The organism is Pseudonocardia sp. EV170527-09, from assembly GCF_008369905.1.
Lineage (GTDB): Bacteria > Actinomycetota > Actinomycetes > Mycobacteriales > Pseudonocardiaceae > Pseudonocardia.
Map to the genome: position 1 here is coordinate 1 of NZ_VRMC01000047.1, position 46,984 is coordinate 46,984.

The following is a 46,984-nucleotide window of genomic DNA, read 5'->3' on the forward strand; positions in this document are numbered from 1 at the left end:
TCCGCGGGAACTGCGCCAACAGAGCCCGCACCTGCGGCTCGACCGCATCAGCCAGCGAACCCCGCGGGCCCCGTTCCCGCCGCGGTGGGCCCGGCGCCCGCAGCGCCGAACGCACCGTGTTCCGCGCGACTCCCAGCCGGCGGGAGATCTCCTTGATCGGGACACCCTCCGCCCGATGCAGACGACGGATCTCGGACCAGTCCTCCACCGACAACACCCCCTCAGCGTCGCCCAGAAGGGGTCAATCCCAATCCGACGTCAGGGGGTCAGTCTCAGGCCGTCGTCGACAGGGACATCTATGTCCTCGATCAGGGGTGATCTGCGGTGGTGTGTGGCGAATGCAGCGGTAGCGGGGCGTGCGATGTGTGCGACGGCTACGGCGACTCGATCGACAGCATCGAGTGTGGGGCGTGTGGTGGTTCGGGGGTCTGCCCGGGCTGCTTCGGAGACGGCGAGACCAGCAGCCCGACGGCGCTGGTGGAGATGGAGATGACGCGATGAGCACAACGACGAACACCCGGCCGCGGGTGACCTCCGGCGTGGGTCGGCTGGTGCGGCGGTTGGAGATCGAGCGGCGTCGCTGGTCGCGTACCGAGCACCCCGTCGTGGCGACGGAGCAGGCGTGGCGGGCCGGGGTCGCCGAGGGCCTGCGCCTGGCCCAGCTCGCGATCCGCAAGGGGGTCTGAGCGGTGGCGATCAACCTCGGGGCCCGGGATCGGGTCAAGACCCTGCCGAAGGTCAACCGGCGCGCTCTGCGCAAGTACGGCGAGTTCTGGCGGGCATTACAGCTGGTCGGGGACGCCCTCGCCGAGGCCGACAAGGTCGCAGCGAAGGCCACCGATGCCAAGGGCAAGCGGTCAGGGAAGGGCGTGTCGGCGAAGGCGGGTGCGAGTGGTGAGCACTGGTCGACTGCGTCGCCGGAGGAGATCCGGGCTTCGGCGAAGACCGCGCACGCCTCGCTGCGGGTGATGGCCTCGTCGGCGAAGAAGTGGGAGGCCGAGTTGGTCTCCCGCGAATGGAGGAAGTGATGTCGAAGGCTGTCGATCGCACCGTCGAGGAACTGGATGCCGCGATGCGTGAACTCAAACGTTCGCTGCATGGGATTCCGTATCGGACGGGTGGGTTCAAGAACACCCACGACAACCTCGCCCGCGACGTCGCCCACCTCACCGTCCACCTCGATTCGGCGCGTGGGGCTTTGCGCGAACAGAAGTAGCCCATCTTGGGTGGTGGGGTCGCCCGCTGCACTGATTCTTGGCGGAAACACACAGCGGGCGCCCCTGCTACCCGACACACAATCTCGTGAGGACTGGTAGCAGTGAACAAGCGTAGTAGCACAGCAACACGCATGAACGGCCCGGCACGCACCCACGTCGGGCGGGCGTCTCGGCCACCGGGGCGGGAGTTCCAGGCGCTCGCCTGGACCGCCCGTCATCCCGGGTTCGTCGCCGTCCCCCTCGTCGTCCTGGGCCTGGCGCTGATGCTCGGCCCGCTCGTGACCGCGGTCTTCCTGATCGTCCTGGTCGTCTCTGTGGCGATCTGGGGCCGTGCCCACCCGGCGAGCTTCGACCGGTTCGCCGCACCGGCTCTACGGGCCACGTGGCGGCGCTGGACGGTCTACCGCGGCCGACGGTGGGCCCAGCTCATGTCCGACTGCGGGCTCACGAAGGAGCACCGACACACTGGCGACCAGCTCGTCCCACGCGTCCTGCGGGTCCGCTCGTCCTCGCGGTCGATCGACACCGTCTACGTGCGGATGGTTCGAGGCCAGGACGTCGCCTACTGGCAGGAACGCTCCTCGGTGCTGTGGGAGGCGCTGATCGCGCACCGGGTCGCGATCACCCGCCACCGGCCCGGCGTGGTCGCGATCGTGATCGAGTGGGAGTTGCCGTTCACCCGCACGATCCCCGCACCCGACATCCCCGAGACGACCGACGACGTGGATCTGGGTGCGGTGGAGATCGGGGACAACGAGCGCGGCGAGCCCTTCACCGCACCCGTCATCGGCGGGCACCGCCTGGTCGCCGGCGCCTCCGGAGCAGGCAAGGGCTCCGTCCTCTGGTCCACGCTGCGCGGGGTGGGGCCGTGCATCCGCGACGGCATCGTGCGGGTCTGGATGGTGGATCTCAAGGGTGGTGTGGAGACCGAGCAGGGCGCGCCGCTGTTCCACCGTTACGCCACCACCATGCCCGCCGCCCTCGAACTCCCCACCGAGTTTCGGGATGCGATGCGGGACCGGCAGGACGACATGCGCGACCAGAACATCCGCGCCTGCACCCCGGGTGTGGGGACGCCGGTGGAGCTGTTGGTGATCGACGAGATGGCGATGCTTACCGCCTACGGCGACCGCGCGTCAGTCCGGGATGCGCTGCGGCTGTTGGCGGAGGTGATGACGCAGGGGCGGGCGTCGCTGTTCGCGGTGCACGGCTACCTGCAGGAGCCGTCCAAGGACGTCGTGGACGTGCGGGAGCTGTTCACCCAGCGGATCTGCCTCGGGGTCACCGCCGCATCCCACGTCGACATGGTGTTGGGCGAAGGGGCCCGGGAGCGGGGTGCGCTGGCCGATGAGATCCCCGGCGACGCCCGCCATGCCGGGATCGGCTTCGTCATCGACAAAGGCTCCCGCCTGCCGATCCGATTCCGGGCCGCGTTCGTCTCCGACGACGACATCGCCGAGCTGGTAACCCGCTGCACCCCGCCGCCGGACGCGGACGTGATCGACCTCCACGACGACAGCGACAACACAGGGCGGGGGGCCGCCTGATGGGCAGCACCACCGCATGGGTCCTGCGTACCTGGGCCAAGTTCACCCTGCTGTTCGCCCTCATCGTGGCCGGGGCCTGGTTCTACCTCGGCACCGCCTCGGGCTTGTTCTGGGTCGTCCTCGCCGGGGCGGTTGTGGCCGAGTGGTACGTGGTCCGGCAGCTCGCCCGGGAATGGTCCTGGGAAGCCCGCGCCACCTGGTGGTGGTCCGCATGACCGGGACAGTGCAGGACGCGCTGTTCGGGGATCCGGTCATCGTCGAGGCCAGCGATCACGCACCGGTGGCGACGCAGGATCCGCGGGAGGTCGCCCGGGTCGTCGGGCTGGCCCAGGACCCGGGGCTGTTCGTCATCGAGCGCACCGGCCTGGTCCTGCGGGCGGATCCGGCCCGGCCCGGTTGCGCCGATGGACTGGCCCGGCATGACGGGGACACCGTGGCCCAGCTCCTCGACACCGGACACCTGCGCCTCGGCGGAACCCACCACATCCACCACGCCGGTGCTGAGGGCCCGGCTCGCTCGGTGCTCGTTCCGAAGGCGACCCGGGACATGGTGTCGCGCTGGGACCACCTGCGCCCCATCCCGGAACCGACCCGGGCACCGGAACCGACCAAGGCCCCGCAGCGCTCCACCGGGCTGATCGGCGTCGACGTCGTCGAACCGGGCAAGGCGCTGGTCTGCCTGGGTACGACCGGGCAGGGCGGGACGGTGCTGCGCGACGGTGGCCGCTACCGGGTCGAGAACGAGCACGGCGCACTCGTCGGCCACGCCTCCAGCTACCGGGCCGCCGCGCGGCTGCTGGCCCGCTACCACGGCTACGTCCCGGGTCCGGTCGAGATCGAGCACGAGCACCGCCTCTACCGCCGCTGACCCGGTGATCCGGCCCGGCCCCGCCGCAGACGAGTCCAGCTCCCGGCGGGGCCGGCGCCCCACCCCCTTCGAACCATCGTCCCGGGAGGGATGCCGTGATGACGGCTGCCACGACCACCCCACACGACCACGACCTGTCCCACCTGCTGCGCTCGGAGAACTTTCAGACCTGGCGCCGGGAGGTCACCGCGATCGGCGGCTGCGCCGCCCCTATCCACCTCACCGGCTCATCCCGCATCTACGACCGCGCCACCGGCACCGTCCTCGCCGAACGTGACGGGGAGATCCTCGCCCCGTGCGGCAACCGACGGGCGTCGGTGTGCCCGGCCTGCTCGGACCGCTACGCCTCCGACGCCTACCACCTGCTCCGCGCCGGAATGGCCGGCGGCAAAGGCGTCCCAGACACCGCCGCCACCCACCCGCGGCTGTTCGTCACCCTCACTGCGCCGTCCTTCGGCCCAGTGCACACCCGCAGGGTCACCGCCCGCGGCCTCGTCATCCCCTGCCGCTGCGGGGACAAGCACCACCGCGACGACCCCCGCATCGGCTGCGCCCTCGACCCTGAGTCGCACGACTACGTGGGCGCGGTGCTGTGGCAGGCGCATTCCGGGGTCCTGTGGAACCGGTTCGCCATCCGGCTCCGTCGCCTGCTCGCCCAGGTCCTCGGGGTCCGGGTCCGTGACTTCCGGGATCACGCCCGGCTGTCCTACGCCAAGGTCGCGGAGTACCAGCGCCGCGGACTGGTCCACTTCCACGCCGTCGTGCGCCTCGACGGCCCCGAGGGGCCCTGGACCTCACCGCCCGCCGGGATCACCGCCGACGCGCTGCACGCCGCGATCCGGGACGCAGCACACGACGTGTCGCTGACCGTGGACCGGCCCGACAGCACCCGGCAGGTGCTCGCGTGGGGCACGCAGGTCGACATCCGCCCCATCACGAGCACGACCGCGGTGGCGCTGGAGAACGACGACGGTGAGATCACCGACTCCGCCCTGGCCGCCTACGTGGCCAAGTACGCCACCAAGGGCACCGGCAAATCCGAGGCCACCGACCGCCCGATCCGCGACATTGCCCACATCGACCATCTCGACATCACCCCGCACCACCGGCGGCTGATCAAGACCGCGTGGGAGCTCGGCGGCCGGGAGGAGTACGAGGGGCTGAACCTGCGCCGGTGGGCGCACATGCTCGGGTTCCGCGGCCACTTCCTCACCAAATCCCGCGCCTACTCCACGACCTTCGGGGCGATCCGCGGCGACCGCCGCACCTACCGCCTCGGCGAAACCCTCGCCGCCCTCGACACCCCCACCGAGCCCAGGGAGGTGCTGGTGGGCAACGACTGGCAGGTCGTCCACATCGGGCACCGCAACGACGCGGAACGAGAGATCGCCCTCGGCATCGCCGAACGACAACGCGAGCAGAGGCAGAGCCGGACGAGACGAGCGGGGGAGGGGGCGTGATGGAACGGGTGCTGCTGACCGTCCAGGAAGTGGCGGAGGCGCTGCACGTCGGGCGATCGAAGGTCTTCGACCTGATCATCGCCGGGGAGATCGACTCGGTGAAGATCGGGAAGCTGCGTCGCATCCCGGTGAGCGCCGTGCACGAGTACGCCCTCCGGCTGGTCCAGGAGAGCCGGGAGGCGTCCTGATGGCCGGTCGCGAGCGCAACGGCATGGGCACCGTGGTCAAGCGCTCGGACGGGCGCTACCAGGCCGCGGTTTACGTCCTCACACCGACGGGACACCGTCGCCGGAAGTTCGTCTACGGCCGCACCTGGGACGAGGCCAACGACAAGCGGCTGGAGCTGCTGGACAACAACCGCAAGGGGGTCCCGTCGGAGTCCTCGGCGATGCGGCTCGACGAGTACCTGACGTACTGGCTGGACCACATCGCGGTCCATGACCTGCGCCCGTCGACCTTCGCCCGCTACCGGGCTCTGGTCAGGGACTACATCACCCCGCATCTCGGCCGGAAGAAGCTCAACCGGCTCAGCCCGTCCGACGTCCGCGGCCTGATGGCCACGCTCGCGCGGACCAAGGGCAAGAGCGGGCGTGTGCTCTCGCCTCGGACGATCCAGTTCATCCACGCCGTGCTGCGCAGCGCGCTGCAACACGCGGTTCGGGACGAGCTGATCGGCCGCAACGTCGCCAAGCTGGTCAGCCCACCGCGGGCGACCCCGCCGGAGATCACCCCGCTCTCGCCGGAGGTCGCGCGGAAGTTCCTGCGGGTCGCCAACACCCACTGGCTCGCGGCGCTCTGGCTGATCCTGCTGACGACCGGTCTACGGCGCGGTGAGGTGCTGGGGCTGACCTGGTCGGATGTCGACCTGGACGCGGGAACGCTGCGGGTCCGGCGCACGGTGCAGAAGCTCGACGGCGTGTTCGTGTTCGGTGAGCCCAAGAGCGCCCGGTCGCGCCGGGTCCTCACGTTGCCCGCCGTGTGCTTGGCGGCCCTGCGGCGGCAGCCGGAGATCAACCGGGGGAGGGCTGCCGGTGAGCAGCGCCGGGTGGATGGCCAGCCCGCGGACCTGGTGTTCGTGTCGACGTCCGGCCAGCCGATCGACCCGCGCTCGGTGAACCGGGCGTTCGACCGGCTGCTGACCAAGGCGGAGGTTCCGCACTCGCGCGTGCACGACCTCCGGCACACCTGCGCGACCCTGCTGCTGGCGGAGGGTGCGTCGGACCGGGAGGTCATGGAGCTGCTGGGACACAGCTCGATCGGCATCACGATGAACACCTACGCCCACGTCCTCGACGACTCGAAGCGCCGGATGGCCTCGCGGATGGACGGCCTGTTCGGCGAGGGCGGTTGATGTCAGAACCGGATGTCAGGAGCGGACCGCGGCCCGGACGGGGGGGAGACCCTGCCGGGCCGTTTCGCATGTCAGCGGCTTGCTCCGCCGCCAGGATTCGAACCTGGACCATCGGAACCAAAATCCGAGGTGCTGCCGTTACACCACGGCGGATCGTGGGGCCCCGCCATCGTGACACGTGCGCGACAGCGTCCTCGCAGCGCACCCGCCCCGCGCGCCGCGCGCAGGTGGTCCTGATCACGGACAAACACCCACGAATGGGTGACATTCACCCCGGGCGTGCCGCCCGTGCGTCGAGTTGTCAGACTCGCTGCGTGCTGAACACGGATGCTTCCGGGACAACGTCGTCGATCGGGACCGGAACCGCGTTGACGTGCCGTCTCTGTGGCGCGGCCGACCTGCGCAGCTTCTGCGACCTGGGCGCGACGCCGCCCTGCGAGCTGTTCCTCACCGAGCAGACGGCACAAGAGCCCGAGCGAACCTTCCCGTTGCACGTGCGGGTGTGCAACTCGTGTCTGCTCGCCCAGCTGCCGCCGGAGATCAGCCCGGAGGAGACGTTCTCCGAGTACGCGTACTTCTCCTCGTTCAGCTCGTCGTGGGTGGAGCACGCCCGGCGCTTCGTCGACTCCGCGCAGCAGCGGGCCGGGCTGGACTCGGGTTCGTTCGTCGTCGAGGTTGCGTCGAACGACGGCTACCTGCTGCAGCACGTCGTCGCGAAGGGCATCCGCTGCCTGGGCGTCGAGCCGAGCGTGAACGTCGGGGAGGTCGCCCGGGAGAAGGGCGTGCCGACGCTCACCGCGTTCCTCACTCCGGAGACCGGCGCCCGGGTGCGCGCCGAGCACGGCCCGGCGGACCTGGTCTGCGGCAACAACGTGTTCGCCCACATCCCCGACGTCGTCGGCTTCGCGCAGGGCCTGCGCGCGATGGTCGCCGACGACGGCTGGGTCTCCATCGAGGTCCAGCACCTGCTCACGCTCGTCGAGCGCAAGCAGTTCGACACGATCTACCACGAGCACTTCCAGTACTACACGCTGCTCACCGGGCAGCGGGCGCTCGCCGCGGGCGGGCTGACCCTGGTCGACGTCGAGCTGCTCGACACCCACGGCGGCTCGATCCGCATGTGGGCGCGCCCGGCCGAGGTCGCCGGCGAGCCGAGCGCGAAGGTCCGCGAGGTCCTGGCCGCCGAGGCGGCGGCCGGGCTGCACACGCCGGAGGGCCACGACGGGTTCGCCGAGGCCGTCTCCACCATCCGCGACGACCTCGTCGCCTTCCTCATCGACGCCCGCCGCCAGGGCAAGCGCGTCGTCGGCTACGGCGCCCCGGGCAAGGGGAACACCCTGCTCAACTACTGCGGCATCCGGCCCGACCTGCTCGAGTACACCGTCGACCGCAACCCGTACAAGCACGGGCGGCTAACGCCGGGGACCCGGATTCCGATCTCTGCCCCGGAGCGGATCGCGCAGGATCGCCCCGACCACGTCCTGATCCTGCCCTGGAACCTGCGCACCGAGCTGATCGAGCAGCTGTCCTACGTCCGTGAGTGGGGCGGCACGCTGGTCTTCCCGATCCCGTCGCTCGAGGTGGTCTGACGTGAAGGTCGTCCTGTTCTGCGGTGGCTACGGCATGCGGATGCGCGACGGCGCCTCCGACCTCCCGAAGCCGATGCACCCGGTGGGCCCGCGGCCGCTGATCTGGCACGTGATGCGTTACTACGCCCACTTCGGCCACACGGACTTCGTCCTGTGCCTGGGCTACGGCGCGCACCACATCAAGAACTACTTCCTCCACTACGACGAGACCGAGTCCAACGACTTCGTGCTGCACCAGGGCGAGGTCGAGCTCATGGGCAGCGACGTCCAGGACTGGAACATCACGTTCGTCCACACCGGTCTGGACTCGCCGATCGGTGAGCGCCTGCGCCGGGTGAAGGCGCTGGTCCAGGACGAGGAGATGTTCCACGCGAACTACGCCGACGTCCTCACCGACGCCCCGCTGGACAAGATGGTCGAGCAGTTCGCCGGCACCGACGCCGTCGGACAGCTGATGGCGGTGCCGCCGCAGTCGGCGTTCCACTGCGTCGACGTCGACGACAACGGCAGGCTCGAGTCGATCACCACGCTGCAGGAGATGCCGATCTGGGAGAACGGCGGCTATCTCATGTTCCGGCCGGAGATCTTCGACTACCTCGAGAAGGACTGCGACCTGATCGCCGACGCCGCCGCCCCGCTCGCACGCAAGGGCCGCATGTCGGCCTACCGGCACCGCGGCTTCTGGCAGCCCGCGGACACCGTCAAGGAGCGCAACGCGCTGGAGGCGGCGTACCAGAGCGGTGCGCGGCCGTGGATGCTGTGGGAGTCCCACGAGGCCGACCAGGACCCGCTGCAGGCAGCCATCGCCCAGATGCACCGCAGCAGCCACCAGCGCGACTGAGCGAGACGTCGGTACGAACGACCACTGCTCGCGGAACTCCGGGGGGAACGAGAGACCGTGCTGAACCTGCTGCCCGAGCGGCTGGACCGCATCCTGCTGCTCGGCGCCCACTGTGACGACATCCCGATCGGGGCCGGCGGGATGCTCCTGGAGCTGTGCCGTGCCTACCCGGGCGTGCACGTCACCGCGCTGGTCCTGACCGGTGCGGGGTCGCTGCGCGAGGAGGAGGAACGGGCCGCGCTGGCCGCGTTCACCCCGGGCGCGCACCTCGACGTCGTCGTCATGGACCTGCCCGACGGCCGCGTCCCGCAGCACTGGGAGCGGGCGAAGATGGCACTGGAGGACCTGCGCAGCCGCAGCGAGCCGGACCTGGTGATCGGCCCGTCGCCGCACGACGCCCACCAGGACCACCGGACACTGTCGCAGATGATCCCGACCGCGTTCCGCGACCACCTGACGCTCGGCTATGAGATCCTCAAGTGGGAGGGTGACCTCGCCCAGCCGACGGTCTTCCTGCCGCTGTCGGAGCCGGTGCTCACCGAGAAGATCGCCAAGCTCCACGAGCACTACGGCAGCCAGCGCGACCGGACCTGGTTCGACGACGAGACCTTCCGCGGCCTGGCCAGGGTGCGTGGCGTGCAGTGCCACGCCCGCTACGCCGAGGGCTTCCACGTCCAGAAGCTGACGCTGTCGCCGGCGCCGATGGTCGGCTCCGAACCCGGCGGCTTCTGACCCCGCACACACTCCGAGAAAGGGACATACATGCGCGTACTGCTCACCGGGCACCAGGGCTACCTCGGGACCGTGATGGCGCCCCTGCTGGCGGCCGCGGGCCACGAGGTGACCGGCCTGGACTCCGGGCTGTTCGCCGACTGCGTGCTGGGTTCGCTGGACACCCCCGACGTCGAGGGCTTCAGCACCGACCTCCGTGACGTGACCGTGGAGCAGCTCTCCGGGTTCGACGCCGTCGTCCACATGGCCGCGCTGTCGAACGACCCGCTGGGCTCGCTCGCGCCGGAGATCACCTACGACATCAACCACCACGCGTCGACCCGGCTGGCCCGGCTGTCGAAGGAGGCCGGCGTCGGCCGCTTCGTCTACGCCTCCACCTGCTCGGTCTACGGCGCCCAGTCCGGCGACGACCTCGTCGACGAGGACGCCCCTCTCAAGCCGGTCACCCCGTACGCGATCTCCAAGGTCCGCGTCGAGGACGACCTGGCCGAGCTCGCCGACGCCGACTTCGTGCCGGTCTCGATGCGCAACGCGACCGCGTTCGGGTTCTCGCCGCGGCTGCGCGCCGACATCGTGCTGAACAACCTGGTCGGCCGCGCGATCCTGACGAACGAGGTCACGGTGCTCTCCGACGGCACCCCGTGGCGCCCGCTCGCGCACGCCGAGGACATCGCCGGTGCCGTGGTCGCCGCGCTGGCCGCCCCGGCGGACGTCGTCCGGGCCCGGGCCTACAACGTCGGCACCGAGCGGAACAACCGGACCGTCGCCGAGATCGCGCAGGCCGTGATCGACGCCGTCCCCGGCTCGACGCTCAACATCACCGGCGAGGCCGGCAACGACCCGCGCAGCTACCGGGTCGACTTCGCCCGGGCCCGCAAGGAGCTCGGCTTCGAGGCGTCCTGGACGATCCCGGCCGGTGCGGAGCAGCTCGCCACCGAGTACCGGAACCGCGGCCTCACCCAGGACGCGTTCGACAACTCCTTCACCCGGCTCGCGGTGCTCAACCGTCGTCAGGCGGCGGGGGAGCTCGACGGGTCGATGCACGTCGTGAAGTAGGACCGCTCGGCCGACGGCCCGTTCCGCGCTACGGTCGCGGGGCGGGCCGTCGACGTCTCCGGGGCCCGGTCTTCAGGGCCCCGCGGCCCGGTTCACGTCTCCAGGTCGATCAGGACACCGGTCTGACTGCGGCCCGGGCCGGCCGACAGGTCGTACCGATCCGGAGTCCGGGCGACGTCGGTCAGGACCACCGAGCCCGGCACCGCCGCCACGACGTCCCCGCCGTCGCGGGTCTCCCACCGCAGCTGCTCGGAGATCACCCGCAGCCGTCGGACGCGCCCCATCACGGCGGGGATCCCGTCCGGCTCGGCGCAGTGGGCCGTGCCGGACAGGACTCCACTCATCGGCCGGGTCCCGGGGCGGGGCGCAGGGTGCCGCGGGCACCACCACCGGGCGACGACGCGGTGCCCGTCCAGGCGGGGGCCGGTCGTGGTCTCCCGGACGGTCCAGACGTAGTGCGCCACGGGCTCACCACCGGGACAGAACGTCAGCCACCAGCGGCAGAACTGCCTGAGCACGATCGGTCGCAGGCAGCACTCGAACTCCCAGTCCGCGACGCGTACCTCGACCACACGGTCGTCGAGGCGGGTGCTCACGCCTCCACGTGCAGATCGACGACGATGCCGGTCTCGTACCGCCCCGGCTGCGGCACCCCTGCGACGAACCACTGTCCCGACCGGGCCGGGGCGCCCACCCGCGGCGCTGGCCGGGCGAACCAGCGCGGGCTCGCGTCGACGTCCCGGACGGCCACGCTGCCGGGGACGGGGCTCAGCGCGTAGGTGCCCCCGGGATCGGCCGCGAACTCGTGGGAGAGGACCCGGAGACGGCGCACCCGGCCGGTCACCGGGGGGAGATCCTCGGGGAACACGTGAGCGGCACCGGACAGGTGGCCGCGCAGGCGGTGCTCGCCGGGTGGCGGTGCCGGCGCGGTGTGGCCGCCGCCCCAGGCCGCGACCACGCCGTCGCGGTGCAGCCGGGGCGCGGGCTCGGGCGGCACGACGGACCACAGGTGTTCGGTGGAGAAGGGGTGATCGGTGGACGGGACGAAGAGCGCCCACCAGGTGGCCTGCTCACCCACCACGGGCGGTGGGGCGCAGCACTCGATCTCCCAGGACTCGACGACGATCTCGATGACAGGGTCGGACATCGGTGAGAACCCGGCGCACTCGACGAACCGGGGCGCGACGGCCCCGGGCACCGGGGCCACGACGGTAACCCGGCCGGTGCCCCCGCGGCACCCGGTTACTGCGTCGACCGGCCGCCGCGCGCTACCGTCGCGGGGCGGGCCGTCGACGTCTCCAGGGGGAGCCATGTGCCGCAACATCCGGACCCTGCACAACTTCGAGCCGCCGGCCACGCCCGACGAGGTGGACGCCGCGGCGCTGCAGTACGTCCGCAAGATCTCGGGGGCGGCGAAGCCGTCGCAGGCCAACGCCGAGGCGTTCGAGAGGGCGGTCGCCGCCGTCGCCGAGGCGACGAGGGAGCTGCTCGACGGGCTCACCACCACCGCCCCGCCGAAGGACCGCGAGGTGGAGGCGGCGAAGGCCCGGGCGCGGGCGGAGCTGCGCTACGCGCGCTGATCCAGCGCGAGGTCGAGCAGCAGGCCCGTCCGGGGCACGACCACGCCGGGCGTCGTGTTCCCGTGGTCGTCGGCACGGGTTCGCAACGCTCGACGCACGCGAGACGCACGTTTCCGCCCTGCCGGGGGCGAGAACGTGCGTCTCGACGAGGACTACGCGGCGGGAGCGGCCAGGGCGTCGATCTCCACCAGCATCTCGGCGTGGGGCAGGCCCACGAGGACCGTGGTCCGCGCGGGGAGCGCGGCGCCCTTCGGGACGTAGCGGGAGACGAACTCGCCGTAGGCCTCGTTCATCGCGGTGAAGTGCTCCCGCTCGGTGAGGTACACCCGGAACATCAGGACGTCGCCGACGGACGCGCCGCCCGCCTCCAGGATGGCGCGGACGTTCTCCAGGGTGCGCAGGGTCTGGGCGTGCACGTCGCCGGGCGCGATGTACTGCTTCGTGGCCGGATCCATCGGGCCCTGGCCGGAGACCTGCAGCAGGCCGCCCCGGCGGACGCCCTGGCTGAAGGTGTGCGCCGGCGCGGGCGCGTCGGGGGTGGAGACGGCGCCGTCGGCGGTCGTGCTCATACGGGGGGTTCCTCTCGGGTCGGGCGCCAGCCGAGGTCGCGGGAGATCGTCCCGGTGACGGCCAGCAGTGACGGGACCAGCTCCATCAGCTGGTCGTAGCCGGCGACGATGGTCGGTACGGACACCGACACCGCCGCGACGACGGTTCCGGCCGGTCCGCGGACCGGCGCCCCGATGCAGTTGATCGAGGCCTCGTTCTCCTCGCGGTCCTGCGCCCAGCCCTGCTCGCGCACGCGGGCGAGCTCGGCCAGGTAGGTCTCGCGGTCGGTGATCGTGTTCGGGGTGCGGGTGGGGAAGTCGATCTCGTCGAGCACCCGGTTCCGCTCGGCGGCGGGCAGGTCGGCGAGCAGCACCTTCCCGGCGGCGGTGGAGTGCACGGGTCCGCGCAGACCGACCCGCGACGCCATGCGCACGTTGTCGAGGGACTCCAGCTTGTCGATGTAGACGATCTCGCCGCCGTCGCGCTCGGACAGGTGCACGGTGTGGCCGTGGGCCCGGTTGAACGCCTGCAGGTGCGGTGCGGCGACCGTGCGCACCTCGCGCTGGTCCAGCCCGCGCGAGGACAGCTCGAACAGCCGCGAGCCGAGCCGGTAGCGGTGGTGGTCGTCGCGGTGCACGAAGTGCTCGTCGGCCAGGGTGCGCAGCAGGCGCAGGACGGTCGTCTTGTGCACCGCGAGCGCCGTGGCGAGCTCGTCGAGCGAGGCCGGGCCCTCGCCGAGGAGCACCAGGATCCGCAGTGCCTTGGCCAGGCTGGTGCTCACCCGGCCCACCGGTCGGCGGTCACGCGCAGGGCCGTCCAGGCGTCGTCGTCGAGGTCGAGCAGATGCTCGGGCAGCGGAGCGGCGGAGTCCCCGGGGACGACGAGCACCGCGGCGGCGCCGAGGTGGCCGCGGCGCAGGCAGCGGCCCACGTCCTCGCCGCGGACCAGGCCGGTGAGCAGACCGGCGGCGAACGCGTCGCCCGCGCCCACCGGCTCGACGACCTCGACGACCAGCGCCGCGCGCTCGGTGACCGCGCCGTCGCGGTGCACGGCCAGCGCGCGCCGAGGACCGTCCTTGACCACGACCAGCTCCGGATCGGGCAGCAGTGCGCGCAGCCGCGCCGGGTCGTCGGTGCCGAACACCCGTTGCGCCTCGTCCGCGCCGACCAGGACGACGTCGGCCCGGCCGGCCAGCGCGACCACCGGGGCGGGATCGCCGTCGGGCCACATCTGCTCGCGCCAGTTCACGTCGAACGACACCCGGTACCCGCGCGGGTGGGCCAGCAGCGTCTCCAGCGTCGCGGCACAGGACGGCGACACCGCGGCGGTGATCCCGCCGACGTGCACCCAGTCCGCGTCGGCGATCCGGTCGCGCACCGCGGGCGTCTCCAGCAGCTCGGGGCCGGCCGCCGAGGCCGCCGACCCGGCCCGCCGGTAGGTCATGACGGTGCTGCCGTCGGGGCCGGGGGACTTGGCGTAGCGGCCGGTCGGGTGGTCCGGGTCGACGCCGATCCCACCGGTGTCGACCCCGGCGGCGGCGAGCGTGCGCGCCACCAGGTCGCCGTGCGGGTCGGTGCCGAGGCGACCGACCCATGCCACCGTGACTCCGGCGGCGGCCAGGTCGAGCGCGACGTTGACCTCCGCGCCCGCGGCCTGTGCGGGGGCCCGCGGGTCGTCGACGGCGGCCGCGTCGGGGACCAGGGCGAGGGCCTCGCCGAAGCACACCACGGCGCTCCGGCCCGGGATGTCCACTGCTGGGTTCTCCTCCGCCGTCGTTGACCGATCTGTCGCGGCGATGCTAGAACAGCCCGACCAGAATACGCAACATGCGCTGCGAAATACGCAACGTTCCTGCTCGTAGAGGGAGAACGGGATGCTCCGGTACGCGTCGCTCGGCGCCGAACGGCCCGGACCGTACGCCAAGTCCGTCCCGCCGCTGCCCGGCACCGTCGACGAGTGGCTCGCCGGTGGGCCGCGGCTCTCGGACCTGGCGACACCCGTCCTCACCCTCGACCGGGTGGCCCTGCACGCCAACGCCGAGCGGATGGCCGGCTGGTGTGCCGCGCACGGCGTCGACCTCGCCCCGCACGGCAAGACGACGATGGCCCCGGCCCTGTGGGACCTGCAGCTGCGCCACGGCGCCTGGGGGATCACCGTCGCCACGCCCTGGCAGGCGCGGATCGCGATCGACGCCGGCGTGCGACGGGTGCTGCTGGCGAACGCGCTCGTCGACCCGGCCGGGGTGCGCGCCGTGGCCGCCGCCCGTGACGCGGACCCGGACCTGGAGGTCCTCAGCTGGGTCGACTCGGTCGATGCCGTCGCCGCGATGACCGCCGCGGCGGGGGCACCGGCACGGCCGCTCGCGGTCGCCGTCGAGCTGGGGGCCCCCGGCGGGCGGACCGGTGCGCGGACCCTCGACGAGGCCGAGCGGGTCGCCGCGGCCGTCGTCGCGAGCCCGGCGCTGGTGCTGGCCGGGGTCGGCGGCTACGAGGGGGCACTCGCGCACGACCCGTCCGCGGAGTCGCTGGCGACCGTCCGCGCCTACCTCGACGACCTCGCCACGCTGCACCGGCGGCTCACCCCGTCCTACGGGACCGACGAGGTCGTGGTCACCGCGGGCGGCAGCGCCTACTTCGACCAGGTCGTCGCCGCGCTGGCGGGGCTCGCCGACGCGCGCACCCGCGTCGTGCTGCGCTCGGGCGCCTACCTCGTCCACGACGACGGCTTCTACCGCGGCATCTCCCCGCTGGCCCGCGACGACGAGCAGCGCCCGTTCCGCTCGGCCATGCACGTGACCGCCCGGGTGGTGTCCACCCCCGAGCCCGGCCTGGCGCTGCTCGACGCGGGCAAGCGCGACGTCCCGTTCGACGAGGGGCTGCCCGAGCCGCAGCGCATCGCCGACGACCTCGGGGCGCCGTCGCGACCGCTGACCGGCACCGTCACCGCCGTCAACGACCAGCACGCGTTCCTGCGCACCGAGGAGCCGGTCCGGATCGGGCAGGTCGTCCGGCTCGGGCTCTCGCACCCGTGCACCGCGTTCGACAAGTGGCGCTGGATCCCGGTGCTGGACGGTGCGGATCCCGACCCGCAGGTCGTCGAGCTCGTACGGACGTTCTTCTGATGGGCACGCTGCTGCGCGGCGGCACCGTCGTCGACGGGACGGGCGGACCCCGGTACACCGCGGACGTGCTCGTCGAGGGCGACCGGATCGCCGCCGTCGGACCGGACGCGGCCGGGCGGGCCGACCGGGTCGTCGACGTGGCCGGACTGGTCGTCGCCCCCGGTTTCGTCGACATGCACGCCCACTCCGACCTGCGCCTGCTCACCGAGCCCGCGCACCTCGCGAAGGTCTCCCAGGGCGTGACGACCGAGGTCCTCGGCCAGGACGGGCTGTCCTACGCCCCCGTCGACGACGCCGTGTTGCCCGTGCTGCGCCGCGCGATCGCCGGCTGGAACGGCGACCCCGGCGCGGACTTCGTCACCTGGCGCACCGTCGCGGAGTACCTGGACCGGCTCGACGAGGGCATCGCCGGCAACGCCGTCTACCTCGTCCCGCACGGCACGGTCCGTGCGCTGGTCTGCGGCTGGGACGACCGGCCCGCCACGCAGGCGGAGATCGCCCGGATGGCCGACGTCGTCCGCACCGGCATGGCCCAGGGCGCGGTCGGTCTCTCGGCCGGGCTCACCTACACCCCCGGCATGTACGCCGACGGCGCCGAGCTCGCCGCCCTGTGCGCTGCGGTGGGGGAGCTGGGCGGCTTCTTCTCCCCGCACCACCGCAGCTACGGCGCGGGCGCGCTGGAGGCCTACGCCGAGATGGTCGACGTCGCCGAGCGGTCCGGGTGCGCGCTGCACCTGGCCCACGCCACGCTCAACTTCGGCCCCAACAAGGGCCGGGCCGGGGAGCTGATCGCGCTGCTCGACGCCGCCGTCGCCCGCGGCGTCGACATCACCCTCGACACCTATCCCTACCTGCCCGGCGCGACGACGCTGTCGGCGATCCTGCCCAGCTGGTGCCAGTCCGGTGGTGTCGACGCGGCCCGCGAGCGGCTGCGCGACCCGGCGGCGCTCGCCCGGATCCGCGAGGACCTGGAGGTCCACGGCTCCGACGGCTGCCACGGCGTCGTCGCGGAGTGGGAGACGATCGAGATCAGCGGGGTCACGAACCCCGAGCTCGCCGCGCTGGTCGGTCGGACGATCGCCGACATCGCGGCCGCTGCCGGACGGGACCCGTTCGACACCTGCGTGGACGTCCTGCTCCGCGACGACTTCGGGACCGGGATCCTGCAGCACGTCGGGCACGAGGAGAACGTCCGCGCGATCATGCGCCACCCGCGGCACACCGGCGGCAGCGACGGCCTGCTCGTCGGCGCGAAGCCGCACCCGCGGGCCTGGGGGACCTTCCCCCGCTACCTCGGCCACTACTGCCGCGAGCTGGGGCTGTTCTCCCTGGAGGAGTGCGTCCACCACCTCACCGGACGGGCCGCCGACCGGCTGCGCCTCGCCGACCGCGGCCGCGTCCGGCCGGGCCTGGCCGCCGACCTGGTGGTGTTCGACCCGGACACCGTCACCGACACCGCCACCTTCGCCGAGCCGGCCCAGCAGGCGGCAGGCATCCCGTACGTGCTGGTCAACGGGGCCTTCGCGATCGACGGCGGGGAGCGCACCGACGCGCTGGCCGGCCGGGCGCTGCGCCGCGGGGCCGACGGCCGGACAGCACCGGGCACCCATCCCACCGGAGGACACCGATGGCCTTCCTGAACTGGCTGCAGAACGACACGGCCGGCCTGCTCACCCTCGCCGCCGTCAGCGTCGCGCTGCTCCTGGTGCTGATCATGCGGCTGCGCCTGGAGCCGTTCATCGCGCTGATCGTGACCGGCGTGCTGGTCGCCCTGGTCGCGGGTGTGTCGGTCACCGAGCTCGTCGGCACCCCGATCAAGGCGTCGGACTCGCTGTTCGAGAAGGGATTCGCCGGGATCCTCGGCCACATCGCCCCGATCATCGGCCTGGGCACCGTGCTCGGCGCGATCATGGAACGCTCCGGCGGGGCGGACGCGCTGACCGAACGGCTGCTCCGACTGTTCGGGCCCAAGGGCGCACCGCTCGCGATGGGCATCACCGGGCTCGTGCTCGGCATCCCGGTGTTCTTCGACATCGGCATCTTCGTGCTCGTGCCGCTGGTCTACGTGGCCGCGCGCCGTGGCGGCCGCTCGCTGGTGCTCTACGCGATGCCCATGCTCGCGGGCCTGTCGATGACCCACGCGTTCCTGCCGCCGCACCCCGGGCCGGTCACCGCGGGCGGGCTGCTCGGCGTCGGCATGGGCTGGGTGATCGCGATGGGCCTGCTCTGCGGCATCCCCGCGTGGCTGGTCAGCGGCGTCTGGTGGGGCTCGTTCATCGGGCGGCGGATCCAGGTCGGCGTGCCCGAGGACCTGCCCGGCGGGAGCCGTCCGGTCCTCCCGGTACCGCGCGCGCCGGCGACCCCGGCAGCGACCCCAGCAGCGCCGGCGACACCGGCACCGACGGCGACCCGAGCGGCGGGACGGGCGGTGTCCGCACCGCGGGGACGGCCGTCCCGCAGACCGCGGTCGCGGTGGTGGCGCCCCCGTCGGTCGCGCTCATCTCCTCGATCATCGCGGTCCCGCTGGTGCTCATCCTCGCCGCGACCGTCGCGGGGGTGGCGCTCCCCGAGGGCACGGTGCTCCGCGACGTGCTCGTGCTGCTCGGCACCCCGGCGATCGCGCTGACGCTGTCGGTGCTGCTCGCGCTGTACCTGCTCGGCATCCGGCGCGGGACGTCGATGGCCGAGCTCGGCCGCATCTCCGGCGAGTCGCTGCGCCCGGTCGGGATGATTCTCCTGGTCGTCGGGGCGGGGGCGTTCTTCGGCAAGGTCCTGCAGACCACCGGCGTCGGCGACGCACTGGCCGGCTCGATGACCGCGATCGGGCTGCCGGTGATCGCCTCGGCGTACCTGATCAGCGCGGCGCTGCGGATCGCCCAGGGCTCGGCGACCGTCGCCATCGTGACGACAGCGGGCATCATCGGCCCGACCGTCGCCGCGGGCGGCTACAGCCAGCCGCAGCTCGCGCTGATCGTCGTCGCCGTGTCGGCCGGGTCGATCATCGCCAGCCACGTCAACGACGGCGGGTTCTGGATCGTCGCGAAGTACTTCAACATGACGGTGAAGCAGACCCTGATGACCTGGACGGTGCTGGAGACGATCCTGTCCGTCGTCGGGTTCGCCGCGGCCGCGCTGGTGTGGGCGTTCATCTAGGGGCGCAGCGGGTCGGCGTCGAGCGTGACCGGCGCGCCGTGCGGGGTCGCGACGGCGGCGCGCAGCCAGGCGCCGGTCCGCTCGTCGACCGTGTCGCGCTCGGCGACGCCGAGCCCGTCGAGCAGATGCTCCAGCGCGGCGAGCCAGGCGTCCCAGTAGTCCAGGCCGGTGTCCAGCTCGGCCCCCAGGGTCTCGGCGAACTCCTGCCGGTCCAGCGTTCCGGTGTCCTGCAGGGCCACGGCCAGCGCGAACGCGTTCGCCTGCCATGGTTCGTCGAAGACCGGGCCGTCAGACGGGCTCAAGGTAGGACTCCCAGGCGTCGACGGAGACGGTCGTGGTGGGGTCGGCGTCCGGGCTCCACAGCTCGGGACCGGTGAACACCACGGTGTAGAGCGGCTCCGGGCACTCGCCGCGGCCGTGCGCGCGGGCGTCGGGCAGCACGTGGGTCCCGCGGTGCGTCTCGACGGTCCCGCTGCGGCCACGGACGTAGCGGGGGAGCCGGGTGTGCCCGCGCGGGTGCATCACCCGGGCCCGCACCCGGTCGCCGGGGGCGAACCGCGGCGGGCCGGCGGCGTCGCGTTCGGTGGGGGCGCCGGTCGCCAGCACCCGGGCGACGGCCCCGGCGTCCAGTGGGGCGGGCACCTCGGCGCGCGGGCGCAGCGGGCGCCCGGCCTCGAGCTCGTCGGCACCGACCAGGCCGTGGGTGACCAGCAGCTTCTCGGTCGCCGCGAGCCAGATCTCGTAGTAGGTCAGCGTCAGGTAGACCGGCGGCGGGAGCGACTCGCGGGCGTGCCGGGACTCGTCGATCGACCAGCCGCCCGGGCGGGCCGCGGCGAGGGTCAGCGCCAGCACCAGCGGCTCCCAGCCGGCGTGGAACCGGACGTCCTCCGGCTCGGGCTCGACGGGCCCGAAGCCCATCGCACCGCCGAGGTCGTGCGCGCCGTTCACGCCGACACCAGCCGGGTTCCGATCATGGCGTCCCGGGAGACGATCGCGGCGAGCTCGTCGGCCGACCAGCCGTCGGTCCCGGCCGGACGCTGGGGGACGACCAGGTAGCGCAGCTCGGAGGTGGAGTCGTGGACCCGGATCGCGACGTCGTCGCCGAGGGTGGTCCCGAAGTCGGCGAGCACCCCGCGCGGGTCCAGCACCGCCCGCGACCGGTAGGCCGGCGACTTGTACCAGACCGGCGGCAGACCGAGGACCGGCCACGGGTAGCAGGAGCACAGCGTGCAGACGACGAGGTGGTGCTCGCCCGGTGCGTTGAACACCGCCGCGAGGTGCTCGCCGCCCCGGCCGCCGTAGCCGAGCTCGGCGACCGCAGCGGTCGCGTCCTCGGCGAGTCGGGCCGCGAAGTCCGGGTCGGTCCAGGCCCGGGCGACGACGTGCGCGCCGTTCCGCGGGCCCACCCGGTGCTGGTAGGTCTCGATGATCCCGTCGAGTGCGGCCGGGTCGACGTAGCCCTTCTCGACCAGGATCGACTCCAGGGCCCGGACGCGGGCGTCCACCGGCCGCAGCTCACCGCTCATCGGGCCGACGGTAGCCAGACCCGGTCCGGCCGTCGAGAGCACGACGACCCGGCACCCACGCGGGGCACCGGGCCGTCGGACGGGCGGGTCAGGCGTTCGTGAGCGCGTCCTCGAACTCCTCGACCTTCAGCGGGGCCAGGTCGGAGACCCGCAGGAAGTCGCCCAGCGTGGTGCCGGTCGCGCCGGAGTCGACGTTCTTCGGTCCGCGGCCGGCGCGCACGTCGTCCAGGTTGATCGTGCGCAGGTCGTAGGAGAACCGGGTGACGTCGGAGGTGTTCGGCGCCGACGCGTGCAGGTGGTTCGAGGAGAACATGAAGACGTCCCCGGACTGCGCGGCGATCCGGATCTCGCCGCGGGACTCGAAGTCCTCCAGCGGGAGGGGGTGCGGACGGGTGTCGGTGGTCTTCTCACCGGCGGCCGCGGTGCGGTGCTTGGCGACCCACTCGTCGTAGTCGTACTGGTTCGAGCCGTTCTTCACCGGACGGTCGAAGTAGTCGGTGTACATGCTCATGACGTTCTCGCCGACGACGTCGAACACCGGGGTCCAGTAGTTCACGAGCTGCTGCGGGTGGCCGTACCACATGTCGCGGTGCGCCTTGTAGTTGTAGGACACGCCGGCGGTGAGGAACTGGTCGGCCGGGATGACACGCAGTCGCGGGATGTCGAAGTAGGTCCGCTCGGGGTCGACACCGAAGTCGACGGCGAACTGCTGGCAGAGCGACTTGGTCTTCTCACCGTTGGTGAACTCGTGCTTGAGCGGCTCGACGCGGCGGATGAACTCGTCGACGTCCATCTCGTACTGGGCGCGCTCCGGGTCCATGCCCTCGAAGGCCTGACCGATGAGGTCCTTGGCGTGGTCGGCGAGGGCGTTCGCGCCACCGATCCCGGTGTAGAGATGGAAGTCGCCCCGGAACAGGGACTCGCGGCGCGCGTCGTCGTCGATCCGGCGGTTTCAGGTAGACCGTGATCACCGCTTGCTCCTCCGTGCTGACTCGGGCTCGACACCCGTCTGACACCTGCTGACGCTAGCGGACACGATCGGGTGGTTGTCCACTATGCAACGTAGTAGTAGAGGCTCTGCGACACCATGACTGAAAGGTCCGGTTGATGCCGCCCTTCTCCCTGTGATTAGGTGAGCCTCACCTATGGGGAGGTGGCGATGTCGGTCGTGACCGAGGACCGCGCGGCGGTCCGTGTGGTGGGTCTGCAGCGGGTCTCGGACGTCTTCGTCCGGGCCCGGCTCGAGGGGGAGGCGTTGGCCGGTCTCGACCTGCCCGGCGTCCCCGACGAGGCCTGCGTCTTCCACTTCCCGCTGCCCGACGGCGGCCGCGACGACCACGGTCGCTGGTACACCCTGCGCGAGGTCAGTCCCTGCCGTACCCGGGCGTCCATCGACCTGGTCTGCCACCCCGGCGGGGTCGGCGCGGGCTGGGCGCGGCGGGCCCGTGTCGGCGACGAGATCGAGGTCTCGCACACGAACAGCTGGTTCAAGCGCCCGGCCGGGGTCGGCTGGCAGATCCTCGTCGGCGACGCGGCGGCCCTCCCGGCGCTCGCCCGGATCGTCACCGAGACCCCCGAGGGCATCGACACCGAGGTCGTCCTGGAGATCGACGAGGTGCCGGCCGACTTCCCCGCGCGGGCCCGGGTGCGTCGCGAGCCCGCGAGCGAGACCGGCAGCCGGCTGGCGGAGATCGTCGCCGGGCTCGTGCTGCCCGAGGGGCCCGGCTACGTCTACGTCGGCGGTGAGGCGTCCGCGACCCGGGCCGCCCGCAAGCACCTGCGCCACGAGCGCGGCCTGCCGCCCGGCGCCTACGGCGTCCTCGGCTACTGGCGGCGCGACGCCGACACCTTCCGCCGCACCTGGCGGGCCAACCAGGAGCGCTTCGAGAAGGCCTACGCGGCCGCGGCCGCCGCCGCCGAGGGCGACGACGAGCGGATGCTCGACCTCTACGAGGCGACCCTGGAGCGCGACGGGCTGATCTGAGCCGGGCTCACCCCTGGGCCGTCGGCCGGACGACGACCTGGTTGACGTCGACCCCGGCGGGCTGCTCGAGCGCGAAGACCGCCGCGCGGGCGATCGCGGCCGGGGCGAGGGCGATCTCGTCGCGCCGGGCCCGGTAGTCCGCGCGCATCCGCTCGTCGCCGATGCCCTCGACGAAGTCGGTCGCGACGAACCCCGGCGAGACCTCGGTGACCCTCAGCACGGGTCCCGCCTCCTGGCGCAGTCCCTCGCAGAGGGTCCGGACGGCGTTCTTCGTCGCGGCGTAGACGACCTGACCGGGGACGACCCGCAGGCCGGAGGTGGAGGCGATCACGACGAGGTGGCCCGCCTCTTGGGCGCGGAAGACCGGCAGCGCCGCGGCGAGCCCGTACAGGACCCCGCGCAGGTTGACGTCGATCACCTCGTCCCACTCCTCGACCGGGAGCTCGTCGAGCGGACGGACCCGGCCCACCCCCGCGTTCGCCACCAGCACGTCGAGCCTGCCGAACTCGGCCCGTGCACGGGCGACCAGCGCGGCGTGGTCGGCCCGGTCCCGTACGTCCATCGGCACGGTGACCGCCGTCCCGCCCGCGGCGCGCACGCGGTCGGCCACGGCCTCCAGTCGGTCCGCCCGACGCGCCCCCAGGACCAGGCGCGCCCCGCGGGCCCCGAGCTCGACCGCGGTCGCCGCGCCGATGCCCCCGCTCGCCCCGGTGACGGCGACGACCCTGCCGGTGATGGTGTCCTGCGTGTCCACGGCGTCTCCCGACTCGAAGTGATAACCCACTTACACGCTAATGTGATAGCCCGATCACAGCAAGGAGGGCGCATGGCCCGGCGGGCGAGGTTCCATCACGGCGACCTGGCGGGCGCACTCGTGCGTGCCGGCGTCGACCTGCTGGCCGAGGTGGGCGTGCGCGGGTTCTCGGTCGCGGTGCTGGCCCGCAGGCTGGGGGTGAGCACGGCCGCCCCCTACCGGCACTTCGCCGACCGCGACCGGCTGCTGGCCGCGGTGGTGACCGCGGCGGCCGGCGAGCTGGCGGAGCAGATGGATGCCGCGGCCGCGCGGGCCGGGGACGACCCGGTCTCGCGACTCGCCGCCGCCGGCGGGGCCTACGCCGGGTTCCTCACCGGGCGCCGGGTCGGGCTGGACCTCGTCTACGGCGCCGAGCTGCGGGCACTGGGCGACCGCGACCTCGCGGCCGTGGGACGGCGGATCGGGGACGTCCTGCTCACTCCGGCCCTGGAGCTCGCCGACCCGGCCGCGGCGGTGTCGCTGATGGAGCGGGTGGTGACGACCGCCCACGGCTACGGCGCCCTCGACGTCGACGGCTTCCTCGCCGGTGCCGCGGTCGGCGGCGGCACGGTCGCCGAGCGTGCGGAGGCGGCCGTCGCGGCCGTGGTCCGCGGCACGGTGGGCACCCCGGGACCGGCGGCGGGCGGCCCGTGAGGCGGGCCCGCGCCGGCGTACCGCGGCACACCGACGGTGCGGTCGGCGTCCGCGCGGGGCAGGCGTAAAGTCGAAGGTCGGCACCCCGACCCGGGTCGGGAGCCCTACCGCGACCCGGGCAGGGGTCTGCCCTGCCCGCGGCCGGCCCCCGCCGCCGCGCGCACCGCCAGCCCACCTCCACCGAGGAGCCAGCGCCGTCGTGGCCATCCTGTCCGGTCTGCTCACCTCCGCCCTGTCCGACGCCGGTCTCCGTGCCGCCGTCGATGCCGCCCGCGCCGCGGACACCCGCGCCGGTGAGACCCCTGCCGTGCAGGTCGAGGGCCCCTCCGCGGTACGCCCGCTGCTCGCCGCCGGGCTCGCCGAGACCTCCACGGTGCTCGCCGTGACCGCCACCGACCGGGAGGCCGAGGACCTCGCGGCCGCGGTGTCGGACCTGCTCGGCCACGGCGAGGCGCCGGGCGCCGCCGCCGACACCGTGCACGACTGCGCGGGCGCCCCCGTCGTCGTGCTGCCGAGCTGGGAGACGCTGCCCCACGAGAAGCTGTCCCCGCGCCCGGACACCGTCGCCCGTCGGCTGACGATCTTCCGCCGGCTCGCCTCGACCGGGACCGCCCCGCGGGTGGTCGTGACCGCGGCGCGCAGCCTGATCCAGCCCGTCGCGCCCGGGCTGGGCACGCTGGCCCCGGTCTCGCTGGCCGTCGGCGAGGAGCACGACTTCGAGCAGCTCCTCGTGCGTCTGGTCGAGCTGGCCTACAGCCGCGCCGAGATGGTGACCACCCGCGGCGAGTTCGCCGTGCGCGGCGGCATCCTCGACATCTTCCCGCCGACCGCCGAGCATCCGGTGCGGGTCGAGTTCTGGGGCGACGAGGTCTCCGAGGTGCGGTCGTTCTCCGTCGCCGATCAGCGTTCGGTCGGCGAGGTCACCCGGATCGACGTCCCGCCGTGTCGCGAGCTGCTGCTCACCACCCCGGTGCGCGAGCGGGCCGCCGAGCTGGCCCTCGAACAGCCCGAGACCGCCGGGCTCAACCGCAACCCGCTGCGCGAGCTGTTGGAGAAGCTGTCCGAGGGCATCCCCGGCGAGGGCATGGAGTCGCTGATCCCGGCGCTGGTCGGCGGGGAGATGCAGACGCTCACCGACCTGCTGCCGGACGGGACGCGGGTGCTGCTCGCCGACCCCGAGCGCATCCGGACCCGCTGCGCCGACCTCGTGCGCACCGGGCAGGAGTTCCTGGAGGCGTCCTGGCTGGCGTCCGGCTCCGGCGGCGAGGCCCCGATCGACGTCTCCGGGTCGGCCTACCGCGACCTGCGCGTCACGCTGGACCACGCGACGGCGACCGGCCGCCCCGTGGTGTCGCTGTCGCCGTTGCTGTCGGGTGCCGACGACGTCGTCGTGGCGGGCGTGCACGAGATCGAGCCCTACCGGGGCGACACCGACCGCGCGCTGACCGACCTGCGTGCCCACGTCGCCACCGGCGGTGCCGCGGTGCTCGTGCTGGCCGGGCAGGGCACCGCGGACCGCTCGCTGGAGCAGCTGCGCGAGGCGGAGGTCCCCGCCGCGGCCGTCCCGGTGCTGGCCGACGCCCCGGAGAAGGGGATCGTCACCGTCACCTGCGGGCGGGTGCTGAACGGGTTCACCGCGCCGGAGGTGGGGCTGGTCGTCGTCTCCGAGCCCGACCTGACCGGCAGCCGCGCCGGGCTCGACACCGCGCCGCGCAGGACCACCCCGCGCAAGCGCAACGCCGTCGACCTGGCGGTGCTGCAGCCCGGCGACTTCGTCGTCCACAACCAGCACGGCATCGGGCGCTTCGTCGAGATGAAGGAGCGCACCGTCCAGGGCGCCACCCGGGAGTACCTGGTGCTGGAGTACGCCAGCTCCAAGCGCGGCCAGCCCGCCGACCGGCTGTTCGTGCCGACCGACGCCCTCGACGAGATCAGCCGCTACGTGGGCGGCGAGCAGCCCGCGGTCAACAAGCTCGGCGGCGGGGACTGGGCCAAGACCAAGAGCCGCGCCCGCAAGGCGGTCAAGGACATCGCGGCCGGTCTGGTGCAGCTCTACGCGGCCCGCCAGGCCTCGCCGGGGCACGCGTTCGGCGCGGACACCCCGTGGCAGCGCGAGCTGGAGGACGCGTTCCCCTACACCGAGACCCCCGACCAGCTGTCGGCGATCGACGAGGTCAAGCGGGACATGGAGCGTCCGGTCCCGATGGACCGCGTCATCTCCGGCGACGTCGGGTTCGGCAAGACCGAGATCGCGGTGCGGGCGGCGTTCAAGGCGGTGCAGGACGGCAAGCAGGTCGCCGTGCTCGTCCCGACGACGCTGCTCGCGACCCAGCACCTGTCCACGTTCTCCGAGCGGATGCGCCAGTTCCCGGTGACCGTGCGCGGGCTGTCGCGGTTCACCGACCCGGCCGAGGCGCGCGAGACGATCGAGAAGCTCGCCGACGGGCAGGTCGACGTCGTCGTCGGCACGCACCGGCTGCTGCAGACCGGCATCCGCTACAAGGACCTCGGCCTGGTGATCGTGGACGAGGAACAGCGCTTCGGCGTCGAGCACAAGGAGCACATCACCGCCCTGCGCGCGCACGTCGACGTGCTGACCCTGTCCGCGACACCGATCCCGCGGACCCTGGAGATGAGCCTGGCCGGCATCCGTGAGATGTCGGCGATCACCACCCCGCCCGAGGAGCGGCACCCGACCCTGACCTACGTCGGCGCCTACGACGACAAGCAGGTCGCCGCCGCCGTCCGCCGCGAGCTGCTGCGCGACGGCCAGGTGTTCTACGTCCACAACCGGGTCAGCTCGATCGACCGCGCGGCCAAGAAGATCCAGGACCTCGTCCCCGAGGCACGGGTCGCCGTCGCGCACGGGCAGATGAACGAGGACCTGCTGGAGCGGACCGTCAGCGCGTTCTGGCACCGCGAGTTCGACGTGCTGATCTGCACCACGATCGTCGAGAACGGCCTGGACATCTCCAACGCCAACACCCTGATCGTCGAGCGCTCCGACGCCTTGGGGCTGTCGCAGCTCCACCAGCTGCGCGGCCGGGTCGGGCGTGGCCGCGACCGTGGCTACGCCTACTTCCTCTACCCGGCCGACCACCCGCTCACCGAGACCGCGCACGACCGGCTCGCCACCATCGCCCAGCACTCCGAGCTGGGCTCCGGTGCGGCCGTCGCGATGAAGGACCTGGAGATCCGCGGAGCGGGCAACATCCTGGGCGCCGAACAGTCCGGCCACATCGCCGGCGTCGGGTTCGACCTCTACATCCGCCTGGTCGGGGAGGCCGTCGCCGCGTTCCGCAAGCAGGCGGGCGGGGAGATCGGGGCCGAGCCGGAGGAGCTGCAGGAGGTCCGGGTCGATCTGCCGGTCGACGCCCACGTCCCGCACGACTACGTCGACGGCGAGCGGCTGCGTCTGGAGGTCTACCGCAAGATCGCCGAGGCGCCCGACGACGCCGCGCTCACCGCGATCATCGAGGAGCTGACCGATCGCTACGGCGAGCCCCCGACCCCGGTGCGCAACCTGCTGGAGGTCGCCCGGTTCCGCCAGCTGTGCCGCCGCCTCGGCATCCGTGAGGTCGCCTCGGCGGGCACCCAGCTGCGGATCGGTCCGATGCAGCTGCCCGACTCCGCCCAGCTGCGGCTGCGCCGGCTCTACCCGAAGGCGCAGTACAAGGCGGCCGCGCAGATCGTCACGGTGCCCAAGCCGATGCAGGGCAACCGGATCGGCGGGGCGGCGCTGCGCGACGTCGAGCTGCTCGGCTGGTGCGCGGAGCTGCTGCTGCAGATCGTGCCGACCTCCACCCCGGTGCACAGCTCGGCCTCCTCCTGACGCGGTCCTGACGCGATCCTGATGAACACCCGGTGTCTTGCCGGGGAACTTCGGGTGTCGGCGTCCGCACTGTTTCCGGGACGTAACGGGACGGACGCCGGCGAACCGGTCGTCGGAGTTGTCGGGATCAATCGCGCGACGTGGGTTCCCGTTTTTTCTGGTGATCCACAGCACTTCGCGGACGCGATCCAAACTGTTTTACGATCAGGTCAACGGCGCGTGAGAAGGCCGTTTCCGTCGTAAGCTCCCCGTTTCTGGGAAAGAGGTGTGTCCGATGTCCGGTCGCCGGCCAGACTCCACCGATTCCGCCGATTTCTGCACTCCGTGCCTGGTGTTGGACATGGACACCGTCCGAGAACGGTATGCCGAATTCGGTGACGCGCTCCCCGGCGTGGACCTGTTCTACGCGGTCAAGGCGAATCCGGACCCACGGCTCGTCGCATTCCTGGTCGGTCTCGGCGCGCGATTCGACGTCGCCAGTCGGCCGGAGCTGGAACTGTGCCTGGCGGCCGGTGCTCGGCCCGCGGACATCTCCTACGGCAGCACCGTCAAGAAGGAACGGGACATCGCGTTCGCGCACCGCAGCGGCGTGCGCCGGTTCGCCGTCGACTCGGCCGCCGAGCTGGCGAAGATCGCCCGGTGCGCGCCGGGTGCCGAGGTGTTCGTCCGGGTCGCCTGCAGCGGCGCGGGCTCCTGCTTCCCGCTGGACCGCAAGTTCGGGTGCTCGCCCGCCGCGGCCGCGTCGCTGCTGCTCGACGCCGACGCGGCCGGGCTGCGCGCGGCGGGCGTGTCGTTCCACGTCGGCTCCCAGCAGCTCGACCCGGGGGCGTGGCGCGCCGGGATCGCCGACGCCGCGGAGGTGTTCCGCAGGGTCCGCGCCCGCGGTCTGCGGCCGTACCTGCTCAACCTCGGTGGCGGCTTCCCCGCGCACTACGACGCGCACGTCCTCCCCCTGGCGGACTACGGCGACGCGATCCGGGACGCGGTCGCCGCGGAGTTCGGCGACGACCGGCCGGAGCTGATGATCGAGCCGGGCCGGGGCCTCGTCGCCGGCGCGGGGACGCTCTACAGCGAGGTCGTGCTCGTGTCAGACCGGGACGGCGACGCCGGTCCGCGCTGGGTCTACCTCGACATCGGCCGCTTCGGCGGGCTCGCCGAGACCGAGGGCGAGCTGGTCCGCTACCCGATCCGCACCGCCCACGACGACGGTCCCCGCTCGCCGGTCGTCCTGGCCGGACCGACCTGCGACAGCGCCGACGTGCTCTACCGCAGGCATCCCTACCTGCTCCCCGACGACCTGTGCGCCGGTGACGTGGTCCGGCTGCTGCACACCGGCGCCTACACCACCAGCTACTCCTCGGTCGGCTTCAACGGGTTCGCCCCGCTGCGCTGCGTCTGCACCGGGGACCCCGCCACGGGTGGGTCCGGAACGTCGGTGCGTGCGGCTAACGTCGCCGTGTGAGCTTCCTGCGCCATCCCCACCTGTCGGGTGACACGCTCGTCCTGGTCGCGGAGGACGATCTGTGGACGGCTCCGGTCGCGGGCGGGCGGGCCCACCGCCTGACCGCGGACGGGGTGCCGGTCACCGCGCCGCGCTTCTCGCCCGACGGCGGGTCGATCGCCTTCGCGTCCCGGCGCGACGGTGCGCCCGAGGTGTACCGGGTCGACGCCGAGGGCGGCACGCCCACCCGGCTCACCTGGTGGGGCGAGGCGACGACCCGCGCGGCGGGCTGGACCCCCGACGGGGCGGTGGTCGCGTTGTCGGCGCACGGGGACGCGACCTCCCGGCTGTGGGCGTACGCGGTCCCGGCGACCGGCGGCACACCGGAGCTGCTGCCGCACGGCACGCTCTCCGCGCTCGCCCACCAGCCCGGCGGCCCCGCCGTGCTCACCCAGGTCGAGGGCGGGCGGGACGCGGCCCACTGGAAGCGCTACCGCGGCGGGCGCGCGGGACGGCTCTGGCTCGATGCCACCGGGACCGGGGAGTTCACCCGGGTCCTCGCCGGTCTGGCCGGGCAGCTGGAGTGCCCCATGATCGTCGACGACGGGTCGGGCCCGCGGCTGGTGTTCGTCTCCGACCACGAGGGCTGGGGGAACGTCTACTCCGTCCCGCTCGCCGACCCCGGCACCGACCTGCGCCGACACACCGACCACGGCTCCGGGGGCGGCACCGACTTCTACGTCCGGCACGCGAGCACCGACGGGCGCCGGGTGGTCTACGAGTCGGCAGGGGAGATCTTCCTGCTCGACGACCTGTCCGCCGCCTCGCAGCCGCGCCGGATCGACGTCCGGCCCGGCGGGCCGCGGCGCCCCCGCGAGCCCTTCCGCGCGTCGCTGCCCGCCGACCTGGGTCCGGTCCGGCCGGACCGCACCGGCCGGGCGAGCATCGTGTCGGTGCTCGGCACCGTGCACCGGCTCACCCACCGCGACGGCCCCGCCCGTGCGCTGCTCGCCGAGCCCGGCGTGCGGGCCCGGCTCGCGCACCCGCTCGGCACGGACCGCGCCGTGTGGGTGGACGACGCGACCGGCGAGGACGCCGTGGTCGTGGCCCCGCTCGACGCGCACGCCCCGGCCGCCCCGGAGCGGGCGCGGTACGCCGCGGGCCGGCTCGGCCGGGTCCTGGAGCTGGCCCCGGCGCCGGACGGTTCCGCCGTCGCGCTCACCACGCACGACGGCAGGCTGCTGGTGCTGCACACCGGCGCCGACCCCGTGCCGGACCCGGTGTCCGGTCCCGACGAGCGACCCGACGACGGCGTGGTCGACGAGGCCGCCCCGGCCCGGCCGGTGGGGGAACTGTGCGAGCTGCACCGCGGCACCGCGGGCGAGCCCTCCGACGTGTCCTGGTCCCCGGACTCCGCCTGGCTGGCCTGGTGCGACCCGACCCCCGAGGGGCTCTCGCGGATCGTGCTCACCCGGGTCGCCGACGGCGAGCACGCCGAGGTCACCCCGGCCCGCTTCCACGACAGCGACCCGGTCTTCACCGCCGACGGCAGGCACCTGGCGTTCCTGTCCCGGCGGGTGTTCGACCCCAGCTACGACGAGCACTCCTTCGACCTGACCTTCGCCACCGGCTGGAAGCCGTTCCTGGTGCCGCTGGCCGCGCGGACGCCGTCGCCGTTCGGGGCGGGGCCGGACGGCCGCCCGGTGGACCCGGCCGACGAGGGCCCGGACGACCCGCCCGCCACCCCGCCGACGCCCCCGGCCCCGCCGGAGCCCGGCGACGAGCCCGAGCCGCCCGGCGATACCGCGGTCGACGGGGCGGTCGAGGGGGCGGTCGACCGGGCCCCCGACGGCGCGCGCCGCGCGGTGGCCGCGGCGACCGGGGTCGGGGCACGGGCCCGGGGCGGTGTGCGCGGCGGCCGTCGCGGGTCCGGGCGGGACGCCGACGGGGGGCCGCCGGAGGTCGTCGTCGACGTCGACGGGCTGGCCGACCGGGTCGTCGGCGTGCCGGTCGAGGCCGCCCGCTACACCCGGCTCGCCGCGGTCCGGGGCGGCCTGGTCTGGCTGCGGCTGCCCAGCGGCACCGGCGTGCTCGGCGACAGCCTCCCCGACGACGACGCCGAGCCCGACCGCGCCGTGCTGGAGCGGTTCGACCTGGCCCGGCGCACGGTCATCGTCGTCGCCGACCCGGCGTCGTCGTTCGCGGTGAGCGGCGACGGCACCCGGCTCGTCGTCCGGGACCGGGGCACGGTCCGGCTGCTGCGCGCCGACCGCGGCGGGTCCGCCGCCCCGGAGGACGACGCCGGCGGCGACGAGTTCACGATCGACACCCGTCGGCTCGTGGTCACCGTCGACCCGGTCGCCCAGTGGCGTCAGATGTTCGACGAGACCGCCCGCCTGATGCGCGACCACTTCTGGGTCGAGGACATGGCCGGGGTCGACTGGGCCGCCGAGACCGCCCGGTACCGGCCGCTGGTCGACCGGGTCGGGAGCCACGACGACCTGCTCGACGTGCTGTGGGAGCTGCACGGCGAGCTCGGCACCTCGCACGCCTACGTCATCGGCGGCCGCGCGGGCGGCGACCCGGCCGGGCGGCCCGAGCTGCTCGGCGCCGACCTCGAGCCGGAACCCGACGGCGGCCCGGGATGGCGGGTCCGGCGCGTCCTGCCGCCGGAGACCTCCGCGCCCGCCGCACGCAGCCCGCTGTCCGGGCCGGGCGTCGACGTGCGGGCCGGGGACGTGCTGCTGGAGGTGAACGGGCGCCCGCTCGACCCGCACTGGGGGCCCGCGCCGCTGCTCGTCGCGACGGCCGGGAGCACGGTGGAGCTCACCGTGCGCTCCGGACCCGACCGGCCCGACGCGGGCACCGTCCGCCGCGTGGCGGTGCGCCCGCTGCACTCCGAGGACGAGCTGCGCTACCAGGACCGGGTGGCCCGGCTGCGCGCCGAGGTCGCCGAGCGGTCCGCGGGGCGGCTGGGCTACCTGCACGTGCCGGACATGATGGGTTACGGCTGGGCCCAGCTGCACCGCGACCTCGCCCGCGAGACCGCGAAGGACGGCCTGCTGCTCGACGTGCGCGGCAACCGCGGCGGACACACCTCCCAGCTGGTGGTGGAGAAGCTCGCCCGCCGCGTCATCGGGTGGGACCTGCCCCGGCACGGCGCACCCGCGACCTACCCCGAGCAGGCGCCGCGCGGCCCGGTGGTGACCCTGGCCGACGAGCGCTCCGGCTCCGACGGCGACATCGTCACCGCCGCGATCAAGCGGCTCGGGGTCGGCCCGGTCGTCGGGACCCGCACCTGGGGCGGGGTGATCGGCATCGACAGCCGCTACCGGCTCGTCGACGGCACCCTGGTCACCCAGCCCCGCTACGCCACCTGGTTCGACGACGTCGGCTGGACGATGGAGAACCACGGCGTGGACCCCGACGTGGAGGTGGTCGTGACCCCGCAGGACCGGGCGGCCGGACGGGACCCGCAGCTGGACCGGGCGATCGAGATCGCCATGGCCCGGCTCGACGAGCACCCGCCCGCACGGCCGCCGGACCTCGCCGGGCGGCCGTCGGTGGCCCGGCCCGCGCTGCCGGGTCGGCCGGGTGGGGGAGATCGGCACCACATCGCGTGAGAGGCTGACCGCCGTGCGCACTCGCAGGATCACCGCCGCCCTGCTGATCGTCGGGGCCGTCGCCGTCACCGGGGCCGGCTGCGGCGCCGGACCGAGCCGGGTCGACTCCGCCGCGATCGTCGGCGAGAGGTCGATCCCGCTCGCGACCGTGCAGCCCGCGATCACCTCCGTGCTCACCCGGCCCGGGCTGGTCGACGGTCTGAAGGCCCAGGGCGGGTCCCAGGCCGACATCGGGCGTGCCGTGGTGTCCCAGCTGGTGATCCGCGACCTGATCGGCCTGACCGCCCCGGAGCAGGGCGTCACCGTGACCGACCAGCAGGTCACCGCGGCGATCGCCCGGCAGGGCGGCGAGCAGGCGGTGCAGGAGTCGTCGCTGGCGGTCGGCGGTGTGCAGGCCGCGACCCGGGACGAGCTGACCCTGACCGAGCTGGCCCGGCGCGAGCTGCCGCGGCTGTCGGTGACCGCGGACGTCGCGGTCGCCCAGGACCGGGCCCAGGCCACGACGCTGGCCCGCGAGGTCGCCGCCGGCGGGCAGCGGGCCGAGGCGGCGCTGGCCGGTGCCGGCACCACCCAGCGCGCGCTCGCGATCCGCCCGGCCGAGACCCCGCAGGCCGCGCTCACCCCGCTGATCGGCATCCCGGCCGGCTGGGTCGCGGCGTTCCCGCTGGGCAGCGGCCAGGGCTGGGTCGTGGTCCGGGTGACCGAGCGCGACCTCGGCACCCCCGCCCCGGGCAACGCGGTCGGCCAGCTGGACCAGCGCTCGCTGTCCGAGGCCGGGATCCGGATGCTCACCCCCACCGCGCTGCGCACCGGGGTGCAGCTCAACCCGCGCTACGGGGTGTGGGACCCGATCCAGATGCTCGCCGTGCCAACCGCCGAGGACGCCTCCGTGGTGTTCCCGGTCGCCGCCGGCAACCCGACCCCACCCGCCCCCTGATGGCCGCGACGATCGTCGTCTGTCCCCGTCGCGGGGCCGCACTCCCGGCCGCGGCGCTGCCGGCGCTGCGCTCCGCGACCGAGGTGCTCGCCGTGCCCGGTCTCGACGCCGGTGCCGCAGCCGGGGCCGTCGACTGGACCGGCACCGACCCCGCCGAGCTCGCCGACGGCACGGTGCTGCTCGTGCCGGCGGGCCACCCCGCCGCCGCGCACCCCGGCGCGGTGCCGCCGCCGACCGGACACGCGGTGCTGGACGCCGTCGCGGTGATGGACCGGCTCCGCTCACCCGGCGGCTGCCCGTGGGACGCCGAGCAGACCCACACGTCGCTGCTGCGCTACCTCGTCGAGGAGTGCTACGAGCTGTACCAGTCCATCGAGGACGGTGACCGCACCGAGCTGCGCGAGGAGCTCGGCGACGTCCTGCTGCAGGTGCTGTTCCACGCCCGCGTCGCCACCGAGCACCCCGACGCCCCGTTCGGGATCGACGAGGTCGCGACCGGGCTGGTCGACAAGCTCGTCGGTCGCCACCCGCACGTGTTCGCCGCGGGAGAGCAGGTCGCCACGGCCGCCGACCATGACCGCCGCTGGGACGAGCTCAAGCGCGCCGAGAAGCAGCGCGAGTCCAGTGTCGACGGCGTCGCGACGGTCCAGCCGGCCGTCGCGCTCGCCGCGAAGCTGACCTCCCGCACGGCGAAGGCGGGGCTGCCCGTGGACCTGCTGCCCGCCGGCGACGACGCCGGTGCGGCACTGTTCCGGCTGGCCGCGGCCGCGCAGCTCGGCGGCGGCGACCCGGAGGCCGCGCTGCGCACGGCCGCCCGCGAGTTCGAGGCACGGGTGCGGTCGGCGGAGAAGGCCGCGGCCGCGGACGGGCTCGATCCGCACGCGCTGACCGCGCAGGACTGGCGTCGCTACTGGGCCGGCCCCTGACCCCCTCCCCGATCGGGTGATACCCGTCGGTAACGTGTGAGCGTGCGCACTCAGTCGCTCCTCGCGGCCATCGGCGGCATCGTGGCCCTGATCGTGGTCGTCTCGCTGGCGACCGGCCCGGACTTCGGGCCGTCGCTGCCCCGGACCCCGGTCGACCGGCAGTCCGCCCCGCCCGCGTCCGCGCCGCTGCCCGCGGGTACCGACGTGGTCGCATGGGCCCGGGCCACCGCGGCCGAGGCGGACATCCCCGAACGGACCTTGCAGGCCTACGCGAACGCCGAGCTGCGCCAGCGCGAGCGCACCCCGGCCTGCCGGTTGAGCTGGGCGACGCTGGCCGGGGTCGGCCGGATCGAGTCCGGGCACGCCACCTTCCGCGGCGCCGAGCCCGGCCCGGACGGCCGCGTCGACCCGCCGATCATCGGCATCCCGCTCGACGGCACCGGTGGCACCCGCCGGGTCGCCGACACCGACGGCGGCCGCCTCGACGGCGACCCGGTGCTGGACCGCGCGGTCGGGCCGATGCAGTTCCTGCCCGGGACCTGGGCGCGCTACGGCGCGGACGGCAACGGTGACGGCGTCGCCGACCCCCAGCAGGTCGACGACGCCGCGCTCGCCGCGGCCGGCTACCTGTGCGCGAACGGGCGCGACGTCGCCGAGGCGGGGGACTGGTGGCGCGGGGTGCTCGCCTACAACGCCTCCCGCGAGTACGCCGGCGACGTGTGGGCCGCCGCCGCGGACTACGCGCAGCGCACCGCCGCCCCCGCACCGCCCGCTCCCTGACGGGGCCGGCCCCGTCGGCGCAGGGTCAGGCGAGCAGCGCGCGGCCCCAGTGGTCGTCGCCCTCGGCGAGGCCGGGCGGGACCGCGAACAGCGCCGAGCCGTTGTGCTCCAGGTACTCGCTGAGCGCGTCGGAGCGGGCCAGCCTGCGCTGCATCGGCACGTACTGGCGCTGCGGGTCGCGCACGAACGCGATGAAGAACAGGCCGGCGTCGAGGTGCCCGTGCCCGTCGGAGCCGTCGACGAAGTTGTAGCCGCGCCGCAGGATCCGCGCCCCGCCGTTCTCCTGTTCGGAGGCGAGTCGGATGTGTGCGTCGTCCGGGATGACCGGCCCGGAGGCGTCGGTCGCGGCGAGGTCGGCGGTGTCGAACTCGGCCGTCCCGGTCAGCGGCGCGCCCTCGCCCTTGTCCCGTCCGATGGTGCGCTGCTGGTCGTCGAGGTTGGAGCGGTCCCACACCTCGATGTGCATCCGGATCCGGCGTGCCACCAGGTAGGAGCCGCCGCGAAGCCACTCCGGGCCCTCGCCGCCGACCCACACGTGGCGGTCCAGCAGGTCCGGTTCCTCGGCCTTGAGGTTGTTGGTGCCGTCCTTGAAGCCGAACAGGTTGCGCGGCGTGGCCTGCCCGGTGGACGTCGACGACGTCCGTCCGAACCCCAGCTGCGACCAGCGCACCTCGGTGACGCCGAAGCCCTCGCGGACCAGGTTGCGCACCGCGTGCACGGCGACCTGCGGGTCGTCGGCGCAGGCCTGGATGCACAGGTCCCCGCCGGAGCGGGCCGGGTCGAGCTGGTCGCGCTGGAACCGCGGCAGCGCGGCGAGCCCGGCCGGGCGCCGGTCGGTGATACCGAGCTTGTCGAAGAACCCGGAGCCGACGCCGAAGGTCAGCGTCAGCGACGACGGCGGCAGTCCGAGCGCCTCGCCGGTGTCGGCCGGGGCGGTGTAGCGGTTGCCGGGCAGCGCTCCGCCCTCGGCGGTCTCCCGTCCGGCCGTCATCCGCTCGGCCGATGCCGTCCACCGGGCCAGCAGGTCGCGCACCGCGGCCCGGTCGGTGGTGGTGAGGTCCAGGGCGACGAAGTGCAGCCGGTCCTGGGCGGGGGTCACGATCCCGGCCTGGTGGGCGCCGCGGAAGGCGACGGTCCCGTCGCCCGCCGCGGCGCCGTCGGCGGACAGGCCGTACCCGGCGGCGACGCCCGCCCCGGCCAGGGCCACACCGGCGCCGGTCAGGCCGAACAGTCCCCGCCGGGAGACGTGCAGCGGGCTCATGCGGTGACGGTGCCCGCGACCTTGCTGACCGGCTCGGCCAGCGCGTCGACGGCCGCGGCCATCTTCTTCGTGTCCTCGGGCGTCAGCTGGGTGTAGAGCTTGTAGCCGTCGCCGACGCGGTAGCCCTGCAACAGCGTGTCGACGTCCTCGAAGCGCTGGTCGAGCAGCGGGCCCAGCGCCGGGTCCTTCTGGTCGATCACCGGGCGCAGCGCGGCGACGGCAGCCTGCGAGCCCTCCACGTTGGCCTGGAAGTCCCACAGGTCGGTGTGGGAGTAGCGGTCCTCCTCGCCGGTGATCTTGCCGGTGGCGACCTCGTCGAGCAGGCTCTTGGCGCCGTTGGCGAGCTCGGCCGGGGTGAGCTTCAGGCCGGGGATGCGGCCCTGCAGGTCCTTGGTGTCGGTGACCAGGGTCGCGGCGATCTGCGGGGAGTCGGCCTTCAGGCCGTCGACCCAGAGGTCCTTCTCGAGCCGGTGGAACCCGGTCCAGGCGACACCGGGGTCGCGCTCGTCGTCCTCACGGCCGTCGAGCTTCGGGTCGAGGTCACCGAAGGACTCGGCGATCGGCTCGATCCGCTCGTAGTAGGTGCGGGCGACCGGGAACAGGGTCTTGGCCTTCGCGACGTCACGGGCCGACACGGCGGCGGCGAACTCGGAGGTCGTGGTGACCAGCGCGTCGGACTGGGAGGACACGTAGCGGAGGTAGCCGGCGGTGGCGGCGGCGAGCTCGGCGTTGGTGTCGGTGGCGCGCTGCGCGGAGCCGGTGACGGTGAACGGGGCGCGGATGCCGTCGCCGGACATGCCGGGCTTGCACGCGGTGGTGTAGGTGCCGCCGTCGGGGACCTCGACGATCAGGTCGCGGGACAGGCCGGGGCCGACGTTCTCGACCTCGCCCATGATCCGGTCGCCGGTGGCGTAGAGGTAGAACTCGGTGACCTTGCTGCCGGCGTTGGTGATCCGGAAGGTGACGTTGCCGGCCGGGGCCTGTGTGGTCGACACCTCGCAGGCGGTGTCGGTGGCGTTCACGGTGATCGGGCCCCCGTCGCCGGGTCCCTGCGCCGCCGGGGCGGTCGAGGTGCAGCCGGCCAGCAGGGCGGCGGCGACGGTGAGCGACGCCAGGCCGGCGGCCGTGCGCGTGACGGGGGACATCGTGCGTACTCCTAGAGGGACGGACACCGTGGACGGTGCAGGGTTCAGGCGCCGGTGGCGGCGGGGGTGCGCCGGCGGGCCGGGCGCAGGAACAGCGCCAGGACCACCACGACGTAGAGCGACCAGACGACGGCCTGGAGCACGGTCGTCTGCGGGGAGAAGTTGAAGATCCCCTTGAGGAGCGTGCCGTACCAGGAGTCGGCGGGGACCGCGTCGCCGACGTCGAAGGCCAGGGTGTTCAGGCCGGGCAGGGCCCCGGCCTCCTGCAGGTCGTGGACGCCGTAGGCGAGGATCCCGGCGGCGACGAAGATCAGCAGGAAGCCGGTGACGGTGAAGAACCGCCCCAGGTCGATCTTCAGTGCGCCGCGGTAGATCGCGTACGCCAGCGCGACGGCGACCGCGATGCCGATCAGGAAACCGACCAGCGGCCCGGCGGTCTCACCCGCGGCCTGCGCGGCGGCGAAGAAGAAGATCGCGGTCTCCAGTCCTTCGCGGCCGACGGCGAGCGCCGCCATCACGACGACGGCCCACGGCCCCATCGACACGGCCCGGTCCAGCGCACCCTCGAGCTCGCGGGACAGGGTCCGGCCGTGCGAGCGCATCCAGAAGATCATCCAGGTGACGAAGCCGACCGCGATGATCGAGAGGGAACCGCCGAGCGCCTCCTGCGCCTGGAACGTCAGCGCCTGCTGGGTCAGGGTCAGTCCGAGCGTGACACCGACGCTGACGGCGACGGCGAGCGCGACGCCGGCCCACACCCGGGGCAGCTCGGACCGACGCCCGGTGCGGACCAGGAAGGCCACCAGGATCGCCACGACGAGCGCGGCCTCGAGTCCTTCGCGCAGCCCGATGAGCGCGTTTCCCAGCATGCGACCTCCTGCGGCACGGACACCACGAGCAGTCGCCAGGTGAGGGTGAGCTGCCGGGCGGGAAGGCTAACCTCACCCGATCGAGGACGGAAGTGTCGCGAGGCATTCGCCCCGGAAGATCCGTTTTCGCAGTTCAGGGGCGGTCGGGCGCGAGTGCGATGCGGGCCCGCACCTCACCCAGTGCCTCCTGGTACTCCGGGCGCGGGTCCATCGCCGAGGCGATCTTCAGCTGGGTCTCGGCCTCACCGAGCCTGCCCTGCCGTTGCAGTGTCTTGCCGAGCGCGAACCGCGCGTAGTGGTCGGCCGGATCCATCTCGACGACCCGCACGAACGCGGCCTCGGCCTTCCGCAGCTGCGCCGAGTCCAGGTAGGCGCGGCCGGCGAGCAGGTGCACCGAGGCGTCGCCGGGTTCGTCCGGACCGTGCGCGTCGAGGACGGGACGGAGCGCGTCGAGGGCCTCGAGCGGGCGGTGCCGGGAGAGCAGCCGGTCGGCACGGCGGAACGCGGCGACCGGGTCCTGGTGGTTCGCACGGGGACTGCTCATGGTCACCCCCACGTTAGGTGCGATCCGGGCGGGATGCGAGGCCTTGACAGACCACCGGTGCGGAGCAGGGTGACGCAAGCGTCCCCCGCCGGGGGCCGACCGGTGACTACGCTGACGCACCGGACGACACCCGCGATCAGAACAGGAGTCACGGTGGCGGTCATCGAGCAGGTCGGGGCACGCGAGATCCTCGATTCCCGGGGCAATCCCACGGTGGAGGTCGAGGTCGCGCTGGACGACGGCACGCTGGCGCGTGCCGCGGTCCCGTCGGGCGCCTCGACCGGTGAGCACGAGGCCGTCGAGCTCCGGGACGGCGACAAGAACCGCTACGGCGGCAAGGGCGTCGAGAAGGCCGTCGCGGCCGTCCTCGACGAGATCGGGCCGGAGCTCGTCGGCGTCGAGGCAGTGGACCAGCGACTGGTCGACCAGCGCCTCGTCGACCTCGACGGCACCCCGGACAAGTCGAAGTTCGGCGCGAACGCCCTGCTGGGCGTGTCGCTGGCCGTCGCGAAGGCCGGGGCGGAGTCCTCGGGCCTGGAGCTGTTCCGCTACGTCGGCGGCTCCAACGCGCACGTCCTGCCGGTGCCGATGATGAACATCCTCAACGGTGGTGCGCACGCCGACACCTCCGTCGACGTGCAGGAGTTCATGGTCGCGCCGATCGGTGCGGAGACCTTCCGCGAGGCGCTGCGCTGGGGCGCGGAGGTCTACCACGCGCTCAAGTCGGAGCTGAAGGACAAGGGCCTGTCGACCGGCCTCGGCGACGAGGGCGGCTTCGCCCCCGACGTCAAGGGCGGCACCCGCGGGGCGCTCGACCTGATCGCCGCCGCCGTGCAGCGCGCCGGCTACACGCTGGGCACCGACGTCGTGCTGGCGCTCGACGTCGCCGCGACCGAGTTCCACGAGGGCGGCAAGTACTCCTTCGAGGGCAAGAAGATCACCGCGGACAAGCTGTCCGAGGTGTGGGCCGAGCTGGTGGCCGCCTACCCGCTGGTCTCGATCGAGGACCCGCTGGACGAGAACGACTGGGACGGCTGGGTCGCGCTCACCGAGTCCATCGGGGACAAGGTGCAGCTGGTCGGCGACGACCTGTTCGTCACCAACCCGGAGCGGCTCGAGGACGGCATCGCCCGCGGCGCCGCGAACGCGCTGCTGGTGAAGGTCAACCAGATCGGTACCCTGTCCGAGACCCTCGATGCGGTCACGATGGCGCACAACGCGGGCTACCGCTGCATGATGAGCCACCGTTCCGGGGAGACCGAGGACGTCACCATCGCGGACCTCGCCGTCGCGACCGGCTGCGGCCAGATCAAGACCGGCGCCCCGGCCCGGTCCGAGCGGGTGGCGAAGTACAACCAGCTGCTGCGCATCGAGGAGCTGCTCGGTGACGCCGCCCGCTACAACGGCGAGCTGGCGTTCCCGCGGTACCAGGTGCCCGGCCAGAGCTGAGGCTCCGGTCGTTCCCCCGTCGGTGACGGCGGTGCCGCCCGGATCGTCTGTGGACGGTTCGGCGCGGCACCGTCACCGGTGCCCGATCGGGCGGCATGCTGGACAGGCCGCCACGCAGCGGCACCGATCAGCACTGGCGGGTGAGGGAACCCGGTACGGACGGGAGGGTGCATGGCGGACCGTCGGGGACGTGGACGGGACGCTCGCGCCCGCACGACCGGCACGGGGCGTGGCCGGGCCGCGGCGAAGCCGCGGAGCACGACCGGGCGCTCGGCGCGGGCCCCCGCGTCGACGGGCGGCTCCGGTGCGCGGTCGCGTCCGGCCGGACCCCAGGGCGCCCGGCCCCGCCTCACCCGTGCCCGGTCCCGCGCCGGCGAGGTCGTCGCCCGCACGACCGGCCTGCTGGGCCTGTCGTCGACGAAGCGGGCCGCCATCCTGGCGATCGTGGTCTGCGCACTCGCGCTGACCGTCGCGGTGCCGCTGCACAACTTCGTCGCCCAGCGCCAGGAGCTGTCCGACGTCTCGGACCGGCAGCAGGCGCTGGAGGCCGACGTCGCGCGGCTGTCCGCCGACCGCGCCCGGCTCGCGGACCCGGCCGAGGTCGAGGCCCAGGCCCGGTCCCGGCTCGGGATGGTCCAGCCGGGGGAGACCCCCTACGTCGTGCAGTTCCCGGCCCCGCCGTCGCCGGTCGTCGAGGACGGCCAGGCCGAGCCCGGCGTGCCCTGGTTCCACACCCTGTGGAACGACGTCGTGGGCGACCCGCGACGATGAGGGTGTGAGCAGCACTCGTTCCCGTCCGCCCGGTCTGGAGCCGGGCCCGGTCGCCCGGGCCGACCTCGACGCCGTCGCCGACCAGCTCGGTCGCGCCCCGCGCGGGGTCCTCGCGGTCGCCTACCGCTGCCCCTCCGGGCACCCCGCGGTCGTGCAGACCGCGCCGCGGCTTCCCGACGGCACCCCGTTCCCGACGCTGTACTACCTGACGTGTGCCCGGCTCGCGTCGCGGATCGGGACGCTCGAGGCCGAGGGCCGGATGAAGGAGATGGAGGAACGGCTCGCCGTCGACGACGAGCTGGCCGCCGCCTACCGTCGCGCCCACGAGACCTACCTCGCCGAGCGCGACGCGATCGAACCGCTGTCCACGCACCCCGACGTCACCGCCGGAGGCATGCCGGACCGGGTGAAGTGCCTGCACGTGCACGTCGCGCACGCCCTCGCGGCCGGGTCCGGGGTGAACCCGTTCGGCGACGAGGCGCTCGAGGAGATCGGCGAGTGGTGGCGGTCCGGGCCGCCCTGCCTCTAGCCCGCCTGCCTCCAGCTCTCCTGTCTCTGGTTCCCCGGCGTCGCCCGGTCCAGCAGCACCCCGACGCTGTCCTTGCCCGGCCGGGTACCCGCGGTGCGCAGCGGCCCGTCGGCGTCGAGCCGGGTCGCGAGGAAGACGTCCGCGACGGCCGGCGGGGCGTGGCGGACCAGCAGTGACCCCTGCAGCGCCAGCGCGGCCAGCTCCGCGAGACGGCGGGCCCGCCGTTCCTCCGGCGCGGCCAGCTCGGCGCGCAGCGCGGTGACCGTCGCGTCCAGCCGCGGCTCGGATCCCGCGGCCAGGTCGATCTCGGCGAGCAGCGCCTCGACGGCGTGCGGCTCGCGGGCGATGGCACGCAGGGCGTCGAGCGCGGTGACGTTGCCCGAGCCCTCCCAGATCGAGTTCAGCGGCGCCTCGCGGTAGAGCCGGGGCAGGTCGGACTCCTCGACGTAGCCGTTGCCGCCCAGGCACTCCAACGCCTCGGCGACGACGGTCGAGGCCCGCTTGCACACCAGGTACTTCGACACGGGCAGGGCCAGGCGCAGCAGCGCCGTCTCACCCCGGTCGACGGCACCGGCCAGCCGCAGCGCCAGCACCGTGGCGGCCTCGGTCTCCGCGGCCAGCTCCGCGAGCACCTCCCGCATCAGGGGCGCCTCGGCGAGCCGCGTCCCGAACGCGGACCGGTGCGCGACGTGGTGCGCGGCCTCGGTGACCGCGGCCCGCGAGGTCGCCGCGGAGCCGAGCACGCAGTCGAGCCGGGTCATCGAGACCATCTCGATGATCGTGCGGACGCCCCGGCCCTCGTCGCCGACCCGCCACCCGACCGCGCCGGCGTACTCGATCTCCGACGAGGCGTTGGACCGGTTGCCCAGCTTGTCCTTGAGCCGCTGGAGCCGGATCGCGTTGCGGGTGCCGTCGGGCAGGACCCGGGGCAGGACCAGGCAGGTCAGCCCGCCGGGGGCCTGGGCGAGGGTGAGGAACAGGTCGTTCATCGGGGCGCTGGTGAACCACTTGTGCCCGGTCAGGCGGTAGCTGCCGTCGGGCTGCGGGGTGGCGACCGTGGTGCCCGCGCGGACGTCGGAGCCGCCCTGCTTCTCGGTCATCGACATCCCCGCGAGCAGCCCGTCCTTGTCCGCGGGGACGGCGAGGCCGGGTGCGTAGGTCCGCGCGGTCAGGCCGGGTTCGTAGGCGGCGGCGAGCTCCGGGGCGTGGCGCAGAGCCGGCACCGACGCGTAGGTCATCGAGATCGGGCACAGGTGGCCCTGCTCCACCTGCGAGGTCAGGTAGAAGCCCGCGGCGCGGGTGACGTGCGCGCCGGTGCCGGGTGCCGCGGCCCACGGGGCGGCGGCGAGGCCGTGCTCGACGCTCGTGCGCATCAACGCGTGCCAGGACGGGTGGAAGGCGACCTCGTCGACGCGGTGCCCGGTGCGGTCGTGCGTGCGCAGCTCCGGCTCGTGGGCGTTCGCGGCGCGGGCGTGCTCGCGGTGCTCCGCGGTCCCGACGGCCGCGGCCACCGCCTCCAGCGCCGCCGCGTCCCCGCCTTCCCGCACGAGCGCCTCGACGACGGCCGGGTCCGCGGAGAGCAGGTCGCCGTCCGAACGCGGCGGGACCTGGTTGAGGACCTCGTGGGTGCCGAGGTCCGACACCGGGGCGGAGGTGTGCGTCGTCGCCATTACCGGAGGGTAACCCGGACCGGCGGCTCCACCGAGCGATCGCGACTACGGTGAGGTCCGACGGTCGCCGAGAACAGGGAGTGCCGATGTCGCGGGTCGCCGCCATCGACTGCGGAACCAATTCGATCCGGCTGCTGGTCGCCGACGTCACCGAGGCGTTCGACGGCCAGAAGGAGCTGCGCGACCTGCACCGCGAGATGCGGATCGTGCGGCTCGGCAAGGGCGTCGACGCGACCGGCCGGCTCGACCCGGAGGCGCTGGAGCGGACCCGGGTGGCACTCGTCGACTACGCGGTCGCCGCCCGCCGCAAGGGCGCTGAGCGGGTCCGGATGGTCGCGACGTCGGCGACCCGGGACGCGTCGAACCGCGAGGACTTCTTCGCGATGGTCCGCGACACCCTCGGCGTCGAGGCGGAGATCATCTCCGGCGACGAGGAGGCGCGCCTGTCGTTCGTCGGCGCCGTCGGCGACCTCGACCCCGACGACGGGCCGTTCGTCGTCACCGACGTCGGCGGCGGGTCCACCGAGGTCGTCGTGGGGGAGCTGCGCGACGGGGTCGCCGTGGTGACCGCGGCGAAGTCGGTCGACATGGGGTCGGTGCGGCTGACCGAGCGCTGCCTGCCCTCGGATCCGCCGTCGGAGGCCGAGATCGACTCCGCGCGTGCGGTCGCCGGCGAGGTGCTGGCCGAGGCGTTCGCGTCGGTGCCGGTCGAGACCGCGAGGACCTGGGTCGGGGTGGCCGGGACGATCACCTCGCTCTCCGGGATCGCCCAGGAGCTGCCCGCCTACGACCGCGAGCAGGTGCACGGCTCGACGCTGACCCGTGAGGACCTGCACCGGGTCGCGGACCTGCTGATCCGGTCGTCGCGGTCGGAGCGGGAGAAGCACGGTTCGCTGCACCCGGGCCGCGTCGACGTCATCGGTGCCGGATCGCTGGTCGTGCAGGCCCTCGCCGACGAGCTGCACGCGCGCGCCGGGATCGACCGGGTCGTCGTGTCCGAGCACGACATCCTCGACGGGATCGCGCGATCGATCGCATGAACCTGGCGGTCCTGGACCAGCGGATCTCCGAGTGCCGGGCCTGCCCGCGGCTGGTCGAGTGGCGCGAGAAGGTGGCCCGGGAGAAGCGGGCCGCGTTCCGCGACGAGACCTACTGGGGTCGGCCGGTGCCCGGCTTCGGCCCGCCCGACGCGCGGATGCTGATCGTCGGGCTGGCTCCGGCCGCGCACGGAGCGAACCGGACCGGGCGCATGTTCACCGGCGACCGCAGCGGCGACGTGCTCTACGCCGCGCTGCACGCCGTCGGGCTGGCCTCGCAGCCGACCGCCTCGCACATCGGCGACGGCCTGGAGCTGTACGGGGTCCGGATCACCGCACCCGTGCACTGCGCGCCGCCGGCGAACAAGCCGACCCCCGCCGAACGGGACACCTGCCGCGGCTGGCTGGAACAGGAGCTCGACCTGCTCGCCCCGACGGTCCGATCGATCATGGTGCTCGGCGGCTTCGGGTGGCAGGCGCTGCTGCCGGTGCTCGCCGGGGCGGGGTGGACGGTCCCGCGGCCGGCCCCGAAGTTCGGGCACGGGGCGTCGGTGACGCTGGCCCCCGCCCGCCCCGACCGGGAGCCGCTGGAGCTCTTCGGCTGCTACCACGTGAGCCAGCAGAACACCTTCACCGGACGACTGACCCCGGCCATGGTGGAGCAGGTCCTGGCCGACACCGCATCGGCCGGCGGATTGACGCCGATCCGACGATAAATCGCGTCGCTGCTGGTCGGAGGGCTGCCTCAGTCGGTGGCGAAGCGGTGCAGCCGCATCGCGTCCTGCATGGCCGGGACGTGCCCGGCCGCCGACAGCAGCGGACGCAGCCACACCCGCGGCTCGCGCAGGGACACCTCGTCGTAGATCGAGACGTCGTCGCGCTCGGTCAACGACGGGTGCCGGTGCGCGAACTCGGCGGGATTCCACGACCACCGGAACTCGGTGCCGACCGCGCGGAACGTCGGGGTCCAGCGTGAGGCGCGCACCGTCCACGGGGCGACGGCGTCGAACGCCAGCGTGGCCGCCGGGGTGGCGGCCACGACCCGGTCGACAATGGCGTGCACGGGCTCGGCCGGGAGGTACATGAACAGCCCCTCGGCGACGACGAGCGTCGGCAGCGCCGGGTCGACGGCGGACCACCAGTCGTCGTCGACGACGGAGCCGGAGACCTGCTCGATGCTGTCGGGGAAGTCGTAGAGCCGACGGCGGACGTCCATGACCTCGGGCTGGTCGACGTCGACCCAGCGGCACGTCGACGGCACCCCGACCCGCAACGGCCGGCTGTCGAGCCCGCAGCCCAGGTGCAGGACCTGCCCGGCGGGCTCGGCGGCGAGGAACTCCCGCGTCCAGCCGTCGAGGATCGCGGCGCGGCACACGATGGTCGAGACATCGCCGGTGAACTGCCAGAGACCGTGGACGTCGTGCTCGATGCGGTCCCAGACGGGCTCCGCCCACGGGTCGCCGAGGATCGGGCGGCGGGACCGGGCATCCAGGCGTCGCATGTAGAGGGTCATCAGCAGGGTCGCCGCGGCGCCCCGGAGGTCGACCTTCTCGGTGCTCGGCATGAGTCCTTCCCGCCCTGGCTACGCTGTCGCGGCGCCCCCGTAGCCCAACGGCAGAGGCAGGCCCCTTAAAAGGGTCACCGGTGTGGGTTCGACTCCCACCGGGGGCACCTATTCCGACCGTGATTTTACGCCCCTGACCAGCGTTTTCGCCTGTCGAGGCCGCGAGATGGGTGGGTTGCGTCCAGGGACGTGGTGTACGACGTCGTCGCTGATCAACGGCGTGGCGTCGGGATATGAGACGGCCACCGCGTGATCCTTCGAGTGCTTAGAGTTCTCGAGGGAGGAGACTCGATGGCCGCGTCAGACAGTGTGAACGATGTGGCGGGCTGGGTGAACGACCGGCTCGCTGATGCAAGCCCGGATCTGCTCCGGGCGATGATCAAACAGTTCGCCGAGACGCTCATGGCGGCCGAGGCCGACGCGATGTGCGGCGCCGGCTATCGGGAACGCAGCGCCGAGCGGGTCAACTCCCGCAACGGCTACCGGGCCCGGGACTGGGACACCCGCGCCGGCAGCGTGGAGCTGGCGATCCCCAAACTCCGCACCGGTTCCTACTTTCCCGACTGGCTGCTCGAGCGCCGGCGC

At 73.5% G+C, this 46,984-nt stretch carries 47 protein-coding genes, 2 tRNA genes and 1 pseudogene; 32 read left to right on the forward strand and 18 right to left on the reverse strand.

Annotated features, from left to right (window positions below):
* On the reverse strand, positions 1–217 hold a 217-nt coding region (locus FVA95_RS15915), incomplete at its 3' end, for a sigma factor-like helix-turn-helix DNA-binding protein (protein ID WP_193564260.1).
* 280 nt (positions 218–497) lie between these two features.
* On the opposite strand from FVA95_RS15915, the gene FVA95_RS15920 reads away from it, so the two are divergent.
* From FVA95_RS15920 to FVA95_RS15960, 9 genes are all read left to right on the forward strand, one after another.
* On the forward strand, positions 498–686 hold the full coding sequence (locus FVA95_RS15920; RefSeq protein WP_149664936.1) for a hypothetical protein: 189 nt from the start codon (positions 498–500) through the stop codon (positions 684–686).
* Positions 687–689: 3 nt separating this feature from the next.
* A complete protein-coding gene (locus FVA95_RS15925) occupies positions 690–1,028 on the forward strand; it encodes a hypothetical protein (RefSeq protein WP_149664937.1) in 339 nt (112 codons plus the stop codon).
* Positions 1,028–1,216, forward strand: a complete 189-nt coding sequence (locus FVA95_RS15930; protein WP_010223771.1) for a hypothetical protein — start codon at positions 1,028–1,030, stop codon at positions 1,214–1,216. The genes FVA95_RS15925 and FVA95_RS15930 overlap by 1 nt, the downstream gene beginning before the upstream one ends.
* A 132-nt stretch (positions 1,217–1,348) precedes the next feature.
* The gene (locus tag FVA95_RS15935; protein WP_240051534.1) at positions 1,349–2,764 is read left to right on the forward strand and encodes an FtsK/SpoIIIE domain-containing protein; all 1,416 of its coding nucleotides are present in this window, start codon (positions 1,349–1,351) and stop codon (positions 2,762–2,764) included.
* On the forward strand, positions 2,764–2,979 hold the full coding sequence (locus tag FVA95_RS15940) for a hypothetical protein (RefSeq protein WP_149664939.1): 216 nt from the start codon (positions 2,764–2,766) through the stop codon (positions 2,977–2,979). Before FVA95_RS15935 ends, FVA95_RS15940 begins: the two co-directional genes overlap by 1 nt.
* Positions 2,976–3,632: a hypothetical protein gene (locus tag FVA95_RS15945; protein WP_240051535.1), complete on the forward strand. Its 657-nt coding sequence runs from the start codon at positions 2,976–2,978 to the stop codon at positions 3,630–3,632. Before FVA95_RS15940 ends, FVA95_RS15945 begins: the two co-directional genes overlap by 4 nt.
* Positions 3,633–3,730: 98 nt before the next feature.
* Entirely contained in the window at positions 3,731–5,092 is a 1,362-nt protein-coding gene (locus FVA95_RS15950) for a replication initiator (protein ID WP_149664940.1), read from the forward strand.
* Positions 5,092–5,280, forward strand: coding sequence for an excisionase family DNA-binding protein (locus tag FVA95_RS15955; protein WP_062404163.1), 189 nt, complete (start codon positions 5,092–5,094; stop codon positions 5,278–5,280). The genes FVA95_RS15950 and FVA95_RS15955 overlap by 1 nt, the downstream gene beginning before the upstream one ends.
* On the forward strand, positions 5,280–6,443 hold the full coding sequence (locus tag FVA95_RS15960) for a site-specific integrase (protein WP_149664941.1): 1,164 nt from the start codon (positions 5,280–5,282) through the stop codon (positions 6,441–6,443). Before FVA95_RS15955 ends, FVA95_RS15960 begins: the two co-directional genes overlap by 1 nt.
* 82 nt (positions 6,444–6,525) lie before the next feature.
* On the opposite strand, the gene FVA95_RS15965 is transcribed toward FVA95_RS15960, so the two are convergent.
* Positions 6,526–6,596 (reverse strand) — tRNA-Gln (locus FVA95_RS15965).
* A gap of 215 nt (positions 6,597–6,811) precedes the next feature.
* On the opposite strand from FVA95_RS15965, the gene FVA95_RS15970 reads away from it, so the two are divergent.
* The 4 genes from FVA95_RS15970 to FVA95_RS15985 are packed head-to-tail and all read left to right on the forward strand — an operon-like array spanning position 6,812 to position 10,661.
* On the forward strand, positions 6,812–8,032 hold the full coding sequence (locus FVA95_RS15970; RefSeq protein WP_149664942.1) for a class I SAM-dependent methyltransferase: 1,221 nt from the start codon (positions 6,812–6,814) through the stop codon (positions 8,030–8,032).
* Position 8,033: 1 nt separating this feature from the next.
* Positions 8,034–8,873, forward strand: coding sequence for a sugar phosphate nucleotidyltransferase (locus FVA95_RS15975; protein ID WP_149664943.1), 840 nt, complete (start codon positions 8,034–8,036; stop codon positions 8,871–8,873).
* Positions 8,874–8,930: 57 nt separating this feature from the next.
* Positions 8,931–9,605, forward strand: a complete 675-nt coding sequence (locus FVA95_RS15980; RefSeq protein ID WP_149664944.1) for a PIG-L deacetylase family protein — start codon at positions 8,931–8,933, stop codon at positions 9,603–9,605.
* A gap of 30 nt (positions 9,606–9,635) precedes the next feature.
* Positions 9,636–10,661, forward strand: coding sequence for an NAD(P)-dependent oxidoreductase (locus tag FVA95_RS15985; protein ID WP_060713297.1), 1,026 nt, complete (start codon positions 9,636–9,638; stop codon positions 10,659–10,661).
* A 92-nt stretch (positions 10,662–10,753) separates the two neighbouring features.
* On the opposite strand, the gene FVA95_RS15990 is transcribed toward FVA95_RS15985, so the two are convergent.
* Complete coding sequence (locus FVA95_RS15990) at positions 10,754–11,257, reverse strand: DUF6578 domain-containing protein (protein WP_149664945.1); 504 nt, start codon at positions 11,255–11,257, stop codon at positions 10,754–10,756.
* The gene (locus tag FVA95_RS15995; protein WP_149664946.1) at positions 11,254–11,808 is read right to left on the reverse strand and encodes a DUF6578 domain-containing protein; all 555 of its coding nucleotides are present in this window, start codon (positions 11,806–11,808) and stop codon (positions 11,254–11,256) included. Before FVA95_RS15995 ends, FVA95_RS15990 begins: the two co-directional genes overlap by 4 nt.
* A gap of 163 nt (positions 11,809–11,971) precedes the next feature.
* On the opposite strand from FVA95_RS15995, the gene FVA95_RS16000 reads away from it, so the two are divergent.
* Entirely contained in the window at positions 11,972–12,241 is a 270-nt protein-coding gene (locus tag FVA95_RS16000; protein ID WP_075308343.1) for a DUF2277 domain-containing protein, read from the forward strand.
* Between the two features lie 152 nt (positions 12,242–12,393).
* Here FVA95_RS16000 and FVA95_RS16005 read toward each other — a convergent pair whose 3' ends face one another.
* From FVA95_RS16005 to FVA95_RS16015, 3 genes are read right to left on the reverse strand one after another with little or no spacing between them, the layout of a single operon-like run.
* A complete protein-coding gene (locus FVA95_RS16005) occupies positions 12,394–12,810 on the reverse strand; it encodes a RidA family protein (RefSeq protein WP_149664947.1) in 417 nt (138 codons plus the stop codon).
* Positions 12,807–13,571: an IclR family transcriptional regulator gene (locus FVA95_RS16010; RefSeq protein WP_149664948.1), complete on the reverse strand. Its 765-nt coding sequence runs from the start codon at positions 13,569–13,571 to the stop codon at positions 12,807–12,809. The genes FVA95_RS16005 and FVA95_RS16010 overlap by 4 nt, the downstream gene beginning before the upstream one ends.
* Positions 13,568–14,542, reverse strand: coding sequence for a sugar kinase (locus FVA95_RS16015; RefSeq protein ID WP_205015875.1), 975 nt, complete (start codon positions 14,540–14,542; stop codon positions 13,568–13,570). The genes FVA95_RS16010 and FVA95_RS16015 overlap by 4 nt, the downstream gene beginning before the upstream one ends.
* Before the next feature lie 121 nt (positions 14,543–14,663).
* Here FVA95_RS16015 and FVA95_RS16020 point away from each other — a divergent pair, with 121 nt between their 5' ends.
* The 3 genes and pseudogenes from FVA95_RS16020 to FVA95_RS16030 all read left to right on the forward strand — a co-directional run bounded on the left by FVA95_RS16020 (position 14,664) and on the right by FVA95_RS16030 (position 19,064).
* Positions 14,664–15,911 (forward strand): alanine racemase, encoded by a 1,248-nt coding sequence (locus tag FVA95_RS16020; protein WP_149664949.1) that lies wholly within the window; start codon positions 14,664–14,666, stop codon positions 15,909–15,911.
* Entirely contained in the window at positions 15,911–17,551 is a 1,641-nt protein-coding gene (locus tag FVA95_RS16025) for an amidohydrolase family protein (protein WP_149664950.1), read from the forward strand. The genes FVA95_RS16020 and FVA95_RS16025 overlap by 1 nt, the downstream gene beginning before the upstream one ends.
* A pseudogene (locus tag FVA95_RS16030) lies at positions 17,539–19,064 on the forward strand (GntP family permease). Before FVA95_RS16025 ends, FVA95_RS16030 begins: the two are co-directional and overlap by 13 nt.
* Here the strand turns inward: FVA95_RS16030 and FVA95_RS16035 are convergent.
* The 4 genes from FVA95_RS16035 to FVA95_RS16050 form a co-directional block, all read right to left on the reverse strand.
* A complete protein-coding gene (locus tag FVA95_RS16035; protein ID WP_149664951.1) occupies positions 19,061–19,366 on the reverse strand; it encodes a nitrile hydratase accessory protein in 306 nt (101 codons plus the stop codon). The pseudogene FVA95_RS16030 and the gene FVA95_RS16035 overlap by 4 nt on opposite strands.
* Positions 19,353–20,012, reverse strand: a complete 660-nt coding sequence (gene nthB, locus FVA95_RS16040; RefSeq protein ID WP_149664952.1) for a nitrile hydratase subunit beta — start codon at positions 20,010–20,012, stop codon at positions 19,353–19,355. The genes FVA95_RS16035 and nthB overlap by 14 nt, the downstream gene beginning before the upstream one ends.
* Positions 20,009–20,590, reverse strand: coding sequence for a nitrile hydratase subunit alpha (gene nthA, locus FVA95_RS16045; RefSeq protein WP_149664953.1), 582 nt, complete (start codon positions 20,588–20,590; stop codon positions 20,009–20,011). The genes nthB and nthA overlap by 4 nt, the downstream gene beginning before the upstream one ends.
* An 88-nt stretch (positions 20,591–20,678) precedes the next feature.
* Positions 20,679–21,410 (reverse strand): phytanoyl-CoA dioxygenase family protein, encoded by a 732-nt coding sequence (locus tag FVA95_RS16050; RefSeq protein WP_149664954.1) that lies wholly within the window; start codon positions 21,408–21,410, stop codon positions 20,679–20,681.
* A 339-nt stretch (positions 21,411–21,749) separates the two neighbouring features.
* On the opposite strand from FVA95_RS16050, the gene FVA95_RS16055 reads away from it, so the two are divergent.
* Complete coding sequence (locus FVA95_RS16055; protein ID WP_149664955.1) at positions 21,750–22,574, forward strand: siderophore-interacting protein; 825 nt, start codon at positions 21,750–21,752, stop codon at positions 22,572–22,574.
* A 7-nt stretch (positions 22,575–22,581) separates the two neighbouring features.
* Here the strand turns inward: FVA95_RS16055 and FVA95_RS16060 are convergent, their stop codons facing one another.
* Positions 22,582–23,328 (reverse strand): SDR family oxidoreductase, encoded by a 747-nt coding sequence (locus FVA95_RS16060; protein WP_240051536.1) that lies wholly within the window; start codon positions 23,326–23,328, stop codon positions 22,582–22,584.
* Positions 23,329–23,400: 72 nt separating this feature from the next.
* Here FVA95_RS16060 and FVA95_RS16065 point away from each other — a divergent pair, with 72 nt between their 5' ends.
* The 7 genes from FVA95_RS16065 to FVA95_RS16095 all read left to right on the forward strand — a co-directional run bounded on the left by FVA95_RS16065 (position 23,401) and on the right by FVA95_RS16095 (position 35,560).
* Entirely contained in the window at positions 23,401–24,021 is a 621-nt protein-coding gene (locus tag FVA95_RS16065; protein ID WP_149664956.1) for a TetR/AcrR family transcriptional regulator, read from the forward strand.
* Between the two features lie 208 nt (positions 24,022–24,229).
* Positions 24,230–27,853 (forward strand): transcription-repair coupling factor, encoded by a 3,624-nt coding sequence (mfd, locus tag FVA95_RS16070; RefSeq protein WP_149664973.1) that lies wholly within the window; start codon positions 24,230–24,232, stop codon positions 27,851–27,853.
* Positions 27,854–28,127: 274 nt separating this feature from the next.
* Positions 28,128–29,315: a type III PLP-dependent enzyme gene (locus FVA95_RS16075; protein ID WP_149664957.1), complete on the forward strand. Its 1,188-nt coding sequence runs from the start codon at positions 28,128–28,130 to the stop codon at positions 29,313–29,315.
* Positions 29,312–32,917 (forward strand): S41 family peptidase, encoded by a 3,606-nt coding sequence (locus FVA95_RS16080; RefSeq protein ID WP_149664958.1) that lies wholly within the window; start codon positions 29,312–29,314, stop codon positions 32,915–32,917. The genes FVA95_RS16075 and FVA95_RS16080 overlap by 4 nt, the downstream gene beginning before the upstream one ends.
* A 13-nt stretch (positions 32,918–32,930) precedes the next feature.
* Positions 32,931–33,854, forward strand: a complete 924-nt coding sequence (locus FVA95_RS16085) for a peptidylprolyl isomerase (protein ID WP_161992328.1) — start codon at positions 32,931–32,933, stop codon at positions 33,852–33,854.
* On the forward strand, positions 33,854–34,780 hold the full coding sequence (locus FVA95_RS16090; protein WP_149664960.1) for a MazG family protein: 927 nt from the start codon (positions 33,854–33,856) through the stop codon (positions 34,778–34,780). The genes FVA95_RS16085 and FVA95_RS16090 overlap by 1 nt, the downstream gene beginning before the upstream one ends.
* A gap of 42 nt (positions 34,781–34,822) precedes the next feature.
* Entirely contained in the window at positions 34,823–35,560 is a 738-nt protein-coding gene (locus FVA95_RS16095; protein WP_240051538.1) for a lytic transglycosylase domain-containing protein, read from the forward strand.
* 25 nt (positions 35,561–35,585) lie between these two features.
* Here the strand turns inward: FVA95_RS16095 and efeB are convergent, their stop codons facing one another.
* The 4 genes from efeB to FVA95_RS16115 form a co-directional block, all read right to left on the reverse strand.
* The gene (efeB, locus tag FVA95_RS16100) at positions 35,586–36,821 is read right to left on the reverse strand and encodes an iron uptake transporter deferrochelatase/peroxidase subunit (RefSeq protein ID WP_149664962.1); all 1,236 of its coding nucleotides are present in this window, start codon (positions 36,819–36,821) and stop codon (positions 35,586–35,588) included.
* Entirely contained in the window at positions 36,818–37,966 is a 1,149-nt protein-coding gene (efeO, locus tag FVA95_RS16105; protein ID WP_149664963.1) for an iron uptake system protein EfeO, read from the reverse strand. Before efeO ends, efeB begins: the two co-directional genes overlap by 4 nt.
* Positions 37,967–38,010: 44 nt before the next feature.
* Positions 38,011–38,835: an iron uptake transporter permease EfeU gene (gene efeU / locus FVA95_RS16110; protein WP_149664964.1), complete on the reverse strand. Its 825-nt coding sequence runs from the start codon at positions 38,833–38,835 to the stop codon at positions 38,011–38,013.
* Positions 38,836–38,968: 133 nt separating this feature from the next.
* The gene (locus FVA95_RS16115; protein ID WP_043279643.1) at positions 38,969–39,379 is read right to left on the reverse strand and encodes a tetratricopeptide repeat protein; all 411 of its coding nucleotides are present in this window, start codon (positions 39,377–39,379) and stop codon (positions 38,969–38,971) included.
* Positions 39,380–39,532: 153 nt separating this feature from the next.
* On the opposite strand from FVA95_RS16115, the gene eno reads away from it, so the two are divergent.
* The 3 genes from eno (at position 39,533) to FVA95_RS16130 (ending at position 42,128) form a co-directional block, all read left to right on the forward strand.
* The gene (gene eno, locus FVA95_RS16120; protein ID WP_020625110.1) at positions 39,533–40,828 is read left to right on the forward strand and encodes a phosphopyruvate hydratase; all 1,296 of its coding nucleotides are present in this window, start codon (positions 39,533–39,535) and stop codon (positions 40,826–40,828) included.
* A 171-nt stretch (positions 40,829–40,999) separates the two neighbouring features.
* Complete coding sequence (locus FVA95_RS16125) at positions 41,000–41,599, forward strand: septum formation initiator family protein (RefSeq protein ID WP_149664965.1); 600 nt, start codon at positions 41,000–41,002, stop codon at positions 41,597–41,599.
* A gap of 4 nt (positions 41,600–41,603) precedes the next feature.
* Entirely contained in the window at positions 41,604–42,128 is a 525-nt protein-coding gene (locus FVA95_RS16130; RefSeq protein ID WP_205015876.1) for a DUF501 domain-containing protein, read from the forward strand.
* On the opposite strand, the gene FVA95_RS16135 is transcribed toward FVA95_RS16130, so the two are convergent.
* On the reverse strand, positions 42,125–43,798 hold the full coding sequence (locus FVA95_RS16135) for an acyl-CoA dehydrogenase family protein (protein WP_149664966.1): 1,674 nt from the start codon (positions 43,796–43,798) through the stop codon (positions 42,125–42,127). The genes FVA95_RS16130 and FVA95_RS16135 overlap by 4 nt on opposite strands.
* A gap of 86 nt (positions 43,799–43,884) precedes the next feature.
* Here FVA95_RS16135 and FVA95_RS16140 point away from each other — a divergent pair, with 86 nt between their 5' ends.
* Both FVA95_RS16140 and FVA95_RS16145 read left to right on the forward strand, forming a co-directional pair.
* Complete coding sequence (locus FVA95_RS16140) at positions 43,885–44,838, forward strand: Ppx/GppA phosphatase family protein (RefSeq protein WP_149664967.1); 954 nt, start codon at positions 43,885–43,887, stop codon at positions 44,836–44,838.
* Positions 44,835–45,551: a uracil-DNA glycosylase gene (locus tag FVA95_RS16145; RefSeq protein WP_149664968.1), complete on the forward strand. Its 717-nt coding sequence runs from the start codon at positions 44,835–44,837 to the stop codon at positions 45,549–45,551. Before FVA95_RS16140 ends, FVA95_RS16145 begins: the two co-directional genes overlap by 4 nt.
* A 29-nt stretch (positions 45,552–45,580) precedes the next feature.
* Here the strand turns inward: FVA95_RS16145 and FVA95_RS16150 are convergent, their stop codons facing one another.
* Positions 45,581–46,399, reverse strand: coding sequence for a class I SAM-dependent methyltransferase (locus tag FVA95_RS16150; protein ID WP_149664969.1), 819 nt, complete (start codon positions 46,397–46,399; stop codon positions 45,581–45,583).
* A gap of 33 nt (positions 46,400–46,432) precedes the next feature.
* On the opposite strand from FVA95_RS16150, the gene FVA95_RS16155 reads away from it, so the two are divergent.
* Together FVA95_RS16155 and FVA95_RS16160 are read left to right on the forward strand one after the other, a co-directional pair.
* Positions 46,433–46,506, forward strand: a tRNA-Leu gene (locus FVA95_RS16155).
* A 184-nt stretch (positions 46,507–46,690) separates the two neighbouring features.
* Positions 46,691–46,984: transposase (locus tag FVA95_RS16160; RefSeq protein ID WP_193564365.1), on the forward strand; the 294-nt coding region annotated here is incomplete at its 3' end.

Bases quoted from the DNA above. Each gene is read 5' to 3' on its own strand.
- FVA95_RS16005 (WP_149664947.1), bottom strand. From the start codon at position 12,810: ATGAGCACGACCGCCGACGGCGCCGTCTCCACCCCCGACGCGCCCGCG.
- efeU (WP_149664964.1), bottom strand. From the start codon at position 38,835: ATGCTGGGAAACGCGCTCATCGGGCTGCGCGAAGGACTCGAGGCCGCG.
- FVA95_RS16000 (WP_075308343.1), top strand. From the start codon at position 11,972: ATGTGCCGCAACATCCGGACCCTGCACAACTTCGAGCCGCCGGCCACG.
- FVA95_RS16075 (WP_149664957.1), top strand. From the start codon at position 28,128: ATGTCCGGTCGCCGGCCAGACTCCACCGATTCCGCCGATTTCTGCACT.
- efeB (WP_149664962.1), bottom strand. From the start codon at position 36,821: ATGAGCCCGCTGCACGTCTCCCGGCGGGGACTGTTCGGCCTGACCGGC.
- FVA95_RS15940 (WP_149664939.1), top strand. From the start codon at position 2,764: ATGGGCAGCACCACCGCATGGGTCCTGCGTACCTGGGCCAAGTTCACC.
- FVA95_RS16055 (WP_149664955.1), top strand. From the start codon at position 21,750: ATGTCGGTCGTGACCGAGGACCGCGCGGCGGTCCGTGTGGTGGGTCTG.
- FVA95_RS15945 (WP_240051535.1), top strand. From the start codon at position 2,976: ATGACCGGGACAGTGCAGGACGCGCTGTTCGGGGATCCGGTCATCGTC.
- FVA95_RS15985 (WP_060713297.1), top strand. From the start codon at position 9,636: ATGCGCGTACTGCTCACCGGGCACCAGGGCTACCTCGGGACCGTGATG.
- FVA95_RS15955 (WP_062404163.1), top strand. From the start codon at position 5,092: ATGGAACGGGTGCTGCTGACCGTCCAGGAAGTGGCGGAGGCGCTGCAC.
- FVA95_RS16115 (WP_043279643.1), bottom strand. From the start codon at position 39,379: ATGAGCAGTCCCCGTGCGAACCACCAGGACCCGGTCGCCGCGTTCCGC.
- nthA (WP_149664953.1), bottom strand. From the start codon at position 20,590: ATGAGCGGTGAGCTGCGGCCGGTGGACGCCCGCGTCCGGGCCCTGGAG.
- FVA95_RS16135 (WP_149664966.1), bottom strand. From the start codon at position 43,798: ATGGCGACGACGCACACCTCCGCCCCGGTGTCGGACCTCGGCACCCAC.
- FVA95_RS16145 (WP_149664968.1), top strand. From the start codon at position 44,835: ATGAACCTGGCGGTCCTGGACCAGCGGATCTCCGAGTGCCGGGCCTGC.
- FVA95_RS16050 (WP_149664954.1), bottom strand. From the start codon at position 21,410: ATGGACCCGGAGCGCGCCCAGTACGAGATGGACGTCGACGAGTTCATC.
- FVA95_RS15920 (WP_149664936.1), top strand. From the start codon at position 498: ATGAGCACAACGACGAACACCCGGCCGCGGGTGACCTCCGGCGTGGGT.
- efeO (WP_149664963.1), bottom strand. From the start codon at position 37,966: ATGTCCCCCGTCACGCGCACGGCCGCCGGCCTGGCGTCGCTCACCGTC.
- FVA95_RS16150 (WP_149664969.1), bottom strand. From the start codon at position 46,399: ATGCCGAGCACCGAGAAGGTCGACCTCCGGGGCGCCGCGGCGACCCTG.
- FVA95_RS16090 (WP_149664960.1), top strand. From the start codon at position 33,854: ATGGCCGCGACGATCGTCGTCTGTCCCCGTCGCGGGGCCGCACTCCCG.
- FVA95_RS15935 (WP_240051534.1), top strand. From the start codon at position 1,349: ATGAACGGCCCGGCACGCACCCACGTCGGGCGGGCGTCTCGGCCACCG.
- FVA95_RS15950 (WP_149664940.1), top strand. From the start codon at position 3,731: ATGACGGCTGCCACGACCACCCCACACGACCACGACCTGTCCCACCTG.
- FVA95_RS16065 (WP_149664956.1), top strand. From the start codon at position 23,401: ATGGCCCGGCGGGCGAGGTTCCATCACGGCGACCTGGCGGGCGCACTC.
- FVA95_RS15960 (WP_149664941.1), top strand. From the start codon at position 5,280: ATGGCCGGTCGCGAGCGCAACGGCATGGGCACCGTGGTCAAGCGCTCG.
- FVA95_RS16020 (WP_149664949.1), top strand. From the start codon at position 14,664: ATGCTCCGGTACGCGTCGCTCGGCGCCGAACGGCCCGGACCGTACGCC.
- FVA95_RS16125 (WP_149664965.1), top strand. From the start codon at position 41,000: ATGGCGGACCGTCGGGGACGTGGACGGGACGCTCGCGCCCGCACGACC.
- FVA95_RS16140 (WP_149664967.1), top strand. From the start codon at position 43,885: ATGTCGCGGGTCGCCGCCATCGACTGCGGAACCAATTCGATCCGGCTG.
- FVA95_RS15930 (WP_010223771.1), top strand. From the start codon at position 1,028: ATGTCGAAGGCTGTCGATCGCACCGTCGAGGAACTGGATGCCGCGATG.
- FVA95_RS16025 (WP_149664950.1), top strand. From the start codon at position 15,911: ATGGGCACGCTGCTGCGCGGCGGCACCGTCGTCGACGGGACGGGCGGA.
- FVA95_RS15995 (WP_149664946.1), bottom strand. From the start codon at position 11,808: ATGTCCGACCCTGTCATCGAGATCGTCGTCGAGTCCTGGGAGATCGAG.